Origin of the sequence: Streptomyces populi, assembly GCF_002911015.1 — a bacterium.
Lineage (GTDB): Bacteria > Actinomycetota > Actinomycetes > Streptomycetales > Streptomycetaceae > Streptomyces > Streptomyces populi.
Genome location: NZ_KZ626853.1, coordinates 57095 through 114641 on the forward strand (window position 1 = coordinate 57095; position 57547 = coordinate 114641).

General features: G+C 72.4%; 49 protein-coding genes, 2 tRNA genes and 2 pseudogenes (1 of these 53 only partly in view). 35 read left to right on the top strand and 18 right to left on the bottom strand.

Annotated elements, in window-relative coordinates; genetic code table 11:
- The first annotated feature begins 42 nt into the window (after window positions 1-42).
- Window positions 43-1230, top strand: a complete 1188-nt coding sequence (locus CW362_RS10245) for a thiolase family protein (RefSeq protein WP_103549074.1) — start codon at window positions 43-45, stop codon at window positions 1228-1230.
- A gap of 234 nt (window positions 1231-1464) precedes the next feature.
- Complete coding sequence (locus tag CW362_RS10250) at window positions 1465-2238, top strand: sulfite exporter TauE/SafE family protein (RefSeq protein ID WP_103549075.1); 774 nt, start codon at window positions 1465-1467, stop codon at window positions 2236-2238.
- 40 nt (window positions 2239-2278) lie between these two features.
- On the opposite strand, the gene CW362_RS10255 is transcribed toward CW362_RS10250, so the two are convergent.
- From CW362_RS10255 to CW362_RS10265, 3 genes are all read right to left on the bottom strand, one after another.
- Window positions 2279-4366: an MDR family MFS transporter gene (locus CW362_RS10255; RefSeq protein ID WP_162684032.1), complete on the bottom strand. Its 2088-nt coding sequence runs from the start codon at window positions 4364-4366 to the stop codon at window positions 2279-2281.
- Window positions 4367-4442: 76 nt separating this feature from the next.
- Window positions 4443-5213, bottom strand: a complete 771-nt coding sequence (gene cobF / locus CW362_RS10260) for a precorrin-6A synthase (deacetylating) (protein ID WP_103549077.1) — start codon at window positions 5211-5213, stop codon at window positions 4443-4445.
- 210 nt (window positions 5214-5423) lie between these two features.
- Window positions 5424-5948, bottom strand: coding sequence for a DUF309 domain-containing protein (locus tag CW362_RS10265; protein ID WP_103549078.1), 525 nt, complete (start codon window positions 5946-5948; stop codon window positions 5424-5426).
- Window positions 5949-6048: 100 nt separating this feature from the next.
- Here CW362_RS10265 and CW362_RS10270 point away from each other — a divergent pair.
- Window positions 6049-6122: transfer RNA gene (locus tag CW362_RS10270), tRNA-Pro, on the top strand.
- A 188-nt stretch (window positions 6123-6310) separates the two neighbouring features.
- On the top strand, window positions 6311-7012 hold the full coding sequence (locus CW362_RS10275; protein ID WP_103549079.1) for a 2-phosphosulfolactate phosphatase: 702 nt from the start codon (window positions 6311-6313) through the stop codon (window positions 7010-7012).
- Between the two features lie 230 nt (window positions 7013-7242).
- Here CW362_RS10275 and CW362_RS10280 read toward each other — a convergent pair whose 3' ends face one another.
- Entirely contained in the window at window positions 7243-7779 is a 537-nt protein-coding gene (locus CW362_RS10280) for an NUDIX hydrolase family protein (protein ID WP_206300920.1), read from the bottom strand.
- Window positions 7780-8012: 233 nt separating this feature from the next.
- On the opposite strand from CW362_RS10280, the pseudogene CW362_RS10285 reads away from it, so the two are divergent.
- The 7 genes and pseudogenes from CW362_RS10285 to CW362_RS10315 all read left to right on the top strand — a co-directional run.
- Window positions 8013-8147: pseudogene (locus tag CW362_RS10285) on the top strand (6-chlorohydroxyquinol-1,2-dioxygenase); the annotation flags it as partial.
- A 486-nt stretch (window positions 8148-8633) separates the two neighbouring features.
- A pseudogene (locus CW362_RS10290) lies at window positions 8634-8895 on the top strand (dioxygenase family protein); the annotation flags it as partial.
- Window positions 8892-9974: a maleylacetate reductase gene (locus CW362_RS10295; protein WP_103549131.1), complete on the top strand. Its 1083-nt coding sequence runs from the start codon at window positions 8892-8894 to the stop codon at window positions 9972-9974. The pseudogene CW362_RS10290 and the gene CW362_RS10295, both read left to right, overlap by 4 nt.
- Before the next feature lie 353 nt (window positions 9975-10327).
- A complete protein-coding gene (locus tag CW362_RS10300) occupies window positions 10328-11773 on the top strand; it encodes a hypothetical protein (RefSeq protein WP_338069055.1) in 1446 nt (481 codons plus the stop codon).
- Between the two features lie 288 nt (window positions 11774-12061).
- Window positions 12062-12829 carry an NPP1 family protein gene (locus CW362_RS10305; protein WP_103549081.1) on the top strand — a complete coding sequence of 256 codons (768 nt, stop codon included), beginning with the start codon at window positions 12062-12064 and terminating at the stop codon, window positions 12827-12829.
- A 123-nt stretch (window positions 12830-12952) separates the two neighbouring features.
- A tRNA-Pro gene (locus CW362_RS10310) sits at window positions 12953-13026 on the top strand.
- Between the two features lie 260 nt (window positions 13027-13286).
- Entirely contained in the window at window positions 13287-14093 is an 807-nt protein-coding gene (locus tag CW362_RS10315) for an ATP-grasp domain-containing protein (RefSeq protein ID WP_103549082.1), read from the top strand.
- On the opposite strand, the gene CW362_RS10320 is transcribed toward CW362_RS10315, so the two are convergent.
- The 3 genes from CW362_RS10320 to CW362_RS10330 all read right to left on the bottom strand — a co-directional run bounded on the left by CW362_RS10320 (window position 13988) and on the right by CW362_RS10330 (window position 17273).
- Window positions 13988-14698 carry a hypothetical protein gene (locus tag CW362_RS10320; RefSeq protein WP_206300921.1) on the bottom strand — a complete coding sequence of 237 codons (711 nt, stop codon included), beginning with the start codon at window positions 14696-14698 and terminating at the stop codon, window positions 13988-13990. The two genes, CW362_RS10315 and CW362_RS10320, sit on opposite strands and share 106 nt — an antisense overlap.
- The gene (locus tag CW362_RS10325; RefSeq protein WP_103549083.1) at window positions 14698-15318 is read right to left on the bottom strand and encodes a hypothetical protein; all 621 of its coding nucleotides are present in this window, start codon (window positions 15316-15318) and stop codon (window positions 14698-14700) included. The genes CW362_RS10320 and CW362_RS10325 overlap by 1 nt, the downstream gene beginning before the upstream one ends.
- A 287-nt stretch (window positions 15319-15605) precedes the next feature.
- Entirely contained in the window at window positions 15606-17273 is a 1668-nt protein-coding gene (locus CW362_RS10330) for an FAD-dependent oxidoreductase (RefSeq protein WP_103549084.1), read from the bottom strand.
- A gap of 233 nt (window positions 17274-17506) precedes the next feature.
- Here CW362_RS10330 and CW362_RS10335 point away from each other — a divergent pair, with 233 nt between their 5' ends.
- The 7 genes from CW362_RS10335 to CW362_RS10365 all read left to right on the top strand — a co-directional run bounded on the left by CW362_RS10335 (window position 17507) and on the right by CW362_RS10365 (window position 22823).
- Complete coding sequence (locus CW362_RS10335; RefSeq protein WP_103549085.1) at window positions 17507-18631, top strand: SchA/CurD-like domain-containing protein; 1125 nt, start codon at window positions 17507-17509, stop codon at window positions 18629-18631.
- Window positions 18632-18696: 65 nt separating this feature from the next.
- Window positions 18697-19179: a cupin domain-containing protein gene (locus CW362_RS10340; RefSeq protein WP_103549086.1), complete on the top strand. Its 483-nt coding sequence runs from the start codon at window positions 18697-18699 to the stop codon at window positions 19177-19179.
- Complete coding sequence (locus CW362_RS10345; RefSeq protein ID WP_103549087.1) at window positions 19176-20444, top strand: beta-ketoacyl-[acyl-carrier-protein] synthase family protein; 1269 nt, start codon at window positions 19176-19178, stop codon at window positions 20442-20444. The genes CW362_RS10340 and CW362_RS10345 overlap by 4 nt, the downstream gene beginning before the upstream one ends.
- Window positions 20441-21688, top strand: a complete 1248-nt coding sequence (locus CW362_RS10350) for a ketosynthase chain-length factor (RefSeq protein ID WP_103549088.1) — start codon at window positions 20441-20443, stop codon at window positions 21686-21688. The genes CW362_RS10345 and CW362_RS10350 overlap by 4 nt, the downstream gene beginning before the upstream one ends.
- 29 nt (window positions 21689-21717) lie before the next feature.
- A complete protein-coding gene (locus tag CW362_RS10355) occupies window positions 21718-21978 on the top strand; it encodes a phosphopantetheine-binding protein (RefSeq protein WP_037617929.1) in 261 nt (86 codons plus the stop codon).
- A 1-nt stretch (window position 21979) separates the two neighbouring features.
- Window positions 21980-22459, top strand: coding sequence for an SRPBCC family protein (locus CW362_RS10360; RefSeq protein ID WP_103549089.1), 480 nt, complete (start codon window positions 21980-21982; stop codon window positions 22457-22459).
- A gap of 31 nt (window positions 22460-22490) precedes the next feature.
- A complete protein-coding gene (locus CW362_RS10365; RefSeq protein ID WP_103549090.1) occupies window positions 22491-22823 on the top strand; it encodes a TcmI family type II polyketide cyclase in 333 nt (110 codons plus the stop codon).
- 86 nt (window positions 22824-22909) lie between these two features.
- Here the strand turns inward: CW362_RS10365 and CW362_RS10370 are convergent, their stop codons facing one another.
- From CW362_RS10370 to CW362_RS10380, 3 genes are all read right to left on the bottom strand, one after another.
- Window positions 22910-23938, bottom strand: a complete 1029-nt coding sequence (locus CW362_RS10370; RefSeq protein ID WP_103549091.1) for a methyltransferase — start codon at window positions 23936-23938, stop codon at window positions 22910-22912.
- Between the two features lie 154 nt (window positions 23939-24092).
- Window positions 24093-25154 carry a right-handed parallel beta-helix repeat-containing protein gene (locus CW362_RS10375; protein WP_103549092.1) on the bottom strand — a complete coding sequence of 354 codons (1062 nt, stop codon included), beginning with the start codon at window positions 25152-25154 and terminating at the stop codon, window positions 24093-24095.
- A 166-nt stretch (window positions 25155-25320) separates the two neighbouring features.
- Window positions 25321-27540: an NADP-dependent isocitrate dehydrogenase gene (locus CW362_RS10380; RefSeq protein ID WP_103549093.1), complete on the bottom strand. Its 2220-nt coding sequence runs from the start codon at window positions 27538-27540 to the stop codon at window positions 25321-25323.
- A 339-nt stretch (window positions 27541-27879) separates the two neighbouring features.
- Here CW362_RS10380 and CW362_RS10385 point away from each other — a divergent pair, with 339 nt between their 5' ends.
- A complete protein-coding gene (locus CW362_RS10385) occupies window positions 27880-29433 on the top strand; it encodes a M1 family metallopeptidase (protein ID WP_103549133.1) in 1554 nt (517 codons plus the stop codon).
- A 57-nt stretch (window positions 29434-29490) separates the two neighbouring features.
- Here CW362_RS10385 and CW362_RS10390 read toward each other — a convergent pair whose 3' ends face one another.
- The 3 genes from CW362_RS10390 to CW362_RS10400 all read right to left on the bottom strand — a co-directional run bounded on the left by CW362_RS10390 (window position 29491) and on the right by CW362_RS10400 (window position 33034).
- A complete protein-coding gene (locus tag CW362_RS10390) occupies window positions 29491-30576 on the bottom strand; it encodes a mechanosensitive ion channel family protein (RefSeq protein WP_103549094.1) in 1086 nt (361 codons plus the stop codon).
- Between the two features lie 511 nt (window positions 30577-31087).
- A complete protein-coding gene (locus CW362_RS10395) occupies window positions 31088-31852 on the bottom strand; it encodes a crotonase/enoyl-CoA hydratase family protein (protein WP_103549095.1) in 765 nt (254 codons plus the stop codon).
- Between the two features lie 198 nt (window positions 31853-32050).
- Window positions 32051-33034: a lysylphosphatidylglycerol synthase transmembrane domain-containing protein gene (locus tag CW362_RS10400; RefSeq protein ID WP_103549096.1), complete on the bottom strand. Its 984-nt coding sequence runs from the start codon at window positions 33032-33034 to the stop codon at window positions 32051-32053.
- Window positions 33035-33334: 300 nt separating this feature from the next.
- Here CW362_RS10400 and CW362_RS10405 point away from each other — a divergent pair, with 300 nt between their 5' ends.
- The gene (locus CW362_RS10405) at window positions 33335-35236 is read left to right on the top strand and encodes an ABC transporter ATP-binding protein (RefSeq protein ID WP_206300926.1); all 1902 of its coding nucleotides are present in this window, start codon (window positions 33335-33337) and stop codon (window positions 35234-35236) included.
- Between the two features lie 293 nt (window positions 35237-35529).
- Here the strand turns inward: CW362_RS10405 and CW362_RS10410 are convergent, their stop codons facing one another.
- Window positions 35530-37236 carry a sensor histidine kinase gene (locus tag CW362_RS10410; RefSeq protein WP_420856868.1) on the bottom strand — a complete coding sequence of 569 codons (1707 nt, stop codon included), beginning with the start codon at window positions 37234-37236 and terminating at the stop codon, window positions 35530-35532.
- Complete coding sequence (locus CW362_RS10415; RefSeq protein ID WP_103549098.1) at window positions 37233-37895, bottom strand: response regulator transcription factor; 663 nt, start codon at window positions 37893-37895, stop codon at window positions 37233-37235. The genes CW362_RS10410 and CW362_RS10415 overlap by 4 nt, the downstream gene beginning before the upstream one ends.
- A gap of 145 nt (window positions 37896-38040) precedes the next feature.
- Here CW362_RS10415 and CW362_RS42990 point away from each other — a divergent pair, with 145 nt between their 5' ends.
- From CW362_RS42990 to lepB, 5 genes are all read left to right on the top strand, one after another.
- Window positions 38041-38694 carry a PepSY domain-containing protein gene (locus CW362_RS42990; protein ID WP_107502011.1) on the top strand — a complete coding sequence of 218 codons (654 nt, stop codon included), beginning with the start codon at window positions 38041-38043 and terminating at the stop codon, window positions 38692-38694.
- Between the two features lie 247 nt (window positions 38695-38941).
- Window positions 38942-40927: a fibronectin type III domain-containing protein gene (locus CW362_RS10425; RefSeq protein WP_112477699.1), complete on the top strand. Its 1986-nt coding sequence runs from the start codon at window positions 38942-38944 to the stop codon at window positions 40925-40927.
- A 364-nt stretch (window positions 40928-41291) separates the two neighbouring features.
- Entirely contained in the window at window positions 41292-42902 is a 1611-nt protein-coding gene (locus CW362_RS10430) for a multicopper oxidase family protein (RefSeq protein WP_103549100.1), read from the top strand.
- Window positions 42886-43386 (top strand): hypothetical protein, encoded by a 501-nt coding sequence (locus CW362_RS10435; RefSeq protein WP_162684033.1) that lies wholly within the window; start codon window positions 42886-42888, stop codon window positions 43384-43386. Before CW362_RS10430 ends, CW362_RS10435 begins: the two co-directional genes overlap by 17 nt.
- Window positions 43353-43898 (top strand): signal peptidase I, encoded by a 546-nt coding sequence (gene lepB, locus CW362_RS10440; RefSeq protein ID WP_206300922.1) that lies wholly within the window; start codon window positions 43353-43355, stop codon window positions 43896-43898. The genes CW362_RS10435 and lepB overlap by 34 nt, the downstream gene beginning before the upstream one ends.
- Window positions 43899-43936: 38 nt before the next feature.
- On the opposite strand, the gene CW362_RS10445 is transcribed toward lepB, so the two are convergent.
- Complete coding sequence (locus CW362_RS10445) at window positions 43937-44317, bottom strand: response regulator (protein ID WP_162684034.1); 381 nt, start codon at window positions 44315-44317, stop codon at window positions 43937-43939.
- 166 nt (window positions 44318-44483) lie between these two features.
- Between CW362_RS10445 and CW362_RS10450 the strand changes: the two genes are divergently transcribed.
- From CW362_RS10450 to CW362_RS10475, 6 genes are all read left to right on the top strand, one after another.
- A complete protein-coding gene (locus CW362_RS10450) occupies window positions 44484-45149 on the top strand; it encodes a response regulator (protein ID WP_103549103.1) in 666 nt (221 codons plus the stop codon).
- Entirely contained in the window at window positions 45142-46473 is a 1332-nt protein-coding gene (locus tag CW362_RS10455) for a sensor histidine kinase (protein ID WP_103549104.1), read from the top strand. Before CW362_RS10450 ends, CW362_RS10455 begins: the two co-directional genes overlap by 8 nt.
- 107 nt (window positions 46474-46580) lie before the next feature.
- A complete protein-coding gene (locus tag CW362_RS10460) occupies window positions 46581-47969 on the top strand; it encodes a copper resistance CopC/CopD family protein (RefSeq protein ID WP_103549105.1) in 1389 nt (462 codons plus the stop codon).
- Between the two features lie 90 nt (window positions 47970-48059).
- Window positions 48060-48701: a DUF1775 domain-containing protein gene (locus tag CW362_RS10465; protein ID WP_103549106.1), complete on the top strand. Its 642-nt coding sequence runs from the start codon at window positions 48060-48062 to the stop codon at window positions 48699-48701.
- Between the two features lie 547 nt (window positions 48702-49248).
- Window positions 49249-51360 (top strand): glucose PTS transporter subunit IIA, encoded by a 2112-nt coding sequence (locus tag CW362_RS10470; RefSeq protein ID WP_103549107.1) that lies wholly within the window; start codon window positions 49249-49251, stop codon window positions 51358-51360.
- Window positions 51361-51472: 112 nt separating this feature from the next.
- Window positions 51473-52342, top strand: coding sequence for a PRD domain-containing protein (locus tag CW362_RS10475; protein ID WP_103549108.1), 870 nt, complete (start codon window positions 51473-51475; stop codon window positions 52340-52342).
- Between the two features lie 148 nt (window positions 52343-52490).
- On the opposite strand, the gene CW362_RS10480 is transcribed toward CW362_RS10475, so the two are convergent.
- Complete coding sequence (locus CW362_RS10480) at window positions 52491-52976, bottom strand: VOC family protein (protein WP_103549109.1); 486 nt, start codon at window positions 52974-52976, stop codon at window positions 52491-52493.
- A gap of 227 nt (window positions 52977-53203) precedes the next feature.
- Window positions 53204-53680, bottom strand: coding sequence for an ATP-binding protein (locus CW362_RS10485; RefSeq protein WP_103549110.1), 477 nt, complete (start codon window positions 53678-53680; stop codon window positions 53204-53206).
- A gap of 167 nt (window positions 53681-53847) precedes the next feature.
- On the opposite strand from CW362_RS10485, the gene CW362_RS10490 reads away from it, so the two are divergent.
- From CW362_RS10490 to CW362_RS10505, 4 genes are all read left to right on the top strand, one after another.
- Window positions 53848-54699 (top strand): helix-turn-helix domain-containing protein, encoded by an 852-nt coding sequence (locus tag CW362_RS10490; protein WP_103549111.1) that lies wholly within the window; start codon window positions 53848-53850, stop codon window positions 54697-54699.
- Complete coding sequence (locus CW362_RS10495) at window positions 54696-54881, top strand: DUF397 domain-containing protein (protein ID WP_103549112.1); 186 nt, start codon at window positions 54696-54698, stop codon at window positions 54879-54881. The genes CW362_RS10490 and CW362_RS10495 overlap by 4 nt, the downstream gene beginning before the upstream one ends.
- A gap of 236 nt (window positions 54882-55117) precedes the next feature.
- Complete coding sequence (locus CW362_RS10500; RefSeq protein ID WP_103549113.1) at window positions 55118-55945, top strand: FAD binding domain-containing protein; 828 nt, start codon at window positions 55118-55120, stop codon at window positions 55943-55945.
- Window positions 55942-57547: the 5' portion of a molybdopterin-dependent oxidoreductase gene (locus tag CW362_RS10505; RefSeq protein ID WP_103549114.1), read on the top strand. It continues 1112 nt past the right edge of the window; the window shows 1606 of its 2718 coding nt (coding positions 1-1606); it begins with the start codon at window positions 55942-55944; its stop codon lies off the right edge, out of view. The genes CW362_RS10500 and CW362_RS10505 overlap by 4 nt, the downstream gene beginning before the upstream one ends.

Below are 57547 nucleotides of genomic sequence, written 5' to 3' on the forward strand. Positions count from 1 at the left end.
CCGTCCGGCGCCCGTCCGCCGGTGTCCGTCAGGAGTCCTGTCGTGCGTCCCGTCCACTTCGCGGCCGCTCGCCGCACGCCCATCGGCAAGCTGCGCGGTGCCCTGTCCTCCGTGCGGCCCGACGACCTCGCCGCTGGCGTCGTCCGCGGTCTGGTCGCCGAGGTGCCCACCCTGGACCCGGCCCGCGTCGACGACGTCTACTGGGGCGCGGCCAACCAGGCCGGCGAGGACAACCGCAACGTCGCCCGGATGGCCGCGCTGCTCGCCGGACTGCCCGACACCGTACCCGGCGCCACCGTCAACCGGCTCTGCGCCTCCGGCCTCGAAGCCGTGACGGCGGCGGCCCGCGCCATCGCCTCCGGCGAGGCCGACATCGTGCTCGCCGGAGGCTCCGAGTCGATGAGCCGGGCCCCCTTCGTGCTGCCCCGCCCGGACGAGGCGCTGCCGCACCGCATCGAGACCGTCGACACCCGGCTCGGCTGGCGGCTGGTCAACCCGGCGATGAAGGACCTGCACGGCGTCCTGTCCATGGGGGAGACCGCCGAGGAGGTCGCCGGGCGGTACGGCGTCTCGCGCGAGCGGCAGGACGCGTTCGCGCTGCGCAGCCACCAGCGCGCGGCGGACGCCCGCAAGAACGGGTGGTTCGACGCCGAACTGCTTCCCGTCGAGCGCCCCGACGGCGTGATCGTCGACAGCGACGAATGCGTGCGGGAGGACACCTCGCTCGACAGGCTGGCCCGGCTCAAGCCGGTGTTCCGCGCCGGCGGCACGGTCACCGCGGGCAACGCCTCGCCGATGAACGACGGCGCCGCCGGCGTGCTGCTCGTCAGCGAGGAGGCCCTGAACGAACTCGGCCTCGAATCGCTCGGACGGTACGTCGCCGGGGCCTCGGCCGGTGTCGGTCCCGACGTCATGGGCATCGGCCCGGTGCCCGCGACCCGCAAGGCGCTCGGACGCGTCGGCTGGACCGTCGCCGACATCCAGGAGGCCGAGTTCAACGAGGCGTTCGCCGCCCAGGCACTCGCCTGCGTGGACCAGCTCGGCATCGACCCGGACCTCGTCAACCCGACCGGCGGCGCCATCGCGCTGGGCCACCCGCTCGGCGCCTCGGGAGCCCGCATCCTCACCACCCTGCTGCACCGCATGCGCCGCACGGGCGCCGAGCGCGGCCTGGCCACGATGTGCGTCGGCGTGGGGCAGGGCAGCGCGGTCCTGGTGGAACGCCACTGACGTCCCGGACCTGACGTCCCGGACCTGACGTCCCGGACCTGACGTCCCGGACCCCGGCCGCGGGTCCCGTGCACGAGGGGCGTCACGGCCGGGGGCGCCGTTCGCCCCTCGCGCGGGCCCGCCCGGTTCCGCCCCGGCGCACCGGCCGACCCGTGTCCGCCGGTGTGCCCGGACGTCGCCCGGCGGGCCCCTCGTCACCCGGGCGAGAAGCGTGGACATAGCATCGACCCCCGCATGAACACGATGACGCTCTGGCACATATCCATGGGGGAGTTCGCCGCTCTCGCCGCCGCGGCTCTGCTCGTCGGCTTCTCCAAGACCGCCGTCAGCGGCGCCAACACGGTCAGTCTGGCGGTCTTCGCCGCCGTACTGCCCGCCCGCGCCTCGACGGGAGTCCTGCTTCCCCTCCTGATCGTCGGCGACGTGCTCGCCGTCGCCACCTACCGGCGCCACGCCCACTGGCCCACGCTGTGGCGGCTGTTCCCGGCGGTCGCCGCCGGTGTCGTCCTCGGCACGCTGTTCCTGGTGTGGGCCGACGACGCCGTCGTACGGGTCTCGATCGGCGCGACCCTGCTGCTGATGACCGGGATCACGCTGTGGCGCCGCCGGGCCGCCGCCCAGGACGAGGAGCCGGGTGCGGTCGTGACCCGCGCGGGCCGCGTCACGGCACGTTCCTACGGGGTCCTCGGCGGCTTCACCACCATGGTCGCCAACGCGGGCGGCCCGGTGATGTCGATGTATCTCCTCTCGGCGGGCTTCCGCAAGCTCGGCTTCCTCGGCACCTCCGCCTTCTTCTTCCTCATCGTCAACGTCTCCAAGCTGCCGTTCAGCGCGGGCCTCGGTCTGATCGACGGCCGTTCGCTGCTGCTGGACGCGGCGCTGGCCGTCTTCGTGGTCCCGGGGGCGTTCATCGGGAAGTGGGCGGTGAAGCGCATCAACCAGTTGCTCTTCGACCGCCTGGTGATCGCGGCGACGGTGGTGGGCGGCGTGCAGCTCCTGCTCCCCTGACCCGGCCCGGGGACTTCCGCGGGCCCCGCCCGGCGGCCCGTCAGCTCGTGCCGGACGACGTCAGCTCCGGGGGCCGGTCGGGTTGCAGGCCCTGCGCCAGGTCCTCGGCCAGCAGCCGCTTGGCGATGGTGTCGACGGCGGCGCGCAGTTCCGCGCCGGACGGGCGGCCGAGATCCCGCTCCACCCGCGCGGCGAGCCAGCGGCCCCAGGCCTCACTGATCACCCGGGCCTCGCGCTCGCCCGCCGCCGTGTGCGAGAACAGCGATCCGTGCCGGGTCAGATACCCCTCCTCGACCATGCGGTCGAAGACCGGGACGAGCACCTCGGGAGGCAGCCGGCGCCGGGCGGCGATCAGCGCGAGGTTGGCGTGGCCGACCATGCGGGTGAACAGCTCCACCTGCATCACGGCCCAGGCGCCCGCCACGTCGAGCCGGGTGTCGGACTCCAGCACGACCCGGCGCGCGGTGTTCGTCTCCGTGGCGCCGATGATCTTCCCGACCGCGGCCTCCAGCAGCCTGCGGGAGTCCGCGGTGGACGGCGACGCGAAACCCTCGCCCATGTCCGTCGACCCCATGCGCGCGCTGTCGCGCAGCTCCACCTGCTTGAGGAACAGCGCCACGACGAAGCCGAGGAGCGCGACCGGGACCGTCCACAGGAACACCGTGTGCAGGGTGTCGGCGTACGCGTCGACGATGGGCGCGGCCGCCCTCGGCGGCAGCCGGTGCAGCCCCTCCGGGCTCTGCGCCGCCCGGGCGACGACGGCCGGCGGGGCCGCGCCCGTCCCGACGGCCGTCCTGATCCCGTCGGTCAGGTTGGGCTTGAGCGCGTTGGTGTAGATCGTGCCGAAGACGGCCGTGCCGAACGAACTGCCCAGCGTGCGGAAGAAGGTGACCCCGGACGTCGCGGTGCCGAGGTCGGTGTACTCGACGGTGTTCTGCACCGCGATCGTCAGCACCTGCATGCACAGCCCGATCCCGGTGCCGAGCACGAACATGTACAGGGACTCCAGCCACGCCCCGGTGCCCGGACCCATGCGCGACATCAGATAGAGCCCGACCGTCATCACCAGGGAACCGACGATAGGGAAGATCCGGTACCGCCCGGTCTTGCTGACCACGTTGCCGCTGAAGACCGACGCGATGAGCAGCCCCATGACCAGCGGCAGCGTGCGCACCCCGGAGACCGTGGCCGAGTCCCCGTCGACGTACTGAAGGTAGGTCGGCAGATACGTCATCGCGCCGAGCATCGCGAAGCCCACGATGAAACTGAGGATCGAGCAGACCGAGAAGACCGGGTTGGAGAACAGCCGCATCGGCAGCATCGGTTCGGCGGCGCGCGTCTCCACCAGGCAGAACAGGCCGAGCGCGACCAGACCGCCGACGAAGAGCCCGATGATGACCGGCGATCCCCAGGCGTACTCGTTGCCGCCCCAACTCGTCGCCAGGATCAGGGCGCTGGCCCCCACCGCGACCAGGGCGATGCCCAGATAGTCGATGACCGGCCGGGTCGCCGACCTCACCACGGGGATGGTGCGCGCCGCCGCGATCACCACGAGGATCGCGAGGGGCACGTTGATGTAGAACGCCCAGCGCCAGGTCAGATGGTCCGTGAACAGCCCGCCGAGCAGCGGCCCGATGACGGTGGCCACACCGAAGACGGCACCGATCGCGCCCTGGTACTTGCCCCGCTCGCGCAGCGGGATGACATCGGCGATCAGCGCCATGGAGGTCACCATCAGACCGCCCGCGCCGACGCCCTGCAACCCCCGCCAGGCGATCAGCAGGGACATGTTCGTGGCGAGCCCGCACAGGAACGACCCGGTGATGAAGATGACCGCCGACGCCTGGAAGACCACCTTGCGGCCGAACAGGTCGCCGAACTTGCCGACGAGCACCGTGGACACGGTCTCCGCCAGCAGGTACGCGGTCACCACCCAGGACATGTGCGCGGCGCCGCCCAGGTCCGACACGATCGTCGGCAGCGCGGTGCCCACGATCGTCTGGTCCAGGGCGGCGAGCAGCAGCCCCAGCGAGATCGTCGCGAAGACGATGTTGCGGCGGCGGTTGTCCAGCACCGGCGGTCCGGGCGCCCCCGCCGGGGCCGGCGCGGTGTCCTCGGTGATCGTCACAGTCGCCACCCTCACACCGGCGGGCTCCCCGTGCATGCGGGGCGACCCGCCCGGCGTACGGGCCGGCCGGGAGTCCTCAGCTCCCCGGATTCCTGCGCAGCAGATAGGTGTCCATGACCCATCCCTTGCGCTCCCGGGCCTCGGCGCGCAGCTCCTCGATGAGAGGGGCGACCTCGGCCAGGGGGCCGGAGACGAGGATCTCGTCCGGGGTGCCGATGTAGGCGCCCCAGTAGATGTCGATGTCCTCGTCCGCGTACCGCCGGAACGTCTGGTGGGCGTCGAGCATCACGACCACGTCGTCCACCCCGTCGGGGAAGCCCTCCGCCAGCCGTCGGCCGGTGGTGATCTGCACGGGCCGGGCGACCCGGTTCAGTCCCGTGCGGTGCCGGGCGACGAGCGCCGAGACGCTGCTGACGCCGGGCACCACGTCGTACGAGAACGCCACCGCGCCCCGGTCCAGGATCTCCTCCAGGATGCCGAGGGTGCTGTCGTACAGGGCGGGATCGCCCCACACCAGGAACGCGCCGCTCTCGTCCTCGCCCAGCTCCTCGGCGATCAGCCGTTCGTAGATGGCGGCGCGGGCGCTGCGCCAGTCCCCGACGGCGGGGGAGTACGCCGAGCCGCCCGCGGTCCGGTCCCGGTCCGGGTCGCGCGCCTCGACCAGGCGGTACCCGCCCTCGGGTATGTGCGCGTCGAGGATGTCGCGGCGCAGCTGGACGAGGTCCGACTTCACCTCGCCCTTGTCCAGGATGAAGAACACGTCGGTGCTCCTCAGCGCCTTGACCGCTTGTAGCGTGAGCTGATCGGGGTCGCCCGCTCCGATGCCGATGACATGAATCTTTCGCACACCGAGAGTCTGCCGTACGCCACTGACCGTGGACGCACCGGCCGGACCCGGGCTCCGCTGACCGTGGACGCGCCGGCCGGATTCGTGCTCCGCACCCGCGGACGGCGGACGGCGGACGGCGGAGGGCGGACGGCGGAGGGCGGACGCGCCGACGGGACCCCGAGCCTGCGCGCCGGGGTGCAGGGGTGCAGGCCCGGTGGTCCGCCGTCGTCAGGCGGCCCGGCCGCGCAGCCGCGGCGACGCCCCCGCCGCGTCCACCCGTCGGCCGTCGCGCTCCACGACGGCCGCCAGCTCCCCGGCCCAGCGGGTGATCTCCGTGAGGTCCAGGCCGTACGGCCGTGGCCGCCCGGTCGTCGACGTCCACTCCTCGACCGTCCCGGCGCCGCGCCGCAGCAGCCGCGCGCCGCCCGTCGCGTTCCCCCGCGCCGCGTGGGTGAGCCCCACGGCGAGCTGGGCGAGTCCCCGCCAGAGTCCGCGCTCGTCCGCGGGGCCGGACTTCCAGGCGTCCTCGAAGACCTCGTGCGCGTGGAACGGCCTGCCCGCGTCCAGCAGGGCCTGTGCCTCGGTGACCGTCTCCCCGGGACGGCGCACGACGCCCTCAGGCGCCCGCTCCACCCCTGCTTCGCCGTACGGCAGCGGACGCCCCAGTCCGTCGCGGGGCCGGGCGTTCCGGGCCCGCCCCTCGGCGTCGCGATCGCGCCCGTCGGCCTGCCGCGTCTCGGATGTCCCGGTCATACGCCGATTGTCGCGTGCCCCCGGCCCCCTGCGGAACAGCCTCCGGAGTGGGGTAAAGTTCTGTTCGCACGATCACGCGGGGCACCGCGGGTGAAGGCACCGGGACGTGGCGCAGCTTGGTAGCGCACTTGACTGGGGGTCAAGGGGTCGCAGGTTCAAATCCTGTCGTCCCGACTTGCTCGACGCAGGTCGCAGGCCGTTTCCGCTCATGCGGGAGCGGCCTTTTCCGTTGTTCCGGGAGACGCGGCCGACACCGGGGCCCGGCGTCGGCCGGACGAATGCCGGTCCCGGACCCCGGGACCACCGGTGTGATGTGAGTCACTCATCGCTCTTCCGGGTCGGTCGTGCGCGATCATGGCCGGATGGACGCCCGTTTCCTCGGCATCGCCGAGCTGGCCGAAACCCCGTCCGTGGCGGTCGTGGTCGACGTCATGCGCGCCTTCACGGTGGCGGCGTGGGCCTTCGCCCAGGGGGCGGAGAAGATCGTTCTCGCCGGGTCGCCGGCCGACGCGCTGGCGCTCAAGGCCCGTCACCCGGACTGGGTGGCGCTCAAGGACGGGCCGCCCGCTCCCGGCTTCGACACCGTCAACTCGCCGGGCCTGCTGCGCTCCCTCGACCTCGGCGGACGGACCGTGGTGCAGAAGACCACGGCGGGGACCGTCGGCGCCCTCGCGGTCGAGGGCGCGTCGCTGGTGCTGTGCGCCGGCTTCGTGGTGGCGGAGGCGACGGCCGGGGTCCTGCGGGCGCGCGGGTGCGACAGCGTCACGTTCGTGGTCACCGGCGAGGACGGGCGCGCCGACGAGGACCTGGCGTGCGCCCAGTACATCGCCCGCAGGGCCGCCGGGGCCGATACGGACGCGACCGGGTTCCTCCGCCGTGCCGCCGACTCGCGCGCCGCCGTCGAGCTGGCGACGGGCGTGCGCGAGGGGGTCCATCCCGATGACGTCGCGCTCTGCCTCGAGCTCGACCGGTTCCCCTTCGCCATGGTGGCGGCCCCGGAGGACTCGCTCATGGTCCTGCGTCCGCGCGCCGTGGCCCCGCCGGCCCAGGGCACCGCGGTCTGACCGCGGCCCAGGTCCGGCTCCCGGCGCGCAGGGAGCCGGCCGACGCGTTCGCCGCCCGTGACGGGACGCGGGCGCGGTCGGTCACGGGCGGCACACGTGTCATCTGTGTGGGCGTTCCTGAACCGGCACGGAGCCGACCGGCGGTCCGGGGAGCGACCGGGCGGCCCCGGCCACCCCTCCGGGCGGGACCGCTCCCGTCCTCGGTGTCCGGGGCGTCTCGGCGGCCCGCGTCAGGCGATGCGTCCGACGTACGCCAGCGCCTGCCGCAGCAGGACGCCGTGGCCGCCCGGCATGTCGTCCGTGACCACGGGGGACGCGGCCTCCTCCGGGCTGAACCAGACCAGGTCCAGGGCGTCCTGCCGGGGGCGGCAGTCGCCGGTGACCGGCACGATGTACGCCAGGGACACGGCGTGCTGGCGCGGGTCGTGGAACGGCGTGACACCGAGCGTCGGGAAGTACTCCGCGACGGTGAAGGGTTGCAGGGAGGCCGGGATCCGGGGGAGGGCCACCGGACCGAGGTCCTTCTCCAGGTGACGCAGGAGGGCGTCGCGGACCCGCTCGTGGTGCAGCACCCGGCCCGAGACGAGGGAGCGGGTGACCGTTCCGTCCGGACCGATGCCGAGCAGGAGCCCGACGTGGGTGACTTCGCCGTTGTCGTCGACGCGCACCGGTACGGCCTCGACGTACAGGATCGGCATGCGGGCGCGGGCCGATTCCAGTTCGTCGCGGGACAGCCAGCCGGGCGTGGTTTCGGTCAAGTCAGACATTGCTTGATCATACTTTCCGTGCGTCCGCTGCGGGCGTGATGCTCCAGGTCAACGATGCCCCACCGAAAGGGTCATTGTGTGTTCTTCGGCTTTGACCACGACGTTCCGGCCACGACGTTCCGGTCCTGGGGCCGGACACGGCGCGCAGGTCCGCCGGCCCGGGGCGGTGCGCCCCGGCGGCCTCGTAGCCTGGGCGCGCTCGGCAGGACGACCGGCTCTACCACGGGAGCGGCATGGCCGGGGAATTCACCACCGGGATCACTGACGCGGTCGTCGACGGTTTCGCGGACACGGCCGATCCGGGGCTGCGTGAACTGCTCGGCTCGCTCACCCGCCATCTGCACGCCTTCGTCCGCGAGACCCGGCCGGGGTGATCACTCGCACGGGTGATGCCGGTCGATGATGTGCGCGGTCGGGGAACGTGTTGGCTAGGTTCATGGTCATGGCGCGGTTTCGGATGTATCCGACGAGTGGGCAGGTGGGCGTCATGCTCGGCCACTGCGCGCACGCCCGGTACGTCTGGAACCTTGCCGCCGCCCTGCACCAGTCTGCGCCGCAGCGTTTGCTGGGGGCACCTCCCACGCCCTTGAGGCAGTGGGGGAGGATCGACAAGAACTCGCGCGAGAGCCGAGCCGAGTTCGTCTGTTCCTCCTGCGGCTTCACCTGCAACGCCGACACCAACGCAGCAGCCGACGTCGCGGCAGGACAGGGCGGGATCCCCCGCCTCCGGCGAACAGCCGGTGCCGGAGGGGTGACAACGGCCACCGACCGTTCGAGCGCCCGTGAACCCCAGCCCGTACGGGCTGGAATCCCCTTCCTTTCAGGAGGGGGAGGATGTCAAATGACCCGCTCACCCGTACCCGTACCCGATCCCCGTCGACGACCCGGTCGGCGCCCTGCTCGGGGGCACCGGCCGCCACCCCTGGCGCCCCGCCCGCATCCACGCACATCTTCGTGGCGGGCGGTCCCTATCTGGACTCCGACGCCGTCTTCGCCGTGAAGAGGAGCCTCGTCCAGGACTTCGCCGAGACCGACGACCCCGCGCTGGCGCGGGAGTTCGGCGTCGCGAACCCCTTCAGACACGCCCGTTTCGACCTCGTACTGGAGCCGGCATGACCACCCCGCTCGACTTCACCCACGAGACCCGGCCCGTCCGGGTCGTCTTCCGGTCCGGGGCCTCGGTGACCGCGACGCCCGGGGAGGTCGCGCGGCTCGCGCTGCACCGGGTGCTCGTCGTGTCCGGCGGCCGGGGGACGGAGGCCGCGCACGCGGTGGCGGCCGCGCTCGGCGACAGCTGCGCGGGGGTCCACTCCGGTGCCCGGATGCACGTACCCGTCGAGGTCGCCGACGAGGCCGTCGAGGCGGTGCGGGCCGCGGGCGCCGACGGGTGCGTCGCCGTCGGCGGCGGCAGCGCGATCGGCCTCGGCAAGGCGATCGCGCTGCGCACCGGCCTGCCGCTGATCGCCGTCCCCTCCACCTACTCGGGCTCCGAGATGACGTCCGTGTGGGGTCTGACCGAGCAGGGGGTCAAACGCACCGGACGCGACTCCTCCGTACAGCCGCGCTGTGTCGTCTACGACCCCGACCTCACCCTCGGCCTCCCGGTCCCGCTCTCGGTGACCAGCGGGGTCAACGCCCTCGCGCACGCGGTCGAGGCGCTGTACGCCCCCGACGCCTCCCCGCTGGTCTCCCTGATGGCGGAGGAAGGCGTACGGGCGATGGCCGGTGCCCTTCCCGGAGTGGCCGCGGACCCCGGGGATCCTCAGGCGCGCGGGCGGGCCTTGTACGGCGCCTGGCTCTGCGGTTCCTGCCTCGGCTCGACGACCATGGGCCTGCACCACAAGCTGTGCCACGTCCTCGGCGGCACCTTCGGTCTGCCGCACGCCGAGACCCACACCGTGCTCCTCCCGTACACCCTCGCCCACAACGCGGCCGCCGCGCCGGAGGCGGTCGCCGTCCTGGCGCGGGCCCTGGACACCGACGACGTCCCCCGCGCCCTGCGGGAGCTCGCGGGCCGCCTCGGCGCTCCCCGCACTCTCGCCGAACTCGGCATGAAGGAGGCCGACCTGGCCCGAGCGGCGACCCAGCTGGCCGCCGAGTCCTTCCCCAACCCCCGTGAGGTCACCGCGAACGGCGTCCTCGGACTGCTGACGGCCGCCTACGAGGGCTGGGAGCCGCGGAGCGAAACCCCCTAGGGGCGGCGGAGCGAAACTCCCCAGGGGCGGCGTGCTGTTTCCGCCGCTCCGGAAGCGGCAGGGGGCGGCTTCCCCTCTTCGGCGATGGCGGGATGGTCGCGCCGCGGGGGAGCGGCCGGGCGGGGCCCGTCGAACCGTCTGGTTTCTGTGATGACTGACGATACGTCACTTACGTTGCGGCGCAGGTTGATTGAGCGGTCGACGACTCTTCGGGTCGTTTCGGGCGGGGGTGGCGCACATCACCCCGTTGGGCGCCGAAACGTGCGGCGGGGCTTCACGGGTTCATGACACTCTCGCCTCTGGTTACCCGTCGGTAATCCATAGCCACCCCCCACCCTCCTCAAGGACTGACCTTGCGTATCCGCAAGCGGCCCTCGCGGGCAGTAGTGCCCGTGCTCGCCGCATCCGCCCTCTTCCTCGTCGCCGGCTGCTCCGCGAGCTCCGCGGAACCGTCCTCCCGGGCCGACCGTGCCCGGCCGGTCGCGGCCTCCGCCTCCTCCTCCACGGACGGTGGGCGGCCGCTCGCCGTCGCCGCGGCCCCCGAGGCGGCGGCCACCTCGACCGCCGTCGCCCGTCCCGGCGCGCCGGGCGGCCGGGCGCACCGCGCCGCGCTCAAGGTGACGTCGTACGACAGCAAGACCCGACGGGCCGTCATATCGACCGTGGGGAAAGGTGGTTCGGGCGGAGGGGTGACGGAAACTCCGTCCCCGTCCGCCGGGAGCACGGTGAAGCCGCACGGCACCACCGTGGGCGATGTCATCGCCAGCGCTCCCGCGCCCGGCGCCCCCGACGGCCTGCTGGCGAAGGTGACCGAGGTGATCGGCGAGAGCGGTGCCGGCGTCGAGGTGCAGACCGCACCGACGACCCTGGACGCCTTGCTGGGTGACGACGACGCCAAGGGTTCCGTCCCCGTCGATCCGGCGTCCTTCGACATCGAGAAGCTGCTGCCGGACGTGCAGGTTTCCTGGGCCAGGGCCGGAGGCGTCCGCGTCGGCCCCGAGGGCGCGAAGGTTCCGCTCGGCAGCCTGCGGATCGATGTCGACGCGAAGGTGGCGACGGCGCCGGGGGCGCCGGCCTCGGCGGCGGCATCCGTGTCCGGGTTCGTGCAGGTCGCACCCGACGTCGACTTCTCCTACGGCGGTGACGCGGCCCGCTCCGGGCCCGGAGCGGCCTATCTCGGTGTCTCCGGCGACTGGGACGCGCAGTGGGCGGTGAAGGGGCGCGCCGCCGCCTCTGCGCAGCCCCGGCGGGTGCCGTTCGCCAAGCTGCACGCCGACCCCGTTCTCCAGGTCGGCCCGATTCCCGTCGTGGTGAACCTCGATCTGACCTGCTACTTCGAGATCGGTGCCGACGGAACCGTCACGGTCGACGTCGAGCAGCATCTCAAGGGTGACTTCAAGGCTGGCGGCACCTTCGGTCCTGCCCGGGGGTGGACGCCGGTCGACGAGTCGCACATGACGAGCAGTCCGGTGCGTACCTCGGTCACCGCGGCGGGACGGGTGAAGTCGGCCCTCGGCGCCGAGGCCACCGTCGGCCTCTACGGTGCCGTCGGTGTCACCGCCGACCTGGCCCCGTATCTGCGGGGAGAGGTCGCGGGCTCGGCCGAGGCCACGACCGCGATCGGGTCCACGGGGAGGACGGACGTCGCCGCGGCGGGTGACTGGGCTCTCTACGGTGGTGTCGACCTGACCGGAACCCTGCGGATGCAGTTGTCCGTCTTCGGCACTCCTGTGTTCCGACGTGCGATCCCTCTGGGCGTGTTGCACCGGGAGTGGAAGCTCGCCGACGGTCACGTGTAGGTCCCGGGCGCGTCCGAGGTCCACCTGGAGTCGGAGGACGGCAGATCCGGGGGCGGCGCACCTCCCGTCCCCACCAGCAACCACGCTGACGGGTACGGGAGTTGGGGTGCATCGGAATTCGATGCACCCCAACAGGCTTTGCTTACCTCCCCGTTGGGATATCTTTCATCGCTCCGAGACCCGCGGCCCCTGGTGTTTTTCCCGCTCGCCCGGAAGGCTGATCTGGGCATGCCAAGACGACCGCCTGGTCTGCCCCGCCCCCACGCCGCGGTCGATCTGGAGGAAGCAGTGACATCAAGCTCGCGGGCCCGCAGGGTCGCGCTCGTCCTCGGCAGCGCCGTCGCGCTGGTCGTCGCCTTCCCGGGCAGCGCCCTCGCCGACCCGCCCAGGGCCCTGCCCGGCAACGCGGACGCACTGGAGAGCACGTTCCAGCCGGCCTTCGACTACGACACCGACGGCTGTTACCCGACCCCCGCCATCGGCCCCGACGGGACGATCAATCCCGGACTCAAGCCCTCCGGGGCCCTGAACGGCAACTGCCGCGACTCCTGGGACCTGGACAACACCAACGGGTACTCCCGCGAGAAGTGCAACAACGGCTGGTGCGCCATCATCTACGGCCTCTACATGGAGAAGGACCAGGCCGTCATCGGCAGCGGTCTCGGCGGACACCGCAACGACTGGGAGCACGTCGTGGTGTGGGTCCAGGACAACCAGGCCAAGTACGTCTCCACGTCCGCCCACGGCAACTTCAACATCTACAACCGGGACCAGATCCGCTGGGACGGAAACCACCCCAAGATCGTCTACCACAAGGACGGCATCGGCACGCACTGCTTCCGGCCCGCCAACACCAATGACGAGCCGCCGGAGAACCACTACCACACCTGGCAGTTCCCGACCCTGGTCGGCTGGAACGGCTACCCCGCCGGACTGCGCGACAAGCTGACCGCGTACGACTTCGGCAGCGCCCACTTCGGCCTCAGGGACGACAGCTTCAGCTCCCACCTCTCGAAGGCCAAGCCGGCGGGCATCGCCTTCGACCCCAACGCCTGACCGGCCCCTCGGGGGACACCGCCCCCGCTGCGCTGCGGCGATGACCCTGCGTGTGCGGCCGTCCACCGGCGTGCGGTAAGGTTCGGGTGCGCGAACACGCGGGAGACCGCGAGGGAGACGCATCGGGACGTGGCGCAGCTTGGTAGCGCACTTGACTGGGGGTCAAGGGGTCGCAGGTTCAAATCCTGTCGTCCCGACCGGGGTTCGCCCCGTTGTCGGAGGTCGGAGGCCGTTTCCCCGTTCACGGGGAAACGGCCTCCGGCGTGTTCCGGGGGTCGGCTCCCGCATCCGTCCGACACCGGCCGTCGTTCCGGGGAGCGCTGTCCGTGGGCGGGCGGCCACGCCGGCACGGCGGATGTCCGCCGGCCCCGGCGGCCGGGCCTGCCCGGGCAGCCGGACTTCCGCCCGGGGCTCACCGGGGACACGGAGGTCGTCCACGCGTTCCGGCCCGAGCGCGGTGAACGCTCCCGCGCGGGTGGTGTTCCTCACCACGGCCCATGAGGCCAGCACCGCCCTGCTCGTCGCGGAAGCGGCGCGGCGGCGCGGTCTGGAGCACGTCGTACCGGACGGTCCGGACGTGGTGGACGCCCTGGCCGGGCGCGCTGTGCACCGGTACGGCGGGCCGCCGGCGGCGGACCGGGTCGCCGCTCGGCCGGGCCCGGGGCTGCTGGAGCCGGCCGACGCCTGGCTCGCCGAGCTGCCCGAGGAGTTCACCGGCCGACGGATCACGCCGACCACGCTCTCGCAGGCGTGGAGCGCCGGCCGCCCGCTGTTCGTCGAACCACCGAGCGACAAGCAGTTCCCCGCGGCCGTCTACGCCGACGGCACCGGCTGCCGCACGAAGGCGAGCGGATCGGCCCCGACACCCCGGTGCTGGTCTCGGAAGCGGGGCTCGCTGCCCAGCGCCGTGGTCGTCGATGTCGGCCTCGGCCAGGACCCCGACACCGGTGGCGAACGGTGGGCGGTGGTGGAGGCGAACATGCCCTGGTCCGCCCATGGCTACGCGGCCGATCCGACCGGGTCCCGGAGGTCGTTCTGCGAGCCGCCGGCCCACGAGACCTGGTCGCCCCCGGCGATCGCGGGTCCCTGTGCACCGTGTCCGCCCCGGCCGAAGCGCCCGACGCCTGAGGGGAGGGCCGCCGGGCACGGGAACAGGACTCATCCGTCGCTCCGGGGCCGCGATTCCGCCGGGCACCACAGCCGCAGCCCCGCGATGCGGTCCTCGATGCCGCCCGGCCAGTGCGGGTTGGGCAGTCCGTCGTGAGTCATGTGCTCCCGGCGCCACAGACGCGGCCACAGGGTGTTCTCCCGGGGACGCAGACAGTGGGACCGGCCGCACGCGCAGGAGCGCCGTACCGCCCCGCAGCCGCGGCACAGGTCGATGAATCCGTGGCCGGTCGAACGGGACACCGGAGGCTGCTCGTTGCCGCAGTGAGCGCAGCCGGGCACCGGTTCGCTGTGCGCCAGGAGGATCTGGCGGCGGACGAACGCGGGGAGAGGGAGGGCCGGGTGGCAGAGCGGATCCGTCTGGAAGCACGTGTGCCGCCCGTGGAGGTGCCACCACGTTCCCGGCCGTCGGGGCACCCGTCGGCCGGCCTGCTTCTCGCGTCGCCGCCGCTCGGTGTACCGGGCGTCCTCGGCCAGTCGGAGCAGCCGCGCTTCGTGGAGTTCGGTCGCCGCCCGCGTCAGCGACTCGGGATCGGCCGAGAGGTCGCGCGGTATTCGGGCGCTGACCGTCAGATGGTGGTAGGTGGCCCGGAACCCGTACGGGGCGTACAGGGTGAGACAGGTCCGCAGTGCCGCGTGGCGGCGCCGGACCGGCAGCGTCGAGTCGAGGACGATGTGGTGATGCGTCAGGAAGCTGGCCATCAGACGCGGGCCCTTCGCAAGGGTGCGGTGATCGCCAGGGACCGGTCGAACGCTTCGACCATGGCTTCGGCCGACTCAGGCGCGTGCCGGGCGGCCCAGACCGAGACCAGCAGGAGGAAATCGGCGAGGTCCCGCTGCACGCCGAGCAGCAGCCGGGTGAGTTCCGCCCGGGGAATCTCGATCACGGGTCCAGGGATCTCGCCGTCCGGGCGCAGCAGAACCGTCTCGCCGAGCTGCTCGGTCCACGGAGTCGGGTCGTGGCCGAGCCATGTCTCCCCTCCGTCGGCGATCTCCAGCCACTCCCGCCAGTCCTCCAGCCCGCAGCAGCACCCGGGCGTGACGGTCGTACCGGTGTCCGTGTCCTGGACCCGCAGTCCGCCGGGGGCGACGAAGCCCTCTTCGCCCAGCAGCGAGCTCAGGAACGCGGCGGCCGACCCGGCCTGCCCCACGTCGGCCCGGTGGCTGTTGTAGTCGGCGAGGGTGGCCATGGCCGTGCCGGCCTGGTCGGGGCTCAGGGCACCGCTCAACGACATGAGGCGGTACGGCGGCTGCTCGGCGACCGGCCAGAACGAGAAGTCGGGCAGGGCTCTGGTCTCCAGCACGGCGTGTATGACGATCACCGCTCCAGTGTCGCGGACACCTCGCCCGGGGCGCCGCGGAATATCGGCTCACGCGCACGACGGACGGCACCTGGAGCCCGGTCGGCCGGGCAGGGTCGTTCCCGAGGCGGTGCGGGGCGGGCAGCGGCGGGGGCAGCACCGAAGTCGTGGCCGGAGGCCGTGTCGGAATTCCGACACGGCCTCGGGTTCTCCTCCTCCGTGCGCCGCCGGTACGGCCTCCGGCCGTTCTCCCGCGCGCACCGTGTCCGGGCGGCGTCGGCCGCGGACCGCCGTCCGTGAAAGGCGGGTCAGGCCTGGTCCAGCAGGGCGATCAGGGCCTTCCGCAGAGTCGTCCGGGGATCCTTGGACGGCCCCTCGGACCGCCAGGCGACGAAGCCGTCGGGGCGCACCAGCACGGCGCCCTCCGCGCTCACGCCGTGGACCTGCGCCCAGTCCGCGTCGCCCGCGGGAACCAGGTCCGCCTCGGGCCCGCCGCCGATCCGGTACGAGTCGAGCGGGACGGACAGCTGCCGGGCCGTGTCCTTCGCCGCCGCGTGCCAGGCGCCGGTGCCGTCCGCCGAGCTCAGCAGCACCATGGAACGCTCGTACAGGTCGAGGGCGGAGATCCGGGAGCCGGCGCGGGTCAGCCACATGTGCGGCGCCCGGGTCCCCGGCTCGCCCGTCAGCCGTACGCCCTCCGGCACGACCGGAGCGGCCGTGTCGGCGCCGAGGACCGCGCCGCGCGGGTAGCGGTAGGCGAGCGCCACGTTGAGGATCCCGCCCTTCCTGCCGCCGGGGCCGCCCTGCCCGACCGCCGCGGGCTCCGGGGTGTACCCCGGGTGGCTGTGCTCGACCGAACGCGACGAGGCGCGGGCGCTCGTCGCCTCCGCCACCGGCCGGCGCTCGGCGTCGTAGGACTCCAGCAGACCCGGGCCGGCCCAGCCCGCCAGCACCGCGGACAGCTTCCAGGCGAGGTTGTGGGCGTCCTGGATACCGGTGTTGGAGCCGAACGCCCCCGTCGGGGACATCTCGTGGGCCGAGTCGCCGGCCAGGAACACCCGCCCCCGCGCGTACCGTTCGGCGACCCGCTCGGCCGCGTGCCAGGCCGCCCGGCCGGTGATCTCCACGTCGAGATCCGGCACGCCCACGGCCCGCCGGATGTGCTCCACGCACCGCTCGTCGGTGAACTCCTCCAGGGTTTCCCCGTGTTCGGGGTGCCAGGGAGCGTGGAAGACCCAGTGTTCCTCGTTGTCGACGGGCAGCAGGGCACCGTCGGCCGCCGGATCGGTCAGGTAGCAGACGATGAACCGGCGGTCGCCGACGACCTCGGCCAGGTCCCGGGAGGTGAACGTGAGGCTCACGTTGTGGAACAGGTCGCCAGGTCCGGTCTGGCCGATGCGCAGGGCGTCGCGGATCGGGCTGCGCGGACCGTCCGCCGCGACGAGGTAGTCCGCGCGGATCGTCGTGTGCTCGCCGGTCTCCCGGCTCTTGACCTTCGCCGTCACCCCGTCGGAGTCCTGCTCGAAGGACATCAGCTCGGTCGAGAACCGCAGGTCGCCGCCCAGCTCCCGGGCACTCCTCAGCAGCACCGGTTCGAGGTCGTTCTGGCTGCACAGGCACCACGCCCCCGGGCTGAAGCGGGCCAGCCCGCCGCCGGGGTCGATCTCCTTGAACAGCCACTCCCCGGCGTCGCCCACCAGGGTCGGCGTCTGCAGGATGCCGTGGTTGTCCGCGAGGACCGACGCCGCCTCCTCGATGCGCCGCTGCACGCCGGCCACCCGGAAGATCTCCATGGTGCGCACGTTGTTGCCGCGCCCGCGCGGGTGCATCGAGGTACCCGCGTGCTTCTCGACCAGGACGTGCGGCACCCCGAGGCGCCCCAGGAACAGCGAGGTCGAGAGGCCCACCAGTGAGCCGCCGACGACGAGGACGGGCGTGTGGAGACCGTTCTCGCCGGCCTCTTCGAATCGGTTCATCGATTGCCTCCAGCGCCGCCGGGGACGCGAGTCAGGGATGGGATGCAGATTCCATGCCCGGTGCGGGCCGGTTCGCGCGGCAGGGGCACCCGGATGGCGCGCGGTTCACTCGGCTGACCCGCGGGACTCGCGCAGTCCCGGGCTCGCGGCAACGATCAGCACATGGCGGCCCCGGCGTTTCGGATACCGCGGTCGTTCCGGACTTCCGTGACGAAAAGGAGAGGTGTGCCGCAATGTCCAACTCGGGACGTATCGCGCAGTCGGCCTTCGACGGCTCGAAGCTTCGGGTGATCCTGCTGCTCGACCTGTACGAAGGCGCCCAGCAGCAGTTCCTCGACGCCTACGAACTCATGCGCAACCAGGTCGCCTCGGTCCCCGGTCACATCAGCGACCAGCTCTGCCAGTCGATCGAGAACCCCTCGCAGTGGCTCATCACCAGCGAGTGGGAGAGCGCCCCGCCCTTCCTGGCCTGGGTGAACAGCGAGGAGCACGTCGAGACCGTCCGGCCCATGCACAGCTGCGTCCGCGACACCCGGTCGATGCGCTACAGCATCCTGCGCGAGACCAGTCCCGCCGAGCCGCTCACGGCGGAGCCGGCCAGGGCGCCCCGCCAGGTCGAGGCCCGCGTGGGCAACGGGGTGGCGCGCCACGCCCTCACCTTCACCGTCAAGCCCGGATCGGAGTCGAAGGTCGCGGAGATCCTGGCCGGGTACCAGTCGCCCCAGGCCCAGGTCGACGACACCACCCGGCTGCGCCGCACCTCGCTGTTCATGCACGGCAACCGCGTCGTACGGGCCGTGGAGGTCGAGGGCGACCTCCTCGCCGCACTGCGCCACGTGTCGCGCCAGCCCGAGGTGCGGGCCGTCGAGGAGGCCATCAACCCCTACCTGGAGCAGGACCGGGACCTGAGCGACCCCGAATCGGCACGGGTCTTCTTCACCCGCGCCGCGCTCCCCGCCGTGCACCACGTGGTCTCCGGCGGCGAGGAGCCCGCGAAGGTGACCCGGCACGCGCTGTTCTACCCGGCCCGCAAGGGCTGCGGGATGGAACTGGCCCGGCTGCTCGCCCACCAGGACGAGGCCGCGGCGGACGACCCGGCGAGCCCGGTGCACAGCAGCACCGTCTTCCAGCGCGACGACATCGTGGTGCGGCTCATCGACATCACCGGCGACCTGGACCTCGACCCCGTCGCCTCCCTCGGCCTCAAGGGAGCCAAGAAGGCGGCCGAGCTGGAGCGGCTCCTCGACGGCGCCGCGATCGGGGTCGAAGGCTCCCTGGAGACGGAACGCAACATCAACCGCCTCCTGTCGCACGCCGACATGCTGCCCATCACCGACCGGAGCTCGGGGCCCTCCTGACGGACCGCCGCAGCCCGCGTCCCCGGACGTCGTCCGACGTCCTCGCCACACCCGGAGGTTCAAGCATGATCCAGCACCATCCACGCATCGTGGACCTGAGCGAGACGGAGCCCAACCGCAGGCGCGGAGGAGACGTCCGGGCCCTGCTCACACCCGCCACGGTGGGGTCGACCAGCGGTTTCATGGGCATGGCCATCATCCAGCCCGGCGAGCGCATCGGCGAGCACTACCACCCGTACTCCGAGGAGTTCGTGTACGTCGTCAGCGGCGCCCTCGAAGTGGACCTGGACGGTGAGGCGTTCGCGCTCCGGCCCGACCAGGGGCTGCTGATCCCGATCGACATGCGGCACCGCTTCCGCAACGTCGGCGACGAGGAGGCCCGCATGGTCTTCCACCTCGGCCCGCTCGCCCCGCGCCCGAGCCTCGGGCACGTCGACACGGAGGCCACCGACGACTCCGTGCCGAGCCCCGAGTTCATGACGGCCGTGCCCCACCTGTCCGCGCCGGACCACGGACAGCCGTCCGAACGAAGCGGGGCCATAAAGTGACGCGGCGGGTGGCTGTCACCGGCATCGGTGTGGTCGCTCCGGGAGGCATCGGGACGAAGGCGTTCTGGGACCTCCTCGAAGGCGGCCGCACCGCGACCCGGGGCATAACGCTCTTCGACCCGGTGGGCCTGCGCTCGCGCATAGCCGCCGAATGCGACTTCGACCCGCTCGCCCACGGCCTGGACCCCGAGCTGATCGAACACGTCGACCGGTACATCCAGTTCGCCGTGGTCGCGGCCGGGGAGGCCGTCCGCGACTCCGGCCTCGATCCGGACCGGGAAGACCCCTGGCGCGTGGGGGTCTCCCTGGGCAGCGCCGTCGGCGGCACCACCCGTCTGGAACACGACTACGTCCAGGTCAGCGAGTCGGGCGCGCGGTGGGACGTGGACCACCGCAGGGCCGACCCGAAACTCCACCTGGCGTTCGCGCCCAGCACGCTCGCCTCGGTCGTCGCCGAGCAGTTCGGCGCACAGGGGCCGGTCCAGACCGTCTCCACCGGATGCACCTCCGGACTCGACGCGGTCGGATACGCCTTCCACACCATCGAGGAGGGCCGCGCCGACGTCTGCATAGCCGGGGCGTCCGACTCGCCGATATCCCCGATCACGATGGCCTGCTTCGACGCCATCAAGGCCACCTCGCCCGACAACGACGACGCCGAGCACGCCTCCCGGCCCTTCGACGCCAACCGCAACGGCTTCGTCATGGGCGAGGGCGCGGCCGTACTCGTCCTGGAGGAGTACGAGCACGCACGGGCCCGTGGCGCGCACGTCTACTGCGAGATCGGCGGCTACGCCACCTACGGCAACGCCTACCACATGACCGGTCTGACCAGCGAGGGCCTGGAGATGTCCCGGGCCATCGACAGCACGCTCGGCCAGGCCCGTCTCGATCCCACGCGCATCGACTACGTCAACGCGCACGGCTCCGGCACCCGGCAGAACGACCGGCACGAGACCGCCGCGGTCAAACGGTCCCTGGGCGGGCACGCCCACCGGACGCCGATGAGCTCCATCAAATCCATGGTGGGCCACTCGCTGGGCGCGATCGGCGCGATCGAGGTCGTCGCCTGCGTCCTCGCCCTGAAGCACCAGGTGGTGCCGCCCACGGCGAACTACGAGACCCCCGACCCCGAGTGCGACCTGGACTACGTGCCGCGCACCGCCCGCCCCCGGAAGCTCAGGAACGTGCTCTCCGTCGGCAGCGGGTTCGGCGGATTCCAGTCCGCGGTGCTCCTGACCGGGCCGGCTGGGAGGACACGATGAGCACTCAGCGCCCCCCGAACGCGGCCATCACCGGCATCGGTGTGATCGCGCCCAACGGACTGCGCGCCGACGCCTACTGGAAGTCCGTCAGGGAGGGCCTCAGCGTCCTCGACGGCATCACCCGCGAGGGATGCGGACACCTGCCGCTGCGCGTCGCCGGTGAGGTACGGGCCTTCGACGCCGCCGACCTCATCGAGGAGCGCTTCCTCGTCCAGACCGACCGCTTCAGCCACTTCGCGATGGCCGCGACCGTCCTCGCCCTCGACGACGCGGGCCTCGGAGCGGCCGGTCCCGAGGACGCGTACGACGTCGGCGTGGTCACCGCCGCCGGATCGGGCGGCGGCGAGTTCGGCCAGCGGGAACTGCAGAAACTGTGGGGCCAGGGCTCCAAGTTCGTCGGCCCGTACCAGTCCATCGCCTGGTTCTACGCCGCCAGCACCGGCCAGATCTCCATCCGCGGCGGATTCAAGGGGCCGTGCGGAGTCGTCGCGAGCGACGAGGCCGGGGGACTGGACGCCGTCGCGCACGCCGCCCGCGGTGTGCGGCGCGGCACCCGGGCGATGGTCGTCGGCGCCGCGGAGGCGCCGCTCGCCCCGTACTCGATGGTCTGCCAGCTCGGCTACCCCGAGCTCAGCACCGTCGAGGACCCCCGCCGCGCCTACCGCCCCTTCACCGAGGGAGCCTCGGGCTTCGTGCCCGCGGAAGGCGGCGCCATGCTCGTCGTCGAGGACGAGCGGCGTGCGCGCGAGAGGGGCGCGGAGATCCGGGCAATCGTGGCCGGACACGCGGCCACCTTCACCGGGGCCTCGCGGTGGGAACGGTCACGGGAAGGGCTCGCCCACGCGATCCGGGGCGCCCTCGACGAGGCCGGCTGCGCCCCGGAGGAGATCGACGTCGTCTTCGCCGACGCCCTGGGCGTCCCGGCCGCCGACCGCGCCGAGGCCCTGGCCATCGCCGACGCCCTCGGGGCGCACGGCACCCGGGTCCCCGTCACCGCGCCCAAGACGGGCATCGGACGGGCCTACTGCGGGGCACCCCTGCTGGACACCGCGGCCGCGGTCCTTGCGATGGAACACGGCCAGATCCCTCCCACCCCCAACGTGTTCGACGTCTGCCACGACCTCGACCTGGTGACGTCGGACGCCCGCCCCGCCGAACTGCGCACGGCCCTGGTCCTCAGCAGGGGACTCATGGGGTCCAACGCGGCCCTGGTCGTGCGCAGCGGCGGCGACCACGCCCGGTAGTCCGGGCCGCACGTGAGGAGAACAACCACATGATCACCACCGAAGTGACCGTCGACGAACTGGCCGCGCTCATGAAGAAGGCCGCCGGGATCACCGTCGACCCCCTCGAACTCGCGCAGTCCTTCGACGCGCCGTTCGGCACCCTCGGACTCGACTCGCTCGGTCTGCTCGGCATCGTCGGCGAGCTGGAGAACCGGTACAGCCGGCCCCTGCCCCCCGACGCGGAGCGCTGCAAGACCCCGCGGGAGTTCCTCGACCTCGTCAACGACACCCTCAAGGCTGGAGCCTGAAGTGGCCGGACACACCGACAACAGCGTCGTCATCGACGCCCCGCTCGACCTCGTGTGGGACATCACCAACGACATCGAGAACTGGCCACGGCTCTTCAGCGAGTACGCGTCCCTCGAGGTCCTGACCCGCGACGGCGACACCACCACCTTCCGCCTCACCATGCACCCGGACGAGAACGGCAAGGTGTGGAGCTGGGTCTCGCAGCGCACCGTCGACCGTCCCGGGCGGACCGTGCGGGCGCGCCGCGTCGAGACGGGACCGTTCGCGCACATGAACATCCGCTGGGAGTACGAGGAGACCCCGGCCGGCACCCACATGCGCTGGGTGCAGGACTTCGCGATGAAGCCCGACGCCCCGGTCGACGACGACTGGATGACGGACAACATCAACCGCAACTCCGTCACGCAGATGGCCCTCATCCGGGACCGGATCGAGCAGGCCGCCCGTGAGCGGCGCAGCCCCGCCGCCGTGCCCCGCTGACCGCCGGACGCGGCACAGGAAAGGACACCCGATGCACCACGCCCTGATCGTCGCCCGCATGGCACCCGACTCGGCCCCGGCGATCTCCGAGGTGTTCGCCGCCTCCGACCGGGGTGAACTCCCGCACCTCATCGGGGTCAGCCGGCGCAGCCTCTTCCAGTTCGGCGACGTGTACCTGCACCTCATCGAATCGGAACGGGACCCGGGTCCCGCCATCGCGAAGGTGGCCGGACACCCCGAGTTCCGGAGCGTCAGCGAGGAGCTGTCGGCGTACGTCAGCGCGTACGACCCGCAGACCTGGCGCAGTCCCAAGGACGCCATGGCGCACTGCTTCTACCGCTGGGAGCGGGACGCCGCCCCCTGAGCGGACACCGTGACACGACCCGAGGCCGCCGGCTCCGCGACGAAGCGGAACCGGCGGCCTCGGGTCGTGCTCCGCGCGCCGCCCGGTCAGCCGGGAACGGTGCACTCGAAGGCGTGCAGATAGGGGTTCACCGGGCGGATCTCGCCGATGACCAGGCCCGCGGCCGTGAGCCGGTCGACCATGCTCTGCCGGGTGTGCTTGGCACCGCCGACGTTGAGGAGCAGCAGCAGGTCCATGGCCGTCGTGAACCCCATCGACGGGGTGTCGTCCACGAGGTTCTCGATGACGACGACCCGGGCACCGGGCCGGGCCGCCGCGCGGACGTTCGCGAGCGCCCTGCGGGTGCTCTCGTCGTCCCACTCCAGGATGTTCTTGATGATGTACACGTCCGCCTGGACCGGGATCTCCTCACGGCAGTCCCCGGCCACGATCCGCACCCGGCCGGCCAGTGCCCCGCCCTCGCGCAGCCGCGGATCGGCGTTCTCCACCACGCCCGGCAGGTCGAGCAGGGTGCCGTGCATGCCGGGGTGCTTCTCCAGCAGACTGGCCACGACGTGACCCTGTCCGCCGCCGATGTCGGCGACCGACTTCACGCCCCGCAGGTCCAGCAGCTTCGCGACGTCCTGGGCGGACTGCGAACTGGACGTCGTCATGGCCCGGTTGAAGACGTGGGCGGACTCGGGGGCGTCCTCGTTGAGATACGGGAAGAACTCCTTGCCGTACACGTCCTCGAAGACGTTGCCGCCGTCGCGGACCGCCTCGTCGAGCTTCGGCCAGACGTTCCACGTCCACGGTTCGGTGCACCACAGGGCGATGTAGCGCAGGCTGTTCGGGTCGTCCTCGCGCAGCAGCCGGGACATCTGCGTGTGCGTGAACGTGCCGTCGGGGCGCTCGGCGAAGACGCCCTGGCAGGACAGGGCGCGCAGCAGCCGGCGCAGGGTTCCCGGCTGGGTCTTCACCGCGGCGGCCAGGTCCTCGGCGCTCATGGGGACGTCGTCCAGTGCGTCCGCCACACCCAGCCGGGCGGCGGCGCGTACGGCGGCGGCGCGGGCCGCGCCGAAGACGAGTTCCCTCAGCTGCATCGACGGCGGGGGACTCTGTTCGACAGTTGTCATTCGATGCCTCGTTTCTGATGTCGTGCCCCCGGGGGGAGACCGGACCGGTCCGTACGGGGGCGGACCGGTCCGGGCGGGGGGAGGGCGGGGGAGTACGGAGGGAGGACCGGGTTGTACGGGGGCGCGGACCCGGCCGTGCGGACGGGCCGGGACCTCAGCACATTCCGGCGGGCTCGGAGACCTTGCAGGTGTTGCCCCGGAACGTGTTGCCCTTGCCGGCGGTGTCGCGGTTGGCGAGGTCGGACGGGCCGTTGCGCAGCAGTACGTTGTCGCGCACCTCGTTGCGCTCGCTGAGCGCGCCGACGAAGCTCTTGAAGAGCACGATGCCGCCCGACAGCGGGGACGTGCCCACGTTGTCCTCGACCCTGTTGTGCGTCACCCGCGTGTCCTCCGCGCCGGTGAGGACGATGCCCGAGCCCTGCAAGGCGGGCAGCCGGGGGGTCTTGGGACAGGACTTGTTGTTGGCGTGGATGTAGTTGCCGCGGACGGACAGGTTCCCGACGCGCGGCTTGTTCTCGTCGCCCACGACGAACACCGCGGTGCAGTTGCCGGTGGCCTCGTTGCGGGCGACGGTCAGGTTCCGCACGCGGCGGACCGTGATGCCGATCCGGTTGCCGCTCATCATGTTGTGGGCGATCACCGTTCCCAGGGTGTCGCGGGCTCCTTCCTCGGTGGTGACCGTGTTGGAGACGAACAGGCCGGCGTCGCCGTTGTCCTTCGCGATGTTGCGGACGAACCTGGTCCGCACGGACCTCTCCTCGGCGATGCCCCACTGGCCGTTCTTCTCGGCGGTCACCCGGCGCACCGTCAGCCCGTCGGTCCCGGTCGCCCACAGGCCCTGCTTCGCGAAGCCCCTGACGGTCAGTGAGGCGACGGTGACGCCGCGGACGCGCTTGCTGTCGGTCCCGGTCACACAGATGCCGTTGCCCGCCTTGGCGCAGGCGTCGGTGGCGGCGGTGTTCGGCACGATGACGGTGGACTTCGCGCCCGCTCCCCGCAGGGTCACGTCCCGCGCGGTGATGGTGACGCTCTCGCGATAGGTGCCGGGGGCGATGACGACGGTGTCGCCCGCCCGCGCCGAGTCCACGGCCTTCTGGATGGATTCACCCTGGCGTACCAGGTGCACGGACGGATGGTCGGAGGGCAGGGCCGCGCCCACTCCCGACGCCACGACGACCGCCGTGCACGCGAGGTAGGCCATCTGTTGTCTGGTCATGGGCCGAAGCTATGAACGGGTGTTCCGCCCCGCCACCGCTGATCGCCCAGGTGGCCCGACGTGTCACCGTGACGCGCCGGGAGGACCTCACGACGGCGCCGCCCCGGCCGGAGGATCCGGCCGGGGCGGCGTGTGCGGAGTCGTGTCCGCGAGGTGGTGCGGTGGATCAGGCGAGGGTCGCCAGCGTCTCGTTCCAGGTGGCGGACGGGCGCATGACCTTCGCGGCCTTGGCGGGGTCGGGCTGGTAGTAGCCGCCGATGTCGGCCGCGTTGCCCTGGACCGCGTTCAGCTCGCCGACGATCGTCTGCTCCTGCGCGGCCAGCGTCTCGGCGAACTGGGCGAACGCCTTGGCGAGGTCCGTGTCGTCGGTCTGCCGCGCCAGCTCCTGCGCCCAGTACAGGGACAGGTAGAAGTGGCTGCCGCGGTTGTCGATGCCGCCGACGCGACGGGTCGGGGACTTGTCCTCGTCGAGGAAGGTCGCCGTGGCGCGGTCGAGGGTGTCGGCGAGGACCTGGGCGCGGGCGTTGCCGGTGGTCTTCGCGAACTGCTCGAGGGACGGCACCAGCGCGAAGAACTCGCCGAGCGAGTCCCAGCGCAGGTAGTCCTCCTTGACCAGCTGCTGGACGTGCTTGGGCGCGGAGCCGCCGGCGCCCGTCTCGAACAGACCGCCGCCCGCCATCAGCGGGACGACCGACAGCATCTTGGCGCTGGTGCCCAGCTCCAGGATCGGGAACAGGTCGGTCAGGTAGTCACGCAGCACGTTGCCGGTCACCGAGATGGTGTTCTCGCCGCGGCGGATGCGCTCGACGGAGAGCTTGGTGGCCTCGACGGGGGCGAGGACGCGGATGTCCAGGCCCTCGGTGTCGTGCTCCGGCAGGTACTGCTCGACCTTGGCGATCAGGTTGGCGTCGTGCGCGCGGGTCGCGTCCAGCCAGAACACAGCCGGGTCGCCGGTGGCGCGGGCGCGGGTGACGGCGAGCTTCACCCAGTCCTTGATCGGCGCGTCCTTGGTCTGGCAGGCGCGGAAGATGTCGCCGGCGGAGACCGTCTGCTCGATCACCACGTTGCCGGCCTGGTCCACGAGGCGGACCGTGCCGGTGGTCTGGATCTCGAAGGTCTTGTCGTGGCTGCCGTACTCCTCGGCCTTCTGCGCCATGAGGCCGACGTTCGGGACCGAGCCCATGGTCGACGGGTCGTAGGCGCCGTTGGCGCGGCAGTCCTCGATCACGGCCTGGTAGACGCCGGAGTAGGAGGAGTCCGGCAGCACCGCGAGGGTGTCGGCCTCCTGGCCGTCCGGGCCCCACATGTGGCCGGAGGTGCGGATCATGGCCGGCATCGAGGCGTCGACGATGACGTCGGACGGCACGTGCAGGTTGGTGATGCCCTTGTCGGAGTCGACCATCGCGAGGGCCGGGCCCTCGGCGAGCTCGGCGTCGAAGGACGCCTTGATCTCGGCACCCTCCGGGAGCGCCTCGAGGCCCTTGAAGATGCCGCCGAGACCGTCGTTCGGGGTCAGACCGGCGGCGGCGAGCGTCTCGCCGTGCGCCGCGAACGTCTTCGGGAAGAAGGCGCGCACCACGTGGCCGAAGACGATCGGGTCGGAGACCTTCATCATCGTGGCCTTGAGGTGCACCGAGAACAGCACGCCCTCGGCCTTGGCGCGGGCGATCTGCGCGGTCAGGAACTCGCGCAGCGGAGCGACGTGCATCACGGACGCGTCCACGACCTCGCCCGCGAGGACGGGTACGGACTCGCGCAGCACCGTGGTCGAGCCGTCGTCACCGACCAGCTCGATGCGCAGCGCGCCGGCCTCGGAGATCACCGCGGACTTCTCGGTGGAGCGGAAGTCGTCGACGCCCATGGTGGCGACGTTCGTCTTCGACTCGGGCGACCACGCGCCCATGCGGTGCGGGTGGGTCTTGGCGTAGTTCTTGACCGACGCGGGGGCGCGGCGGTCGGAGTTGCCCTCGCGCAGGACCGGGTTCACGGCGCTGCCCTTGACCTTGTCGTAACGGGCGCGGATGTCGCGCTCCTCGTCCGACTTCGGGTCGTCCGGGTAGTCCGGAAGCGCGTAGCCCTGCGCCTGGAGCTCGGCGACCGCGGCCTTGAGCTGGGGGATCGACGCCGAGATGTTCGGCAGCTTGATGATGTTCGCGCCGGGCGTCTTGGCCAGCTCACCGAGCTCGGACAGGGCGTCCGCGATGCGCTGGTCCTCCTGGAGGAACTCCGGGAAGAGGGCGAGGATGCGCCCGGCCAGCGAGATGTCACGGGTCTCCACAGTGACACCCGCCTGAGAGGCGTACGCCTGGACCACCGGCAGGAACGAATACGTCGCCAGGGCCGGGGCCTCGTCAGTGTGCGTGTAAATGATGGTCGAGTCAGTCACCGGGTGCTCCGCTCCACGTCTGCAACATTGCTCGACATCAAGATATCTCGTGAGCGCCCCCGGCTCGACAGGGGTCCGTTCCGCGTCGGGCCGGGAGGGGCGGAAAACGGCCGTGGGTGCCGGAGCGGTCCCGTCGGGGCGAAACGCCCGGAGCGGACACCTCCGGTACCCGTCCGGCCCGCTGATGTGAACGCGCGGGCCGGAGTGAAAACGGCAAGTCCCCGTCAGAGGCAACCAGTTGGTCCGCCCAGCCGTACATGAGAGTGATCGCGCACCTGCCCGCGCGCCTGATCCCGCGGCGGACCTCCCGGCTCTCCGTCGCCCGAACGAAAGCGAATGATGAGATATCGCACCAGAGTGACGGCCCCCGTGACCGCGCTGCTCGGTACCGCCGCCGCACTCGCCGTCGCCCCCACCGCCTCGGCCCGGCCGCTGGACGCCAAGCCGGATCAGGGCACCCCGGGTGCCGAGACCCTCGGTGACTCCGTCTACCCGGCCCTCGGCAACGACGGCTACCGCGTCGAGGCGTACCACCTCGACTTCGCGTACGACGCCACGACCCGTCTGGTCGACGCCAAGGCGACCCTGAGGATCAAGGCGACCCAGGGCCTCTCGCGCTTCTCGCTCGACGCGCTCGGCCTGGACGTGCGCGCGGTGAAGGTCGGCGGCGTGGCCGCGACCTTCGAGCAGGTGGACGAGAAGCTGCGGATCACCCCGGCGCGGACCCTGCCGAAGAACTGCGCCGCCGCGGTCTGCGTCGAGTACGGCGCCGACCCGGCCAAGACGCTGCCCTACACCGCCTGGGTGCCCACTCCCGACGGATTCGCCATCTGCCCCCAGCCCAACGCGGCGCACACCGTCTTCCCGTGCAACGACCACCCGACGGACAAGGCGGACTTCAGCTTCCGCGTCACCGTGCCGAACACCCTGCGCGGTGTCGCGAACGGCTCGCTGGTCCGCACGGAGCAGCTCGACGGCGACCGGACCGCGTACACGTACCGCTCGGCCGACCCGATAGCCACCGAGCTGGTGCAGATCACCGTCGGTGACTACGTCGTCAAGGAGCGGCAGGGTCCGCACGGCCTGGGGCTGCGGGACGTCGTCCCGGTGGCGCGCGCCGCCGCGCTGGAGCCGGCGCTCGCGCTCACCCCGAACCTCGTGGAGTGGCTGGAGCAGCGCCTCGGCGCCTACCCGTTCGAGACGTACGGGCTGCTGCCCTGCAACAACGACGCCTCCAACGCCTTCGACTTCACGGGCCTGGAGACCCAGACGCTCACGCTCTACAAGCCGAACTTCCTGCTCCAGGAGGAGAAGAAGATCGGCTCGCACATGATGCACGAGCTGGTGCACTCCTACTTCGGCAACAGCGTCAGCCCCGCCAACTGGGCCGACCTGTGGATCAACGAGGGCCACGCGGACTTCTACGGGCTGCTCTACCGCTACGAGCGCGGCTGGGCCGACTCGCTCGGTCTGACCACCATGGAAGCCCGGATGAAGGACACGTACGCCCGGGGCGACCAGTGGCGTCAGTCCTCCGGCCCCGTCGCCGCGCCGAACGCCGCCAACCTCTTCGACAGCCAGCGCTACCTGGGCGGGGTCCTGGTCCTGTACGCGCTGCGCGAGCTGGTCGGCGAGGACGTCTTCAACCGGATCGAGCGCACCTTCCTGGACCGCTACCGCAACTCCGCGGCGACCACCGCGGACTACGTCGCGGTCGCCTCCGAGATCTCCGGAGCGGACCAGTCGGGCTTCCTGAACGACTGGCTGTACGGGACGAAGACCCCGCGCATGCCGAACCACCCGGACTGGACGGTCACCCCGGTGGTGTCGAGCCTGGTCGCGCCGCGTCACCGCGCGCCCGGCCACTACCCGGACTCGACCGCCACGCTCTGACCGAGCGGGCGAACGGCCGGGGCCGGGCGGATTCCTCCGCCCGGCCCCGGCCCGTTCTCAGGGCCGCTTCGCGGCCTCGCGCTGATGGGGTATGGCCGCCTCCGCGAACCCCGCTCCGCCGGGCTGGAGCGCGACCGTCCGGGCGGGCGACGGGATCCGGATGCCCTCGTCCCGGTAGCGCTTGTGCAGGCGCTTGATGAACTCGTGCTTGATCCGGTACTGGTCGCTGAACTCGCCCACACCGAGGATCACGGTGAGACCGATGCGCGAGTCGCCGAAGGTGTGGAAGCGCACGGCGGGCTCGTGCTCCGGGACGGCGCCGTCGATCCCGGTCATCACCTGGGCGACGACCTCGTTCGTGACCCGCTCGACGTGGTCGAGGTCGCTGTCGTAACCGACGCCGACCTGCACCAGCAGCGTCATCTTCTGCTCGGGCCGGGTGAAGTTGGTCATGTTGGTGCCCGAGAGCTGGGCGTTAGGGATGATGACCAGGTTGTTGGAGAGCTGACGGACCGTGGTGTTGCGCCAGTTGATGTCGACGACGTACCCCTCCTCCCCGGTGCTCAGCCGGATGTAGTCGCCCGGCTGGATCGTCTTCGAGGCGAGGATGTGCACGCCCGCGAAGAGGTTGGCGAGGGTGTCCTGGAGCGCGAGGGCGACGGCGAGGCCGCCCACGCCCAGGGCCGTCAGCAGGGGCGCGATGGAGATCCCCAGGGTCTGTAGGACGATCAGGAAGCCGATCGCCATCACCACGACCCGGGTGATGTTGACGAAGATGGTGGCCGAACCGGCGACGCCCGAGCGGGACTGGGTCACCGACTGGACCAGCCCGGTGATCAGCCGGGCCGCGGTGATGGTCGCGACCAGGATGAGCAGGACGGTCAGCGACCGGTTGACGGTCTTGCCGACCGGCGCGGTCAGCGGAAGCACCGCGGCCGCCGCGGCGACGCCTCCGGCCACCGCCGACCACGGCACGAAGGCGCGCAGCGCGTCCACCATGATGTCGTCGCCGCTCCAGCGGGTGCGCTCGGCGTGCTTGCCCAGCCAGCGCAGCAGCATCCGCAGCAGGAACGCCGCCAGCAGCCCGGCCGCCACGGCTATTCCGGCGATCATCAGGTCGTCCAGGGTGACGGAGCGCTTCATCGATGACCTCCTCGCGGGCCGCGACGGGGGTGAGGGCCCGCGGGCCGAATGTGCTGTGTCGTCACTTGCCACCTGCTCGAATCCGGGAACGCGCGATCATGCCCGGACGGGTGTTCGTCGTCGTCCGGGGAGACCGCTCATCCTGCCGCATCCACCTGCCGTCCCGTCACCAGCCCCGTGCGGGACCACCCTTGGGGGAGTCCGACGGCCGTCCGCCGCGACCATCCCGGCGCGACCGTCCTGGCGGGACGGGGCCCGCCGTGGTCCCGGGGCGGCCGGGATCCGGGCCGGGGCCGGCCGGGGCGTGGTCGTTTCCGGCGCCCGGGGCCGCCTCTCAGGGGCGGCGGGAGAGGCCGCCTCGGTCGGGGAGAGCCGGGCTCGGCCGGAGTGGAGGCGTCCCCGACCCCCGGGACCGGAGGCCGGGTTCGTCGGTAAGGGCGTCCACGGTCCATCGCCGGGACGGCTTCGCGGAGGGTTCCGTCGCCCAGTGTCGGACGGACGCCCGCGGGTGTCACCGTCCGTCGAAGGACCCGTGCCGCCCCGCGCCGGAGGCGAAGCGGGCCGCGCCCTCCCTGCTCTCCTCCAGCACGTCCATGCCGTGACGGAGTTCGGTCCGCATGGCCTCCTTCTCGACCAGACCCTCCTGGTCGAGGACCGAGGCACGGTCGCTGCGCAGACAGGCCTGCGGGAAACCGGCGATCTCGGCGGCCAGCCGCTCGGCCTCGGCGCGGGCCCGGCCGGCCGGGACGAGACGGTTGGCGAGCCCCATCGCGTACGCCTCCTGGGCGGTGACCGGACGGCCGGTGAGGATCATGTCCATCGCCCGGCTCGTGCCGATGAGCCGGGGGAGCCGTACCGTGCCCCCGTCGATCAGCGGCACGCCCCAGCGGCGGCAGAACACCCCGAAGACGGCGTCCTCCTCGGCGACCCGCAGATCGCACCAGAGCGCCAGCTCCAGACCGCCGGCCACGGCGTGCCCCGCGACCGCGGCGATCACCGGCTTGGTCAGGCGCAACCGGGTGGGCCCCATCGGCCCGTCACCGTCCTCGGCGACCTCGTTCCCCCGCTCGGTGCCGAGGGCCTTGAGGTCCGCGCCCGCGCAGAAGGTGCCGCCCTCGCCCCAGAGCACGGCGACGCGCGCCGTCTCGTCGGCCTCGAACTTGCGGAAGGCGTCGGCGAGTTCGGCCGCCGTCGGCCCGTCGACCGCGTTGCGGGCCGCGGGCCGGGAGAGGACGACGGTGGTGACGTGACCCTGACGTTCGATACGGACCGGCATCGCGCTGTCCCTTTCCGCGGCCGGCGCGCCACATCGCACGCCGTGGTTACTCATCGGTATCACGGCGTACGCCGGAACGCACGACCCGGGGCGGACGGGCCAGGGCGGACGGGCCGGAACGCACGACCCGGGGCGCACGGGCCAGGGTGGACGGGCCGGAACGCGCGACCCGGGGCGGACGGGCCAGGGCGGACGGGCTCAGATCACCTTCCAGCGGACCAGGGCACCCAGCGTGAGCGCCCCCGGCAGCAGCGGCACCCACACCGTGATGATCCGGTACGCCAGCACGACCGCGGTCGCCACGGCCACCGGGCCGCCCGCCGCGACGAGGGCCACGACCAGGGCGGCCTCCACCGAACCGAGCCCGCCGGGCGTCGGCACCAGCGCGACCGCGATCGTCGCCGCCAGGTAGGCGATCATCATGTGCGTGGGCGACACCGGCAGGCCCAGCGCCCGTCCCACCGAGGCCAGTCCGGCGGCCTGGAGCAGCGGGAAGGCGAGCGAGCCGCCCCACAGGGCGAGGGCCCGGGACGGGCGGGTGTGCACCGAGCGGGCCTCCCCGAAGGCGGTGCGCAGGAAGGAGAACAGGGCCGCGCGCAGCCGTCGTACGAGGGCGAGCACCGCCAGCGCCGCGCACAGGGCCAGGGCGACGCCGAGCAGCAGGGGGCCGACCGCGCCGTCCGGAACCAGACCGTCGATCCGGAGCGCTCCGGGGAACGCGATCAGCAGGCCGACGAGCAGGGCCAGCCGGGCGACCCCCTCTGCCAGCAGGTACAGCGCGAGCGCGGCCGACGAGCGGGCCAGCGGCACCCCGCACACCGTCATGAAGCGCAGGTTGACCGCCCCGGCGCCGAGCCCCGTCGGCAGCAGGTGGTTCGCCGCGCCCGCGGCGAACTGCGTGGCGAGCAGCCGCCGGGCGGGCAGCCGCTCCACGACCGCGCCCTGGCGGGTCACGGCCGCGGCCACCCAGGTCAGACAGGTCGCGGCCGCCGCGGCGACGAGCCAGGGCCACTCGGCCGACCTCAGCTGACCGAAGCCCTCGGCCAGCACGGACCGGTGGCGCAGGGCCACCACGAGGACCAGCGCGAGCGGGAGCAGGCACAGGGCCGGCCGGACGGCGGGCCGCAGGACGAGGAGGCGGGGGAGCCGGGGCAGTGCCCGGGGAAGTCGTACGGCTGTCACATCGGGAGAGGTTTTCCGCACCGCGCCAACGTGGGGTTGCGGGCGCGGGGCCGGCGGCTGACACGCCGGGCAAGGCGCGGGAGGGGCGGTCCCCGGGCGCCTGGTGCCGACCCTGGTGTTCACCCCGATGCCGACCGTGGTTCCGGTCCCGATGCCGACCGCGGTACCGGCCGCGGTGCCCGTCGCGGCGCGGGGGGCGGTGCCGCCCCCGGCCCCGGCAGGGCGCCGCCCGAGGGTGTGTTCCCGCCCGGATCCCTTGACCTCAACAAAGCTTGAGGTCCTACTGTCTCTCCCATGAGCATGGAGACCACAGCCTGGACACAGTTGCACAGCGTCATGAACGCCCAACAGGAGCGTCGTCCCTTCGACCGCGCGACGCTGCGCCGCATCGCCGCCTTCGCCCGTCCGCACCGCCGCCGTATCGCGCAGTTCGTCCTCCTCAGTGTGGTGACCGCGCTGCTGGCCGTCGCGACGCCGGTGCTCGCGGGGCACGTCGTGGACACCATCGTGGCCCACGGGGACGAGAGCACCGTCGTCCGTCTTTCCGTGCTCATCGCCGTCATCGCGGTCGCCGAGGCGGCGTTCGGGATCCTGGGCCGCTGGCTCTCGTCGACGCTCGGCGAGGGACTCATCCTCGATCTGCGGACGGCTGTCTTCGATCATGTGCAGCGCATGCCGGTCGCGTTCTTCACACGTACACGTACGGGCGCGCTCGTCAGTCGACTCAACAACGACGTGATCGGCGCCCAGCGCGCCTTCAGCAACACCCTGTCCGGAGTCGTCAGCAACCTGGTGACCCTGCTGCTCACGCTGGTCGTGATGCTCACCCTGTCCTGGCAGATCACCCTGCTCGCGCTGGTCCTGCTGCCGGTGTTCGTGATCCCCGCCCGTCGGATGGGCAGCCGTATGGCAAAGCTCCAGCGGGAGGCCGCGGACCTCAACGCCGCCATGGGCACCCGGATGACCGAGCGCTTCTCCGCGCCCGGCGCCACCCTCGTCAAGCTCTTCGGGCGGCCCGGGGAGGAGTCCGCCGAGTTCGCGGCGCGCGCCCGGCGGGTGCGGGACATCGGTGTCCGTACGGCGATGGCGCAGTCCGCCTTCATCACCGCCCTGACCCTGGTGTCGGCCCTGGCGCTCGCCCTCGTCTACGGGCTCGGCGGCTGGTTCGCCCTGCGGGGCACCCTGGAGCCGGGCGCCGTCGTCTCGCTCGCGCTGCTGCTCACCCGGCTGTACGCGCCGCTCACCTCGCTCGCCGGGGCGCGCGTCGAGGTCATGAGCGCGCTGGTCAGCTTCGAGCGCGTCTTCGAGGTGCTCGACCTGAAGCCGCTCATCGAGGAGAAGCCGGAGCCCCGCACGGTCCCGGACGGGCCCGTGGCCGTCGAGTTCGAGGACGTCCGCTTCGCCTACCCGTCCGCCGACAAGGTCTCCCTCGCCTCCCTGGAGGAGGTCGCGGCCCTCGACACCCGGGGCGGCGACGAGGTCCTCCACGGCATCTCCTTCCGCGCCGAACCCGGCCGGACCGTCGCGCTCGTCGGCTCCTCCGGCGCCGGCAAGTCGACCATCGCGCAACTCCTGCCGCGGCTGTACGACACCGACGCCGGTGCCGTGCGCATCGGCGGTGTCGACGTCCGTGACCTCAGCGCCACGTCGATGCGCGCGACCCTCGGCATGGTCACCCAGGACGGGCACCTCTTCCACGACTCGGTCCGCGAGAACCTGCTCCTCGCCCGGCCGGACGCGACCGAGGACGAGCTGTGGGACGTGCTGCGCCGCGCCCGTCTCGACGAACTCGTACGGTCCCTGCCCGACGGCCTCGACACCGTGGTCGGCGAGCGCGGCTACCGGCTCTCCGGCGGCGAGCGCCAGCGCATGACCATCGCCCGGCTGCTGCTCGCCCGCCAGCGCGTCGTCATCCTGGACGAGGCCACGGCCCATCTCGACAACACCTCGGAGGCGGCCGTCCAGGAGGCGCTCACCGAGGCACTGGAGGGCCGCACCGCCGTCGTGATCGCGCACCGGCTGTCGACGGTACGGGCGGCCGACCTGATCCTGGTCGTCGAGGCGGGCCGGATCGTCGAGCGGGGCACCCACGAGGACCTGCTCGCGGCGGACGGGCGCTACGCGGAGCTGTACCGGACGCAGTTCCGGACCGGCCGGCAGGACGCCGAGCCGATCCCGGTCGCGGCGGACGCGACGCCGTAGGCGGGGCGCGAACGCCCCGGCCGCGCGGCCGGGGATCCGGCCGCCGGACCGGGCCGCGGCCACCGGCGTGCCGGGGCGTCGGCACGCGTCGAGCGCGGAGGCGGTACGGCGGAGAGTCCGGGGCGGCGGCTTCGGGCCGGGACCCCGTCCTCCGGATCCTCGTCGGCGCCGAGGCGGAGGACCCGGCCCGCCCCGTGCCACGGCGTCCACGCACCCGTACGACACGGGCGGCCGGACTCCGGGGCGGGCAAACCGGTCACGACCGGGCTCCGCCGCGCGGGGCGCCGGCCGGGTCAGGACTCCCGGGCGTGCTCCGGGGCCCCGTGCTCCGGGGAGGGGGCGGCCGCCACGGGCAGGCGCAGTTCGAAGAGCGCGCCTCCGGACGGGGCCTCGCCCGCGGTGAGCGTGCCGCCGTGGCGGCGCGCCACGTCGCGGGCTATGGCCAGGCCCAGCCCCGCACCGCCGTCGTCGCGGGCGCGCGCGTCGTCCAGCCGCACGAACCGCTCGAAGATCCGCTCGCGTTCGGAGGCCGGCACGCCGCTGCCGTCGTCCGCGACGGTGAGGACGATCCGGTCGCCCCGGGCCGTCACGCTCACGACGACCTCGGCGCGCGCGTGCCGCTGGGCGTTGTCCAGGAGGTTGCCGACGACCCGGGTCAACTGGCCGCGCGAACCCGTCACTCGATGTTCCCCGTCCGTGTGGAAGGACACCGGCGCGCGGTCGGCGGGGCGGCGCCCCAGCTCCTCGCGGACCAGCTCGCCCAGGTCGACCCGCCCCTGCCCGGGCCGCTCCCCGGCGTCGAGGCGCGCGAGCAGCAGCAGATCGGCCGCGAGGTGCTGGAGCCGCTCGGTGTCCTTGACCGCGCCGGGCACGTCCAGCAGTTGGGGGTGGGCCGAGCCGACCTCGAGCTGGGTGCGCAGCGAGGCGATGGGACTGCGCAGTTCGTGGGAGGCGTCGGCGACGAAGCGGCGCTGCCGGTCGACGGCGGCCTCCAGCGCGGTGAGCGTCTCGTTGGTGGTGCGGGCCAGCCGGGCCACCTCGTCGTGCGAGGCGGGTTCCGGTACGCGGCGGGAGAGGTCCTCGGAGGCGGTGATCGCCGCCATCTCCCGCCGGATGCCCTCCACGGGGGCCAGCGCGCGCCGTGTCACCAGCCAGGTCACGCCGCCGACGACCAGCAGCACCAGCGGCAGTCCCGCCAGCATCGCCACCGCGGTGCTGCGGACGGCGCTCTCGCGGGCCGCCAGTGAAGCGCCCGCGTGGACGAGCACGGTCCGGCCGCCGAGATCCGTGGCCTTGACGGTGGCGAACCGGTACGGGGCACTGCGCCCGTGGACCACCGCGTGTCCGGAGCCCTCCTGGACGGTGTCGCCGATGGTTCCGATGGCCGGATCGTCCGTCCGGGGCGTCGGGCCGGCGTCGGCGCCGTCGTCGTCCGTGCCGTGGCCACTCGACCCGCTGTCGTCCGTCCCCTTGTCGTCCGACCCGCCGTCGTCCGACGCGCTGTCGTCCGGGCCGTCGTCGTTGCCGCGGTTCCTGTCCCGGCCGTGGCCGCCGCCGTGGCTCTCGGCCGTTCCGGTGCCGAGCTGGGTGGCCGGGCCCGGGGCCGCCGCCGGGGAGACGGACGGCGACGGCGACGGGGCGGGAACGGTGGGGGAGGCGGTGGTCCGCGGCACCCGCACGGCCGTCACACCGGTGCCGCTGATGCTCTCCAGACCTGCGCCGACCGCCAGCAGGCGGCCGTCCTCGTCCGTCACCTGCACCGGGACTCCCTCCCGCGCGCCCTCCGGCAGCGGCAGCCGGGCGTCACCCCCGCGCCAGGTGGCGACCCCGAGGGCGATCCTGCGGGCCGTGTCGTTGGCCTCGCTCTGTGCCTGCCCGGTGAGGTTCACGCGCAGCGACATCAGCACCGCGATCCCGGCGGCCACCAGCGCGACCGTCACCACGGCGGTGGCCCACAGGACCATCGTGGCCTTCACGGAACCGAACGGCCGCCGCTTCACGAGGCCACCAGCCGGTAGCCGGCGCCGCGCACGGTCTGGATCGTGTCCGTGCCGAGTTTGCGGCGCAGCGTGCTGACGTACACCTCGACGATGTTCGGGTCGCCGTCGTAGGCGAAGTCCCAGACGTGCTCCAGGATCTCCGGCTTGCCGACCACCTGACCGGCCCGTGTCGCGAGCTGTTCCAGCACGGCGAACTCCTTCGCGGTGAGCGTCACTTCCGTCTCGTCCCGGCACACCCGGCGCGCGGCCGTGTCGACGACGAGCCTCCCGACGCGCAGCACCGGCGAGGCACCGGCGGAGCCGCGACGGCGCAGCAGCGCCTTCACCCGCGCCACCAGCACGACGTAGGAGAACGGTTTCGTCAGGTAGTCGTCGGCGCCGGTGTCCAGGCCTTCCGCCTCGTCGTACTCGCCGTCCTTGGCCGTGAGCATCAGGATCGGCACGTCGTGGCCCGCCGCGCGCAGGGCCGCGCAGACGCGGTAGCCGTTGAGGCCCGGCAGCATGATGTCGAGCACCACCAGGTCGTGGACGCCCTCGGCCGCCAGCCGCAGGCCCTCGTTCCCGTCGTGGACGACGTCCACGGCGAAGCCCTCGGCCCGCAGGCCCTTCGCCAGCGAGAGCGCGAGCCGCTTCTCGTCCTCCACGATCAACAGGCGCATGTGCCCAGCCTCCCAGACGGAACCTGAAGGGATCTTCAGGTGGCTTCAGGTGCCCTTCAGCTTTCCCCAGGCACATTGACGTCATCGAACAGCAGGACATGGATACGACACAGGCCGGGCAGCCGTCCGGCCGGGGAGGCTCGACATGAAGCGCACCGCTTCCATCGCCACCGTCCTCGTGGCCGCCGTGCTCATCGGCGGCGGGGGGTACTCGGCACTCGCCACGGGCGGCACGGACCGGCACGGCGGCGGTCCCGAGGACCGTCCGTCCGCCACGGCCTCGCCGGTGTCCTCGCCGTCACCGTCGTCGGCCTCCCTGACGGCCGCGCAGGCGGGGGCCGCCGCGCGGAAGGCGTATCCGGGCACCGTCGTGCGGGTCGAACTCGACGACGACCACCCGGGCTACTGGGAGGTGCACATCGCCGGCGCCGACCACGTCCGCCGCGAGGTGCGCGTCGACATCCGTACGGGCGCCGTCGTCCTGGACCGGCGCGGCGGCGACGACCGCGCGGACGACGACCACGGTGTCCACGCCGGGGCCGACGACCACGGCGTGCGCACCGGGACCGACGACCACGGGACGCGCGCCGGAGGAGACGACCGCGGCCGGCACGACGAGGCAGGGGACGACCGCGGGCGCGGAACCCGGGGACAGGACGACCCGCCGGGGGACGACCGAGGCGTCCACGCCGGCGGGGACGACCGCGCGGGCGCGGGTGACGACCACACCGGTGACGACGGTGGACATGGCCGCGACCGGCACCGCGGTGGGCACGGCGGTCACGGCGACGACCGCTGACGGCACGGCTCTCGGCCGTACGGCCCTCTGACACGGTCATCGGTCGCGTCAGGGGGCCGGGGGCGTCGTGCCCGCCGCCGGACCTCCGGCGGCGGGCACGGTGACGACCCCTCCAGATTGGGGATGCGGGGGTGCCCAAGACAAGGCTGCCGGGGCGACGGGGAGTCGGACAGGCTGGGGTCCGCTCATCGCCGCCGACCGCCCGGCGCAGCCCGGTCCGGGTACGGCCAAGGAGGGGGAAGTCGTCATGAGTAAGTTCGCGCGGGGCGTGGGGAAGCGGAAGGTCACCGCCGCCGGTCTCGCCATCTCCGGCATCGTGATCAGCGCCTCGGTCGCGCCCGTCACCGCCCACGCGGCCGTTCCGGCCTTCCCGGACAACATCACCATCTTCCCGGACCGGGACTTCGTCTCGATCGACGGCTTCTCCGAGCACGCCGGGGAGCAGGTGACGATCGAGGTGCAGCGCCCGCACGTCGGCCTCGTCGGTTCGGCCACCGGCACGATGGCGTCGGCGACCGCGATCGCCGCGGGCAACCCGGCCATCGAGGTGAACCACCCCGGCGGCCTGTGCTGGGGCGCCGGCGGTGGCCTCCAGGTGACCCCCGACATCAGGGCCGGTGACGTCGTGTCGGTCAAGTTCGGCGGAACGGTGGCCGCCGACGCCACGGCCCTCGACGTCGGCGTCACCGGCGGAGCCCTGACCACGCCGACCACCCTGGTGATCCAGGGGCGGCTCGGATCCGAGGTCGACCCGACGTTCCTGGAGGAGCGGATCATCCAGCCGGCCCTGCGGGACACCGAGGTGGGACGGCGGGACGCACGGGCTGTCCCGGGTGCCCTGGTGAACGCGCCGAAGGGCGGCTACTCCTCCGGCATGGAGGTGGCCGACGGCACCTTCACCGCCACGTACAAGTTCGAGAGCGCGGAGACGGCGACCGTCGCGGCCGATGGTCTGTACACCGTGACGACCTGGCAGGACCAGGACCCCGACGGCAACACCCAGGGCGTGACGATCTCGGAGTTCGGCGAGGTGGGCGGTCCCGGGATGGGCGGCTGCCCGGTCGGGGCGGTCCAGCAGGGGCCGGCCTCGCCCACCGGCGTCGTGGTGCACGACGGGGGCGGCTCGACCTCGGTGAGCTGGACCCCGCCCGAGCCGGTCCCCGGTACGGCGCCGATCCTCGGGTACACCGTGCGCGCCGTCGACCGGCTCAGCAGGAACGGGGTGCAGAACGAGATCGGCGTCCGCGTCAACGACCCCGACGCGACCTCGGTGACCCTGCCGGGCTCCGTCGAGGGCAAGCGGGTCGAGGTCAGGTCGTTCGGCGAGGCGGGTGAGTCCTGGCCGCCCGCGCTGCCGGGCGGCGACCCGTCGGCGGACTCGAAGCCGCCTACCGTCACGGCCGAGCCCGCCGGCGGGCTCTACACGGCCGACACCCAGGTCACGCTGACCGCCGACGAGGCCGGCGCGGAGATCTACTACACGCTCGACGGCTCCGACCCGCTCGAGGCGGGCAGTACCGGACCCGCGGCGAAGCTGTACACCGGGCCGTTCGAGCTGAAGGCGTCCGACGGGCCCAGGACCGTGCGGTTCGTGGCCTTCGACAAGGCGGGCAACGCCTCGCAGGCGCGGCTGGAGAAGTACACGTTCGGGGAGGCGGCGAAGCCGGGCGCTCCGCGGTCGGTGACCGCGCAGGACTCCAACGCGAGCGCCACCGTCCGGTGGACGGCGCCCGAGGACCCGGGCACCTCGCCGATCACGGGCTACGAGATCACCGCGACCCCAGCCTCCGGCGCACCCGTCACGACCACGACCGGAGCCAGCACGTCCAGCGTGCTGCTGACCGGGCTGAAGAACGACACGACGTACACCGTGACGGTCGTCGCCGTGAACGCGGTCGGCAAGGGCGCCTCGTCCACGCCGGTCGAGGTCACCCCCAAGGCGCCCGCGGTCGACAAGCTCGCGATCACGCTCGCCAAGTGGAAGGCCGGGGACCTGCGGCTCGAAGGCACCGGGACCGTTCCGGGGGCGTCGCTGACGCTGCGCGTCGGCGGGCCGAACGGCCAGGTCTTCGCCTCCAACGTGATCGTGCAGCCGCCCGCGGCGGGCGCGGTCAACGGCACCTGGAGCCTGCGCCTGCGGACCGGCCCGGGCACGGTCACGAACCCGAGCCCGGTCCACATCTCGTCCGACAAGGGCGGAATCCTGGAGAAGGTGACCCTGCCGAACGGCTAGGCCCGACCGACCCGCGCCCCGACGGAAAGCGTTCGCCGTGCCGCGAACGCCGACCGCCGGGGCGCCCGCCAGGACCGGAGCGGCCGAAGGAAGCCCCTCCTTCTGGTCGCCCCGGTCCGGCCGGGTGGCCGGTGGCCCCCCTTCACCGGCCACCCGTGTCCTTCCCGGCTCCATCCGGCCCACCTCTCCTCCGCGGTGCGTTCAGGAACACCGCGAGCCGCCCCGCGGCCGAGGAGCACGACGGGAGCCGGCGCGCACCGCAGTACCGAGAACCCGAGAAGACCGGGGCGTCCTCGACTCCATGGGGGAGGGCGGGGCGCCCCAGCCGCCGTCCCGGCGGCCCGCCATGGGGGTGAACCCACACATGCACGACAACGCGCTGTCCAGGCGTGACCTGATGAAGTACGGCGTCCTCGCGTCGGCGGCCCTGGCGCTGCCGTTCGAACGCGTCGTACGCGCCAAGACGGCTTCGGACCGGATCGCGATCAGCAAGTTCCCGAAGCCGTTCACCGTGCCGTTCGCGGTACCGCCCGAGGCCGTACCGGTCAAACGGTCGAGCACCACCGACTACTACACGGTCACGATGCGCAGTGCCATGACCGAGATCCTGCCCGGCATGAAGACCGAGACCTGGTCGTACGACGGGTCGTTCGGCGGTCCGACGATCCGGGCCACCCGGGGCCGGCCGGCCGTCGTACGGCACGTCAACGCGCTGCCCCGGGTGCACCCGCGCCTGGGGTACGAGTCGTGGACCTCGGTCCACCTGCACGGGTCGGCGTCGCTGCCGGAGTACGACGGCTACGCCAGCGACGTGACGCGCACGGGTGAGTACAAGGACTACCACTACCCGAACTCCCAGGACGCGCGCACCCTCTGGTACCACGACCACGGTGTGCACCACACGGCCGAGAACGCGTACATGGGCCTCGCCGCGATGTACACGATGCACGACGACCTGGAGCAGTCGCTGCCGATCCCGCACGGCCGCTACGACGTGCCGCTGATCGTCCGGGACGCCATGTTCGACCGCGACGGACAGCTGCTGTACGACGACGGCGGTCACTCCGGGATCTTCGGTGACGTGATCCTGGTCAACGGACGGCCCTGGCCGGTGATGAAGGTCGAGCGGCGCAAGTACCGCTTCCGGATCCTGAACGGCTCGATCTCGCGGGGCTTCAGGTTCCAGCTGAGCACCGGCGACCCGTTCGTCTTCATCGGCACGGACGCGGGCCTGATGCCGCAGCCCCGCTCGGTGACCAGCTACCGGCACGGCATCGCCGAGCGCTACGAGGTGATCATCGACTTCGCCAAGTACAAGGCCGGCCAGCGGGTGGTGCTGAAGAACCTCGGCGTGCCGAACTCGGAGGACTTCGACACCACCGGCGACGTGATGGCCTTCGACGTCGTGGGCGACGCCACCGACCTGTCCGGCAACGCCGTTCCGGACGTGCTGAACCCGAACGCGCCGGCGATGGACCTGACCGCCGCGATGGCCAGGAAGACCCGCAAGTTCGAGTTCATCCGCAAGGACGGCATCTGGACCGTCAACGGCAAGACCTGGGCCGACGTGGTCGCTTCCGACTACGAGTACGTCTGGGCCGATCCGGGGCTCGGGGACGTCGAGATCTGGGAGTTCGAGAACAAGTCCGGCGGCTGGTGGCACCCGGTCCACGTGCACCTGGTCGACTTCAGGATCCTGGACCGCAACGGCAAGCCGCCGTCGCCCTGGGAACTCGGCGGCAAGGACACCGTGTACGTCGGCGAGAACGAGACCGTGCGCATGGTGGTCAAGTTCGGCCCGAACACCGGGCGTTACATGATCCACTGCCACAACCTGGTGCACGAGGACCACGACATGATGGCCCAGTTCCGGGTGGGGCCGCCCGCCGACGGACACCACCCGGTGTACGCGGCGCCCGCCTCCTCCGGGCCCGCCCCGACAGCGCTGGGGGACGACGATGACTCCATCGGCTGAGGCGCTCCCCGCCGAGGCGGCGGTGCCGGGCCCGCGATCCGGCCGGTGCGTCACGGACCGTCGCCTCGGGGTCCTGCTCTGCGTCGCGGCGAGCGCCGGGGACCTGGTGGTCTTCCAGCAGAACCTGGCGAACGGCCTGGCCGTGTCGCTGCCGTTCCTGGCGGTGGCCGTCGTCCAGCTCGCCCTCGCCCGGCGGGTGTGGGTCTCCCCGCGCACGGCCGAGACCCTGTCCGCGGTCCTCGTGCTGGGCCTGCTGATCGGTCTCCAGGCCGTCGCCGTACGCAGCGGTGCGACGGCCCTGGGGCCGCGCGGGGAGCCGCTGCGGGCCGATCCGCTCGTGACGGTGGCGCTGTTCCTGCGGCTCGCCGCGCTGCTGTGCCTGGTACGTGCACTTTCCGGCCGTGGGCGGTCCTGGGCCGTCAACGGACTCCTCGTCGTCGGGGCGGTGGTGTGGACGCTCAGGCTGACCGGCCTGCCGGGGTGACACGGCCGGGGCGGCGCGCGTCGCGACGGACCGTCGCGACGCGCGCCGCCCTGCTGGTGGTGCCGGCCGTGGTGTTCGTGGCCGGCACCTTCCTGGTGGAGCCGGTGCGGGTCGAGTCGACCAGCATGGAGCCGACCCTGCGAGCCGGGGACCACCTGCTCGTCGACGGTCGCGCCTACCACGACGCCCTGCCCCGGCGCGGCGACCTCGTGGTGTTCGACGAATCCGGCGCGCCGCTGGTCAAACGGGTCGTGGCGGTGGCCGGGGACACCGTGGCGATCGAGGACGGGGTCCTGGAGGTCGACGGCCGTGCCGTCGAGGAGCCGGCGGTCGATCCGAAGACGGTCGACGGGATGTACTACGGGCCCGCGCGGGTACCGGCCGGCACCGTCTTCGTCCTGGGCGACAACCGCCGGCACTCCGTGGACTCCCGGCAGTTCGGACCGGTCCCCGTCGCCCGGGTGACCGGCCGGGTGATCCTGCGCTGGTGGCCACGCCCCGGCAGACCGTGACGGTGCGCGGGCCTCGCCGGTTCGGCCCGCGCATCCGTTCAGGGGGTCACGTTCCCCGGGGAGCCCGCCACGACGGCGTCGAGTACCGCGTCGATCCCGGTGCCCTTGCGGAGGATCGTCGTGGCTCCGGCGTCCAGGGCCGCCCGTTCCAGCCGGCCGCCGACCGCGGAGGTCAGCACCACGACCCGGGTCCCCGGCCGGAGCGCCAGCAGCCGTCGGGTCGCCTCGGCCCCGTCCATGACGGGCATGACCAGATCGATGAGGACCACGTCCGGCAGCAGTCGCGCCACCGCGTCGACGGCCTCCGCGCCGTCGCACGCCACTCCCACCACGTCCACGAGCGCGCTGCGGCCGAGCGCCCCGGCCAGGGTGTCCCGCACGAGCGGGTGGTCGTCGACGACGAGCAGGCGAATCGGCATGGTCCAACGGTGCCCGTCCCGAGGCGTCACAGCCACCCCCAAACCGGAGGGGGCGGCCGTCCGCGAAGGCACGATTCCTTCACAACCTGTTCTCCGTTCCCCCACGCCGTGATTGCATGGCATACGCGTTCCGGCCACGGTGGCGGTTCGCCGAGGTGGGGGGAACATGCCGGAACAAGAAGGCGCGCCGACGACACGGGTGCTGATCGTCGACGACCACCGGACCTTCGCGGAGCTGCTGGCCTTCGCACTGGGGTCCCAGCCGGACTTCGACTGCGCGGGCTGGGCGGGCACCGGGGCGGCGGCCGTCGAACTGGCGGCCAGGGAACGGCCCGACATGGTCGTGATGGACATCTCGCTCGGCACGGAGAGCGGACTCGAGGTCACCCGGCGGATCCGGGAGGCGACGCCGGACGCGATCGTCGTGATCGTCTCGGCACACCGCGATCCGGACTGGGTGGTGCGCGCCGCACAGGCGGGCGCGAGCGCGTTCGTGCCGAAGTCCGGTTCGCTGGAGGAGATGCTGGGGGTCCTGCGCGACGTACGGCAGGGATCGATGCTCGTGTCGGCGTCCGTGTTCGGTGAACCGCCCCGGCCCCGGGCCACGGACGATCCCGCCGTGGCCAGTCTGACCGCGCGCGAGTCCGAGGTGCTCACCCTGATGGGCAAGGGGCTGGCCCCGGCGGCGATCGCCAGACTGCTGGGCATCAGCGTCAACACCTGCCGCGGCTACGTGAAGTCGATCCACCTCAAGCTCGGGGTGCGCTCGCAGCTCCAGGCCGTGGTGAAGGCACAGCAGCTCGGCCTCGTCGAGGCGCACAGCGATGGCTGACCGCGAGGGCACGGTCCCGGCACGGGACTCCGGCGGCAGCAGAACGGTCCGGCGCGCGATCGTCGCGATGGTGCTGATCGGGCTGGGCGCCTTCACCGTCGTCGGCGCGGCCACCCTGTTCGCCGCCGAGTCGATCGCCAAGCGGACCGCGCTCGCCGAGGCCGCGCGGTCCGCGCAGCTGATGGGGAACGTGATCTTCAAGCCGGCCGTGCCCCGGCTGATCCGCGGGGACCGCGCCGCGCGGGCGCAGCTGGACGAGGCGGTCGCGGCCCGGGAGAGCGAGGCCGGCGTCGTACGCGTGAAGGTGTGGAACCGGCAGGGCGTGGTGCTCTACTCCAACGAGCACCACGCCATCGGCATGTCCTTCCCCCTGAACGACGACGTGCGCAAGACCATCGACGGGCACGCCAGCTGGGCGGACCTCTCCGACCTGTCCGACGAGGAGAACATCACCGAACCCCACGGCGACAGCCGCCTCGTGGAGGTGTACGTCCCGCTGGACCTGGCCTCCGGCGAACGGCTCGCGCTGGAGGTGTACTTCACCGACGACCGGGTGGCCGCCGCGCGCGACGAGCTGATGCGCACCCTCGTACCGTTCTCGATCCTGGCGCTGCTGCTCCTGCTGGTCACCCAGCTCCCGGTCTCGGTGCAGCTGCTGCGCCGGGTCAGCCAGGCCGACGTGGAGCGCAGCCGGCTGCTCGGCAAGGCGCTCACCGCCTCGGAGCGCGAGCGGCGCGCGATCGCCCGCGACCTGCACGACGGTGTGGTCCAGGACCTCGCCGGTGCCGGGTACGCCCTGGAGGCCGTCCGGGCCGGCCTGCCGCCCGGCACCCCGGCGGCGGCCGGCGGCATGCTCGACAGGGTCTCCGAGGTGCTGCGCGGCGCCGTCGGCTCGCTGCGCACGCTGATGGTGGACATCTACCCGCCGGACCTGACCGGGGACGGGCTGCCGCAGGCGGTCGAGCTGCTCGCCGAGCGCCTGCGCCGGGAGGGGATCGCCGTCACCACGACCGTCGACGTGCGGGCCGCGCTGGGGCCGGACCTGGCGGCCGCCGCCTACCGCTGCACACGGGAGTGCGTGACCAACGTCCTCAAGCACGCCGAGGCGGACCGGGCGTGGATCGACGTCACCGGCGGCCAGGAGCGGCTGCTGGTCGTGGTGACGGACGACGGAAAGGGGCCGGGCACCGCCCTCGGCACCCCCGGGCACCTCGGACTACAGCTCATCCGGGACACGGCGAGCGAGCTGGGCGGCGAGGTCACGGTCACCGAGCGCGCCGACGGCGGCACCGAGGTGCGCGCCGTGCTGCCCGTCCCGTCCTGACCCCCTCGTTTTGAGGGGTCCGCACCCCCAAGGGCGAGGCTGCCGGCGACGGCGGCGGAGCGCCACCCTGGACGTGCCGTCCGACCAGTGCACCCGGGGGGAAACGGATGCGCCGCACCGTCACCACGTTCTGCCTTCTTCTCTGCGCCCTGTTCCTGCAGGCCGTGTCCGCGGGCCCGGCCGCCGCGCACACCGGCCTGCTGTCGAGCGAGCCCGCGGCGGGACAGGTGCTGCCGGGCCTGCCGCCCAAGATCGCGCTGACGTTCCGGCAGCCGGTGACCGCGGGCGCCGACGCGGTGCGCGTGTTCGACGACCACATGCGCCGGGTGGACCTCGGCGGCCACCCCGACGACCGGCGGCGCCGGACCCTGCGGACCGCCCTGCCCGGGAGCCTGCGCGCGGGCACCTACTCCGTCGCCTGGCAGGTGACGTCGGCCGACGGCCACCCCGTGGCGGGCGCCTACCGGTTCTCGATCGGCGCGGCCACCCACGTCGTGGGCACCGTTCCCCCGCTCGCCGGCGCGGACGCCGCCTGGGTCGGCCGGCTCCTCGGGGCGGCCCGGGCGGCCGGCTACGCCGGACTCGCCCTGGGGCCGGGCGTGCTGCTGGTCGCGCTGTGGCTGTGGCCCGCCGGGCTGCGCGACCGCAGGACCCGCGCCCTGGTGTGGTGCGGGGTCGGTCTGCTCGCGGCCGGCACGCTCGCGGCCCTGGCCGTCGACACCGTCTGGGCCGACGGCCGGCCACTGGCCGAGGCCTGGTCCGGCACGCACGCCCACCCGTACTCGGCGACGGCCGACGTGGCCTACGCGGTGCGCTTCTACTCCCTGCTGGCGCTCGGCGCCGCGACCGCGCTGGCCACCGCGACGGCCGGGAGGGACCGGCCCGCCGGGCCACTGCTCTGGGCGACGACGGCCGCGACCGCCGTGCTCTGGGCCACCTGGCCGCCGACCGGGCACGCCGTCGACGGCCGGTACGCGCCGCTCGCCCTGGCCGCCGATCTCGTCCACCTGGCCGCCATGACGCTCTGGCTGGGCGGCCTCGCGCTGATCGCGGCCGTCCTGTCGCGCCCCGCCCACCTGGACGGACTGATCGCCGTGCTGCCCCGGTTCTCGCGGCTGGCGTTCACCGCCGTCGTCGCCCTCGTCGTCACGGGGACCGGCCAGGCCTGGCGGGAGGTGGGCTCCGCCGGGCATCTCCTCGACACCCGGTTCGGCCGCCTGCTGCTGCTGAAGTCGGCCGGGGTCGCCGTGGTCGTCGCGCTCGGCGGCACGGCCCGCCGCTGGGTCCACCGCCACACCACCCGCCCGGCACTCCTTCCTCCGCCGACGGGCGGGGAGGCGGGCACGACACCCACCCGCACCGCACCGGCCCCGCCCGCGCGGCCGGACGCCGCTCTCGTGCGGACTCTCAGACGTGGCCTGCTGGCCGAGCTGCTCGTCGCGGCCGCCGTGCTGGCCGTCACCGCGGCCCTGGTCACGACCGCTCCACCCGTGTGACCACATCCGGCAGGCCGTCCGGCCGCCCCGTCCCCGTACCGCTCCCGCGTCGCACGCACACCCGCCGGGACCCCCGAGAGGAACCGATCCATGAAGCTGCTTCCCCCGGCCCGGACGGCCGTGGCCCTGATCACCGCGGGACTGCTGCTGGCGACGGCGGCCCCCGCCCGGGCCCATGTCCACGTGCACGCCGAGCAGGCGGTGGCCCCGGGCGCGACGGACGTGCGCATGACGTTCCACGTGCCGAACGAGAAGGACTCCGCGCGGACCGTCGGCGTACGGATCGAGGCACCGCAGGGCGTGCGCGGAGTGCGCGCGGAACGGGTGAAGGGATGGACCGCCGAGCCGGCCGCCGCGGGCGACGCGGGCAGGACCGTCGGCTGGTCCGGCGGGGCGATCGGCGGCGAGGACGGGGTCGACTTCGTCGTCCACGTCGACCGCGTGCCCACCGGGGTGTCGGAGCTGGCCTTCGTGGCGCGTCAGGAGTACGACGACGGCGAGGTCGTCACCTGGGACCAGGAGACGGTGGCGGGACAGGCCGAACCCGAGCACCCCGCGCCCGTGCTGAGTCTGGCCGGGGCACCGGCCGCCGACGCGGCGGCGCACGCCCCGGCCGGCCCGGACGCCGCGTGGACGGCGGCCGTCGTCTGCGGCGCGTTGCTGCTCCTGGCGGCCGCGGGGGTCCCGGTGGCGCGGGCCGCGGCACGTCGCCGCGCTGTCGTACCGCGTTGAGGCGGCCCCGGTACGCGGGCCTTCGGGGCCCTGGGCGGCGCGGGCCGGACCGGGGACTCGGCGCGGCCGCTTCTCGACGGAGGTGACGGCGGATTCCAGGGGGCAGGCGCCCGGCGTGCGCCGGTGATGCCCGGCTCCGGCCCGGTGAGCCCGGCTCCGGCCCGGTGAGGCGGTCCACGGCGTCGACGGGCGGGCGCCTCGTTGTGGCCAGTGTCACGAACCTCGCCGGTACCGCCCGCGCGGACGGCTCGCCATAATGCATCGGAATGCCCTGACCTGCGCATACGCGGGCCGGGAGTCGGGTTTCGAAGGCGCCCCGCGTCGCCGTCCCCACTGCTATAGTCATTTCCGATCGATCTCGATCGCAGGATTGTTACTCCCTATGGACGCCATCGTCGTCGCCTCGTGCGACGCCGCGGAGGCGCCCATCTGAGGGAGGCAAGGCCTGGGCGGCGCCGTGTGCGCCTCCCGGGCCTTTTTTGTTGCCTCGGTCCTGTGCGTGAGAGGTCGTGGACCGGTGCAGTATCGCAAGAAGCAGGGATGCAGCATGAACACACCCACATCCGGGACGCTCGCGGAGAAGATTCTCCGCGGCGTCGGCGGACCCGAGAACGTCGAGAGCCTCACGCACTGCGCGACGCGGCTGCGCTTCCAGCTCCATGACGGCAAGAAGGTCGACCAGTCCGCGCTCGACGCCCTCGACGGCGTCATGGGCACGGTGCCCCAGTCCGGCGACCGCTTCCAGATCGTGATCGGCGGAGCCGTCGCGGGCGTCCACTCGGACATCATGAACCTGCCGGAGATGACCAGCGCCGGCAAGGCACTCCCGAAGTCCGACGCCGACGTCAAGGCCGAGGCCCGCGCCAAGGGCCGCGGCCGCTACGCCTGGCTCGACAACTTCTTCGAGTACCTCTCGGACTCGTTCCGCCCGCTCCTGGGCGTGCTGCTCGGCGCCTCGCTGATCATCGCGATCGCCTCCATGCTCGACGCCTTCGGCATCGTCGACTTCCGCTCCGCGGACAAGTCCGCCAGCTGGGTCTTCGTCGACTCGATGTGGCGCTCGGTGCTGTACTTCCTGCCGATCATGGTCGCCTACAACGCGGCCAAGAAGCTGAAGATCGACCCCTGGGTCGGCGCCACGGTGATGGCCGCGGTCATGACCCCGAACTTCACCGGCATGATCGGGTCCAAGACCCCCGGCGTCGAGACCCACACCAACGCGACGCTCGGCACCACGGAGTCCGTGGCGCACGTCTTCGGGCTGCCGATGCAGCTCAACGACTACGGCGGCCAGGTGTTCGTGCCGCTGCTGATGGTCGCCCTGCTCGCGCTGGTCTACAGGGGCCTGAAGCGGATCTTCCCCGAGAACGTGCAGATGGTGTTCGTGCCGTTCTTCAGCATGCTGATCATGATCCCGATGACCGCCTTCCTCATCGGTCCCATGGGCATCTGGGCCGGCAACGGCCTCGGCACGGGTCTGTCCTGGCTGAACGGCAACGCCCCGATCGTCTTCGCGATCGTCATCCCGATGCTGTACCCCTTCCTGGTGCCGCTGGGTCTGCACTGGCCGCTGAACGCGCTCATGCTCGTCAACATCAACACCCTCGGGTACGACTTCATCCAGGGCCCCATGGGCACGTGGAACTTCGCCTGCTTCGGTGCCACCGCCGGTGTCCTGCTGCTGTCGATCCGTCACCGTGAGAAGGACATGCGCCAGACCGCCACCGGCGCGCTGGCCGCGGGTCTGCTCGGCGGCATCTCCGAGCCCTCGCTGTACGGCATCCACCTGCGCTTCAAGCGGATCTACCCGCGCATGCTCGTGGGCTGCCTCGTCGGCGGTGTGATCATCGGCGTCCTGGGCGGCGTGAACACCAAGGCCTTCGCCTTCACCTCGCTGCTGACCATCCCGGTCTTCGACCCGATGATCAAGTACATCATCGCGATCTCGGCCGCCTTCTTCACCTCGATGGCGCTCGTGTACTTCTCCGACTACCGCACCAAGGAGGAGCGCGTCGAGGCCAACGCCGAGCGTGACGCGGCCGAGGCCGCCGCCCGCGGTGAGGTCGGCATCCCCGCCCAGGCCGCGGCGGCCGACGACCGTGAGCTCGTCGCCGTCGGTGCCACGGCTGCCGCCACCACCGCCGGTACCACTGCCGCCACCACCGCCGGTTCCACCGGCACGGCCGGCGCCCCCGCAGCCGGCAAGGGCCTCGAGGTCGCGGCACCGGTCGCGGGCCGTGTGGTCGGCCTCGGTGAGGTCGAGGACCCGGTCTTCGCCTCCCGCGCGCTCGGCGAGGGCGTGGGCATCGAGCCCACCGAGGGCCGTGTCGTCGCCCCGGTCGCCGGTGAGCTGGTCACCGTCGCCAACACGGGCCACGCCTTCGGCATCCGCACCGAGGACGGCGTCGAGGTGCTCATCCACGTCGGCATCGACACGGTGCAGATGAAGGGCGAAGGGTTCGACGTGCGCGTCGAGTCCGGTCAGAAGGTCTCCGTCGGTGACCTCCTCGCCGAGGTCGACCTCGACGCCGTGCGCGCCGCGAAGCACCCGACCGTCACCCTCGTGACCGTCCTCAACACCGCGGACATGGGCTCGGTCGAGCCGCACACCGGGCAGGACGTCGTCGCGGGCGCCCCTGTGGTGACCGTACGGCGGTGACGACCCGCTCTCGATCAGGCGCGCGCACGCTTCCCGGGAAGGGGGGCGTGCGCGCGTCGCGTCGGTTGGGGAGAGGATGGACACGGACAGAGAACAGAGAGGAGGGCCGGCGATGAAGGCCATGCGCGTGCTCAACAACAACGTGGTCCTCGCACGCGAGGAGAACGGCCGCCCGGTCATCCTCACCGGGCGCGGCATAGGCTTCGGCTCCCAGCAGGGCAAGCCCGTCGACACCACGCTGGTCGAGCGCGTCTTCGTCCCGGCCGACGACCGCGATCACGCACCCGGCTCCGACGCCGACTGTCTGGCCGATGCCCTCGCCCTCATCAGCGAGGAGGTCCTGCAGGCCGTCGTGACCGCCCTCGGCGACGTCGGCATCGAGGGGCGCGAGTCCACTCGTCCCACCCTCGCCATCGCCATCGCCGATCATGTCGCCGGCGCGCTGGATCGGGCCGCGCAAGGCATCGTCATCGAGTACCCGCTGCGTCCCGAGGTGCAGACCCTCTACGCCGCGGAGTACGCCCAGGCGCAGCTCCTGCTGGCGGCCATCAACAAGTACGTGACCCCGCAGCTGGAGGCCTCCGAGGCGACCGCGCTCGCGCTGCACCTGGTCAACGCGGGCTTCGTCTCGGGCGACCTGTCCTTCACGTACACGATGACCGGGGTCATCCAGCAGATGCTCGCCGTCGTGCGGGAGCGCTACGGGGTGGACGTCTCCCACGAGTCCATGAACGTGGCCCGGTTCATCACCCACGTGCGCTACCTCTTCGTGCGGATCCAGCAGCACCAGCAGCTGACGGGCCAGGAGACCACGATCGGCAAGGGCATCCGCGAGCACTACCCGGAGGCGACCCACACCGCGCAGCAACTGGCGACGATCGTCGAACTGCGTCTGGGGCGGCGCCTGAGCGAGGACGAGGTCTCCTACCTGGCGCTCCACGTGGCCCGCATGACCATGGAGGCCGACGCCGAGGCCGCGTGAGCCCCGGTCGGCATTCGCGCCTTCCCCCTCCCCGGGCGGTACGGCCGGGGAGAGGAAGGGCTGGCGTCGGCCACGGGGCCACCGGTCGGGTACCCGACCGATGTCGGCCGGGGCCTGGAGGCGCTGTCGTGGCGCCGGTCGCGAGAGGTCACCCGGCGGCGGACAGGCGACGGCGGAGTTCCTCCTCCGGGACGTCCTCCACGTGGGTCAGGAACACCCACATGTGACCCGAGGGGTCCTTGAGGATGACGGTGCGGTCCCCGTGGAACATGTCCGTCGGCGGCTGGAGGATCTCGGCTCCGGCCGCCTCCGCGCGCTCCGCCAGGCTGTCGACGTCCGGCACGAAGACGTGCAGCGCGACGGACGTGCCCCCGCCGAGCGAGGCCGGCGCGGCGAAGGAGCCGGCCTCCGCCTCTTCCAGGCTCGTGTCACCCAGCATCAGCGCCGACCGCCCGACGGTGATCTCGGCGTGCAGAACGCCACCGCCCGGACCGTCGATCCTGAAGTCCTCACGGGCGCCGAACGCCCGCTGGTAGAAGTCGATCGCCGCAGCGGCGTCGTCGACCATGATGTGCGGGACCACGGCATAGCGGTAACGGTCGGGGATCTCGACGTCGGCTGCGAGCTCGGCCATGACGAACCTCCTTGAACGGCACCGCTGGTCTGTTCCCGCGGCTCTGGGACGAACCTAGAAACTCAAGTTTGGTTGAGGTCAAGCGCCGACGGCCGGGCCGCCCTCCCTGCCCCGCGGCAGGCCGAGGTCCCGACCTGCTCCCGTCCCGCACGGATGACTCCGTCCGCCCGGTACTCCTCCCGTGGCCGGCGGTGCGTCGGCCCCGATCCAGGGGGCGCGGACGGTCGTCAGGAGCATCGGCCGCCATGACGGGCGGGCGTCGTCGGCCGCTCCCGGTGCTGGTCGATCTCCGCCCAGACGGTCTTGCCGGAGGGCGGGCGGGGGTCCGTGCCCCAGCGGTCGGCCAGTGCGTCGACGAGGAGGAGGCCACGACCCGACTCGGCGTCCGCGGCTCGTTCCGGAGGGATCGCCGGACGGCACTCGCCCCGGGTGTCGCTCACCGCGATGCGCAGGGTCCTGGCCGCGTCGTCCAGCGTCAGCGCCAGCAGGAAGTCGCGCCCCTGGACGCGGCCGTGCAGCGCCGCGTTCGACGCCAGCTCCGCGACGACGTGTTCCGCCCGCTCGACGACTCCGGGTGGCATCTCCCAGGCGGTCAGACGCTCCATGGCCAGGAGGCGGGCGAGACGGGCGCCTCGACGCGTGGAGGAGAGCTGCTGGGCGAACGTGCCGACGGTGTCGGTGAACTGGGGAGTTGCGGCGTTCATGGGGCCACGGTGGCGGGCGTGCGGGCGTGTGCACCAGGGGCGCGGCCCGTACGCTGCGTCAGCGTACGGGCACGTTCGGTGGACAGTACGTGGATCCCGTCGTCACTCTGGGTGCTGTCGATCGCGGGGATGCAGCACGGTACGTACGCACCTGGAGGTGGCCGCGTATGACGGACAGCAGTGACGGGACGGCGTGCGACGGGGAGCGCGAGCCCGGCCCCTCCGACAGTCTGCGGACCTTCGGGGCCGTCGTCCAGGCCCTGCGCGAGCACGCCGGACTCAGCAGGGCGGACTTCGGGGCGCGGGTCCGGTTCTCCAGGCACACCGTGGAGTCGGTGGAGTTGGGACGGCGTATGCCCGACGAGTCGTTCGTGGAACGGGCGGAGGAGGCGCTGGGGAACACGGGGGCCTTGCGGAAGGCCGCAGGGCATCTGACGCGGGGGGAGGCGGGGTTGGCGACCTGGTTCCGGCGGTGGGCCCGGCTGGAGAAGGTGGCGGTGAGTCTGTGCACGTACGAGTGCCGGCTGGTGCCGGGGCTGTTGCAGTCGGAGGGGTATGCGCGGGCGGTGTTCGAGGGGACGATTCCGGTGGTTACCGACGAGGTGCTGGAGACCTTGCTCGCTGTTCGGTTGGAAAGGCAGCGGATGCTGTGCGAGCGACCCACCGTGCCATTCAGCTTCATCGTCGAGGAGCATGTGTTCCGGAGAGGGTTCGGGAACGTGGAGCAGATGCGGGCGTTGCTTGACCACGTACTGGAACGCAGCGCACCGCGCAACGTGACGCTCCAAGTCGTCCCGTTGCGCGCAGGGTTGCATGCGTGTCTGGATGGCCCCGTGCAGCTACTTGAGACACCGGAGCGCCGACGGCTCGCCTACTCGGAAGGGCAGCAAAACGGACGTCTGATCTCCGACCCGAAAGGTGTGAGTCTGCTCTACCAGCGCTATGACAAACTGCGCTCGCAGGCCTTGAACCCCGAAGAGTCGCGGGGCCTGCTGGAGAGACTGCGAGGAGAGCTATGAGTGCGACCGAACTCGCCTGGTTCAAGTCCAGCTACAGCGGAAGCCAGGGCGACAGTTGTGTGGAGATCGCCCTCACCGAACACGCCGTCCACGTGCGGGACTCCAAGGACGTGACCCGCCCTGACCTCGCCGTCGGACAGGCCGGATGGGCGCGCTTCGTGACGTTCGTGACGGAAGGCTGAGGGTCGAACCCGCGGAGCACGCTTCGCGAACCGGGCCGTCGTGCACATACTGCGATAAACTGATCCAAGAGTGTCCGGACCCGTCGATACTCAGCGGCCATCCCGTTCTGAAGGTGCGGGACGGTGGCCGACGTCCGCCCGATCGGCAGCACCTGCCCGATCGGTAGGAAATCCACTCCAACACCCCCTGGGAACCGTCGACTTCCGCGTGTCCGTGTTCCCCCTAGGTCGTTCTCATGGACCTCAACACCATCACCGAAGTGATCCGGCGGCCCTCCGAGCGGCCGGGCGCGGACTGGCGTGAGGGTGACGCGTGGCTCGCGGGGGGAACGTGGCTCTATTCCGTGGAGCAGCCGGACCTGCGACGGCTGGTCGACCTGACGGCGCTGCCCTGGGAACCCCTCGTCCCGACGGACGACGGCCTGGAGATCGGCGCCACCTGCACCGTTCGCGACCTGTACGCCTTCCCCCGGCCCGAGCGCTGGACCGCCGGGATCCTCTTCCGGAAGAGCTGTGAGGCGTTCCTGTCCTCCTTCAAGGTCTGGAACGCGGCGACCGTCGGCGGCAACATCTGCATGTCCCTGCCCGCCGGCCCGATGATCACGCTGACGGTCGCGCTGGAGGCGCGGTACGAACTGTGGGCGCCCGACGGCTCCGTGCGCTTCGTCGACGCCCTCGACTTCGTCACCGGCGACCACCGCAACGTCCTCGCGCCCGGGGAGATCCTGAGGCGCGTCACCGTTCCGGAGCGCGCGCTGCGCGGACGCACCGCGCACCGCCGCTTCACGCTGACCCGCCTCGGCCGTTCGACGGTGTTCCTCGTCGGCACGCAACGGCCCGGCGGGAACGACCTGTTGCTCACGATCACCGCCGGGACCACACGGCCGGTCCGCATCGCCTTCGACTCCCTGCCCGACGCCCGTACCCTGCGGGGGAGCGTCGACGCCGTGCCGGCCGACGTCTGGTTCGACGATCCCAACGGGACCCCCGACCACCGACGGCATCTGGCACGGCACTTCGCCGAGGAGATCCGCCGCGAACTCACGGCCGGTGACCTGGCATGAACCACCTCGTGAACGGCAGGGAGTTCGACCGGGAACCGGCCCCCGGCCAGTGCCTGCGCACCTTCCTGCGCGAACTGGGCCATTTCGGCGTCAAGAAGGGGTGCGACGCGGGCGACTGCGGCGCCTGCACGGTGTGGCTGGACGGCTCCCCGGTGCACAGCTGCATCACCCCCGCGTTCCGCGCGGACGGCCATGAGGTGACCACGATCGAGGGCCTCGGACGGCCCGGCGCCCCGCACCCCGTGCAGCGGCGGTTCGAGGACGCCCCGGGGTTCCAGTGCGGTTTCTGCACCGCGGGGATGATCATGACGTCGGCGACCTTCACCGAGGAGCAGAAGGCCGACCTGCCACGGGCGTTGAAGGGCAACCTCTGCCGCTGCACCGGGTACCGGGCGATCGAGGACGCCGTGAAGGGCGTCGGCGCGGTGGAGACGGCGCCACCGGGCAAGGCCGTCGGGACGAGTACCGGCGCACCCGCGGGCCACGACGTGGTGACGGGGCACGCCGAGTTCACCATGGACACCCGCATGGAGGGCATGCTGCACCTCAAGGTGCTCCACTCGCCCCACGCGCACGCCCGGATCCTCTCCGTCGACAAGAGCGCCGCCCTCGCGGTGCCCGGCGTGCACCGGGTCTACACCTGGCAGGACGTGCCCCGCAGACGCTTCACCACGGCGCTCCACACCGACCACCTGGTCGACCCGGACGACACCGTCATCCTCGACGACACGGTGCGCTTCACCGGCCAGCGCGTCGCCGCGGTCCTGGCCGACACGGTCGGGGCGGCAGAGGAGGGCTGCCGGCGTCTCGCGGTCGAGTACGAGGTGCTGCCGGCGGTGTTCGACCCCGACGCGGCGATGACCGACGAGGCGCCCCAACTGCACGGCTCGCACGATCCGTTCGTCCGCGACCCGGCCCACAACATCCTGCTCGAACTCCACTCGCACATCGGCGACGTCGACGCGGGGTTCGCGGCGGCCGACGTGATCCACGAGGGCACGTACTCCTCACCGCGGGTGCAGCACGCGCATCTGGAGACCCACGGGTCGATCGCCTGGGTGGAGGACGGCCGGCTGAACGTCCGCACCAGTTCGCAGTCGCCGTCGATCGCCAAGGTCAAACTGGAGTACCTCTTCGCGCTGAGGCCCGACCAGGTGAGGGTGTTCTGCAAACGCGTCGGCGGCGGGTTCGGCGGCAAACAGGAGATGATCACGGAGGACCTGGCGGCGCTCGCCGCCCTGGACACCGGACGGCCCGCCTGCCTCGAGTTCACCCGCGAGGAGGAGTTCACCACGGCCTCGCCGCGGCATCCGATGACCCTGACGGTCAGACTCGGCGCGAAGGCCGACGGAACGCTCACCGCCTTCCAGGTCCGCAACGTGTCGAACACCGGGGCCTACGGCAACCACGGCGGCGAGACCCTGTACGCGGGCGGAGCCGCCGTCATGATCTACCGCTGCCCGAACAAGCAGTACGACGCGTACTCCGTCTACACGAACACCGTGCCGAGCGGGGCGCTGCGCGGCTACGGGATGACGCAGCCGGCGTTCGCGGTGGAGTCGGCGATGGACGAACTGGCCCGCGCCCTGCACCTCGACCCGT

Bases quoted from the DNA above. Each gene is read 5' to 3' on its own strand.
- CW362_RS10385 (WP_103549133.1), top strand. From the start codon at position 27,880: ATGAGATATCGCACCAGAGTGACGGCCCCCGTGACCGCGCTGCTCGGT.
- CW362_RS10435 (WP_162684033.1), top strand. From the start codon at position 42,886: ATGACTCCATCGGCTGAGGCGCTCCCCGCCGAGGCGGCGGTGCCGGGC.
- CW362_RS10280 (WP_206300920.1), bottom strand. From the start codon at position 7,779: ATGTCTGACTTGACCGAAACCACGCCCGGCTGGCTGTCCCGCGACGAA.
- CW362_RS10490 (WP_103549111.1), top strand. From the start codon at position 53,848: ATGACGGACAGCAGTGACGGGACGGCGTGCGACGGGGAGCGCGAGCCC.
- CW362_RS10350 (WP_103549088.1), top strand. From the start codon at position 20,441: ATGAGCACTCAGCGCCCCCCGAACGCGGCCATCACCGGCATCGGTGTG.
- CW362_RS10430 (WP_103549100.1), top strand. From the start codon at position 41,292: ATGCACGACAACGCGCTGTCCAGGCGTGACCTGATGAAGTACGGCGTC.
- CW362_RS10295 (WP_103549131.1), top strand. From the start codon at position 8,892: ATGACCACCCCGCTCGACTTCACCCACGAGACCCGGCCCGTCCGGGTC.
- CW362_RS10320 (WP_206300921.1), bottom strand. From the start codon at position 14,698: ATGGCCAGCTTCCTGACGCATCACCACATCGTCCTCGACTCGACGCTG.
- CW362_RS10480 (WP_103549109.1), bottom strand. From the start codon at position 52,976: ATGGCCGAGCTCGCAGCCGACGTCGAGATCCCCGACCGTTACCGCTAT.
- CW362_RS10405 (WP_206300926.1), top strand. From the start codon at position 33,335: ATGGAGACCACAGCCTGGACACAGTTGCACAGCGTCATGAACGCCCAA.
- CW362_RS10355 (WP_037617929.1), top strand. From the start codon at position 21,718: ATGATCACCACCGAAGTGACCGTCGACGAACTGGCCGCGCTCATGAAG.
- CW362_RS10375 (WP_103549092.1), bottom strand. From the start codon at position 25,154: ATGACCAGACAACAGATGGCCTACCTCGCGTGCACGGCGGTCGTCGTG.
- CW362_RS10465 (WP_103549106.1), top strand. From the start codon at position 48,060: ATGAAGCTGCTTCCCCCGGCCCGGACGGCCGTGGCCCTGATCACCGCG.
- CW362_RS10275 (WP_103549079.1), top strand. From the start codon at position 6,311: ATGGACGCCCGTTTCCTCGGCATCGCCGAGCTGGCCGAAACCCCGTCC.
- CW362_RS10485 (WP_103549110.1), bottom strand. From the start codon at position 53,680: ATGAACGCCGCAACTCCCCAGTTCACCGACACCGTCGGCACGTTCGCC.
- CW362_RS10265 (WP_103549078.1), bottom strand. From the start codon at position 5,948: ATGACCGGGACATCCGAGACGCGGCAGGCCGACGGGCGCGATCGCGAC.
- CW362_RS10250 (WP_103549075.1), top strand. From the start codon at position 1,465: ATGAACACGATGACGCTCTGGCACATATCCATGGGGGAGTTCGCCGCT.
- CW362_RS10370 (WP_103549091.1), bottom strand. From the start codon at position 23,938: ATGACAACTGTCGAACAGAGTCCCCCGCCGTCGATGCAGCTGAGGGAA.
- CW362_RS10415 (WP_103549098.1), bottom strand. From the start codon at position 37,895: ATGCGCCTGTTGATCGTGGAGGACGAGAAGCGGCTCGCGCTCTCGCTG.
- CW362_RS10500 (WP_103549113.1), top strand. From the start codon at position 55,118: ATGGACCTCAACACCATCACCGAAGTGATCCGGCGGCCCTCCGAGCGG.
- CW362_RS10340 (WP_103549086.1), top strand. From the start codon at position 18,697: ATGATCCAGCACCATCCACGCATCGTGGACCTGAGCGAGACGGAGCCC.
- CW362_RS10335 (WP_103549085.1), top strand. From the start codon at position 17,507: ATGTCCAACTCGGGACGTATCGCGCAGTCGGCCTTCGACGGCTCGAAG.
- CW362_RS10390 (WP_103549094.1), bottom strand. From the start codon at position 30,576: ATGAAGCGCTCCGTCACCCTGGACGACCTGATGATCGCCGGAATAGCC.
- CW362_RS10455 (WP_103549104.1), top strand. From the start codon at position 45,142: ATGGCTGACCGCGAGGGCACGGTCCCGGCACGGGACTCCGGCGGCAGC.
- CW362_RS42990 (WP_107502011.1), top strand. From the start codon at position 38,041: ATGAAGCGCACCGCTTCCATCGCCACCGTCCTCGTGGCCGCCGTGCTC.
- CW362_RS10470 (WP_103549107.1), top strand. From the start codon at position 49,249: ATGAACACACCCACATCCGGGACGCTCGCGGAGAAGATTCTCCGCGGC.
- CW362_RS10495 (WP_103549112.1), top strand. From the start codon at position 54,696: ATGAGTGCGACCGAACTCGCCTGGTTCAAGTCCAGCTACAGCGGAAGC.
- CW362_RS10365 (WP_103549090.1), top strand. From the start codon at position 22,491: ATGCACCACGCCCTGATCGTCGCCCGCATGGCACCCGACTCGGCCCCG.
- CW362_RS10330 (WP_103549084.1), bottom strand. From the start codon at position 17,273: ATGAACCGATTCGAAGAGGCCGGCGAGAACGGTCTCCACACGCCCGTC.
- CW362_RS10450 (WP_103549103.1), top strand. From the start codon at position 44,484: ATGCCGGAACAAGAAGGCGCGCCGACGACACGGGTGCTGATCGTCGAC.
- CW362_RS10445 (WP_162684034.1), bottom strand. From the start codon at position 44,317: ATGCCGATTCGCCTGCTCGTCGTCGACGACCACCCGCTCGTGCGGGAC.
- CW362_RS10475 (WP_103549108.1), top strand. From the start codon at position 51,473: ATGAAGGCCATGCGCGTGCTCAACAACAACGTGGTCCTCGCACGCGAG.
- CW362_RS10395 (WP_103549095.1), bottom strand. From the start codon at position 31,852: ATGCCGGTCCGTATCGAACGTCAGGGTCACGTCACCACCGTCGTCCTC.
- CW362_RS10425 (WP_112477699.1), top strand. From the start codon at position 38,942: ATGAGTAAGTTCGCGCGGGGCGTGGGGAAGCGGAAGGTCACCGCCGCC.
- CW362_RS10460 (WP_103549105.1), top strand. From the start codon at position 46,581: ATGCGCCGCACCGTCACCACGTTCTGCCTTCTTCTCTGCGCCCTGTTC.